This window comes from Rhizobium sp. BR 314 (assembly GCF_047445805.1).
GTDB classification, from domain to species: Bacteria; Pseudomonadota; Alphaproteobacteria; order Rhizobiales; family Rhizobiaceae; genus Rhizobium; species Rhizobium lusitanum_B.
This window is the reverse complement of the sequence record NZ_JARWLA010000010.1, coordinates 1-55734: the sequence shown is the minus strand read 5'-3', so window position 1 is coordinate 55734 and position 55734 is coordinate 1. Positions and strand designations below refer to the sequence as shown.

Genomic DNA, 55734 nt, shown 5'->3' with positions numbered 1-55734 from the left:
CCTGATGCATCTTGCTTGCCACAATGATCGGCTCCAGATGGTGAAGCTCCATGGCGCCGTCATAGCCTTCTGGTTTTTCTACCGGGCGGCATATTTCCCAATCGAAGAATGTCTTACCGTTTCTCGGCAGGTTGTGGGAGACAAAGAGCCATGGGCCGGCGGCCTTTAGCCTGGAATCGGCGATCTGCTTTTCGAATTGCGGGGCATATTCAAGAGCGGCCTGTTTGATATCGGGAATGCGCAGGCGTTTCCTGGCGCGCAGGACCCACAGATCAGGCGTTTCCTTGATTTCCATCGCATATTCCTTCGCTGTGCCGGATGAAGACTGGGATGGGGTAGGTCGCTAAAAGGATGTCTGCAAATCGAAAAAGGGAACGAGCTGCCAAAAGTGGAAGGAAATGACGTCTTCTGGAGAAATTTATACCTTTTCCGCGCGATCTGCAGGAGTTTGAGGTCGATATCCCTTCCGAATCCCGTTCTGTCGCGGGATGGGAGATTTCGCCGTGGAATTTGGCGGTGGTCATATCGCGGCGCCATTTGCCGATCGACGCGCGCCAGCATATTCCAGTTGCGGTATGGGAAGGCATTCGAACCGATGATCCATCAACTCCTGTCGATCATCGCGCGGCCGCTCGTTAGGTCCGTTACCATTTGCAGGATGTCGTCGGCGTTCGCCGTGGGAATGTTCAGGGTCAGCACGGCGCCGGTGGAGATGAATTGCTCTGCCGTTATGGAGGTGCCTGGCGAGGCAGCAAGCCGGGCTTTCAGCAGGGCGAGATCGGAGAACTGCACCTCTATGCCGACAGAGGTCATGGGCACGATTTTGATCTTCTCTGCAGCCTGAAGACAGAGGGCGGCGGTGCCGCCATAGGCTCTGATCAGCCCGCCGCTGCCGAGCAGGACGCCGCCGAACCAGCGAGTGACCACGACGACAACGCAGTCCAGCTCTTGCCCGTCGATCGCTTGCAGAATGGGCTTGCCTGCCGTGCCGCTCGGCTCCCCGTCATCGTTGAACCGATAGTTCTGGCCCATCCGCCATGCCCAGCAATTGTGGTTGGCGTCAGCAGCCGAATGTTCGGCAATGAAGTCCTTCGCGGCCTGCTCGTCCGCCACGGGGCCAGCTATCGCGAGAAAGCGGCTGCGTTTGATCTCCTGGGAATGGCTGCTGGCGGTCGTGAGCGTAAACATGAACCGCTCTTAGCGCAGAAATATCAATTTTCCGACAGGGTTCATTCGAACGATGGTTTGACCGGGCGTGTCGAGGAGGGGTTTGCAGACCGTTAGCCGGCAAATTATAACTGAGCTTGCTACTCGGCCACAAGGCCGCTGCGGCGCAGAAGAGCGAGGAAAGCGAGCGGAATGAGTGTGGTAATGATGATCGTCACGAAGGCCATGGCCATGCCGAGGCCGATGGAGCCCTGCTCGAACTGCCGCCAGATGAAGGTGGCGATAGTCTGCATGCCGACGGGTGCCAGCACGATGGAGGCCACGAGCTCGCGCGATGCCAGCGCGAAGACGAGAAGCATGGCGGATGCGAGGCTCGGTAACACCAACGGTAGGAGAATGCGGCGGAAGACCGTCAGCGTGCCGGCGCCGGCAACGCGGGCGGCGGCCTCGAGATTGTCGCCGATCTGCTGAAAAGCGGCCGAAGAGTAGCGCGCCGTCTGCGGCAGGAGAATGCAGCAGTAGGCGAGCAGCAGGATGATGGCGGTATTATAGGGTGTAAAGGGCAGGCCGGGCATGTTCCAGACAAGGATGAGGCCAACGGCGACGACGATGCCGGGCAGGGCATTGGGCAGTACGGTCATGACGTCGATCAGCAGGCGGCCGCGCATCTTCGTCTTGACGACGGCATAGGCCGATGTGACGCCGATGAGGCCTGTCACGACAGCGGTGCCGATGCCAAGCGCCAGGCTGTTGCCGAGCGCGCCGAGTGCGCCGGCGCTGTTGCCGAAGACGGCCACGAAATTGTCGACGCCGAGATTGCCGACGACGAGGCCGCGCGAGATCGTCTTCGACAGCGCGGTGGCGAGGATCGACAGCATAGGCACGCCCGTCGCGAGGAACGAGACGGTGCCGAAGGCCAGTAGGACCGGCGCCGTCATTGCGCCGAGGGGCCGTTTATCCTTGTTCTGCGGCTTGCCGCTCACCGTCTGGTAGGAGCGTCGCGACAGGATCCAGCGCTGGATGAGGAATGCGATCAGCGAGATGATGACGAGGGTCAGCGACAGGATGGCGGCGCCCGGCAGGTCGATCGGCCAGTCACCGATGCGGGTGTCGATGCCGGTGACGAGAACCTGGAAGCCTGCGCGGCGGCCAAGCGCTGCGGGCGTACCATATTCCTCGATGGCGGCGGCGAAGACGAGCAGCAGGCTTGCGGCAAGGCCGGGGGCGGATAGCGGCAGCGTGATGCGCCAGAAGGCGCGTGCCGGCGAGGCACCGAAGACGCGACCGACATCGGCATAGCGGGCGCCGACGGCCTCAACCGTGCGCGAGACGGCGAAATAGACGACCGGAAAGGTATTGAAGGTCATGATCACGGTCATGCCCGTCGGCGAGAACAGGGTAGAGGCGAGATTGAAACCCGCAAGCTGCTCCAGATAGCCGCGTGGTTGCAGCGTCATGATCCAGCCGAGCGTGGCGATATAGGGCGGGATCATGAAGGGGGTGAGCAGAAGCACATCCCACAGCGGCGCGAAGGGAATGCGGTAAAGCGCGCGCAACACGCCGAGGGGAACGGCGACGAGGGCCGAGGCGAGAACGACGGCACAACCGAGAATGACCGTGTTCGCGGTCATGCCGAGAAGCGCTTCATCGGCCAGTGTCTTGCCGATGGCCGAAAAGGGCGCTGCAAACGAGCCTTGCCCCAGCGAGGGAAAGATGGCCTGCAGCACGACGGCGGCGAAAGGAAAGGCGACGATGATGATCAGCCCAAGGCCTGCGAGCCACGCTGCCGGCATCGGAGCGCCTGTTCCCTTCGTCTTCATCGTATAAAGCCCTACTTGCTGCCGAACAGATCGCCGACCTGCTTCAGGATTTCCTTGCGCTTGCCGTAGACGGCGTTGAGGTCGTAATCGAGCAGCTTGAGATCGCTGACGAGGGGACGCGAGGCCGGTATGTCGGAGCGGGCTGGCATCAGGAAGGTGCCGGCAACGAGCTTCTGGCCTGCATCCGACAGCATGTAGTCGACGAATTTCTTGGCTTCGTCCTGATGCTTCGACCAGTTCAGGATCATGACAGGGCGCGGCGCGATGACGGTGCCCGACTGCGGGAAGACGACGTCGATGCTTTCGCCCTTGGCCTTGGCGGCGAAGGTGATGTAGTCGACCGCGCCGAAGACGGCGGCCTTGGCGCCCTGCAGCACCGGGTTCAGCGCTTCGGCATTGGCGCCGGCGATGATGGCGCCGTTGCCCTTGAGTTCCCTAAAGAGCTTATAGTCGTCCTTGCCGCCGAGGGCCGCCGTCAGCTCGAAGGAGGAGCCGGACTGGGCAGGATCGGGAATATTGACGAGATCCTTGAACTCGGGCTTGGCGAGATCGGCCCATTCCTTCGGCTGAGACGTGCCGCTCTTGGTGTTCCAGGCAATGCCGAGCGCCGAGACGCCCTGGGCAACTGCCGTATCGTTCTTCAGGAATGCCGGAACCTTTTCGGCATTCGGGCTGGTGTAGGAGACGAGCCAGCCGCGCTTGGCGAAATCGGTTGCGGTATCCCAGGATGCGGAGATCAGCACGTCGACGACGGGGTTGGCGGCTTCGGCCTCGATGCGTGCCATGACCTTGCCGGTCGTCGCCTGAAAGACATTCACCTTGATGCCGCTCTGGGCGGTGAAGCCGGCGGAAAGCTTGTCGATGAGGTTCTGCGGGCCGGCGGTGTAGACGGTGATATCGGCATGGGCGACACCTGCCAGAAGGGTGGTTGACAGCGCAAAAATGGCAATTGTTTTCAGCGATTTAAACATGACTTCCTCGTTATGGCTTCGTGATGTTCCTGCTAGAGCCTTTTCGCTTTCTCCGAAATCCGGAAAGGCTCTATCTCTTTGTTTTTACGCAACTCCTGGCGCAAAACCGCTGCGCACTTTCGCTGGAGTTGCTCTAGAACCACAGGATGCTGTCGGCATCGACCGAAAGACCGATCTGTTCGCCCGGCCGGATCCTAATCGGGCTCAAAACCTGCAGTTCGACGCCCGTCGTGCCGTGCGGTGCGGCGGTGACCAGGTGACCGTCGCCCCGGAAATGCGAACGCAAGGCCGTCGCCGGCAGGCTTGGCCAGGTGCTTTCGCCGATCGAGATGGCGCGCGTCGGAATGAGGATTCTGGCCTTTTCCTGTCCAGGGCGCGCTGCGCCCGACAGAACGTGCGGGCTTCCGGCCAGCCGCCAGCCATTGTCGTGCCATTCCAGATGCGCCGTGCTGCCGAGCCGCAGGAATTCGGCGACTTCAGGCGAAGCCGGGTTTTCGATCAGGATATCCGGCGAGGCGAGCTGGGCTATCTCGCCCGACCGCATGATGGCGACCTCGTCTGCGAGCGTCAGGGCTTCGCTGTGATCGTGCGTGACATAGATTGCCGTCAGTCCGAGCGTGGCTATCAGCTCGGCAAGCTCACCGACCATGTTTTCGCGCAGTTCGCGATCGAGGTTGGAGAGCGGCTCGTCGAACAGGATGAGCTGCGGCTCGGCGACGATCGCGCGGGCGATCGCGACGCGCTGCTGCTGGCCGCCGGAAAGATCGCTCGGGCGTCGTTGCGCGAGCGGCGCGAGGCCGACGCGTTCCAGCGCCCGCATCGTGCGCTGCTCGCGTTCGGCCTTCGAGACACCGCGCATTTCGAGCGGAAAGGAGACATTGCCGCCAACCGTCAGATGCGGCCAAAGCGCATAGTCCTGAAAGACCATGCCGAGATTGCGCTTTTCCGGTGGTACGAAGGTGTTCGATGCTGCATCGGCAACCACTTGGCCGGAAATAGCTATCTGGCCCTTCGCTGGTGCAAGTAGGCCGGCAACCAGGCGGAGCAGAGTCGTCTTGCCGCACCCGGAAGGGCCGAGCAGCGCCAGCGTTCGTCCTTTGGCGAGCGAAAGATCGATACCGCGCAGAACGGCCGTCTTATCGTAATGAAGTTCCAATCCCGATGCCGAAACGGCGGTCTGGATCCGGTTCGTGTCACTTGTCATTTAAAAATCAGCGTTTCTAAAACTACAAGCCTGAGTAGAGGCGGCACATGACAGCTGCATGACATTGGTGTGACGAATTTACTGTGGGACGTTCCCGTAGTCCGGCATCCAACTGAGCTACATAGTTCGGCCGTTATCGAACTATTCCCTGCGTCCGCAGGATTACATTGCGATTCCAAAAGGAGAATTTGCAATGTTGACGAACGCAGCCGAATCCAAGCCAAGCGAACATGAACGGGAACACATCGTCATCAAGCCGAGTGTGCTCTATGTCGGGACACCCGTTGCGCTGATCACGAGCCTCAACGCCGACGGCACGACAAACATCTCGCCCATGTCTTCGGCCTGGGCACAATTCGACCGCATGATTCTCGGCCTGACAGCCACGAGCAAGGGACGGGAAAACGCTATGCGCGAACGGCAGCTGGTGTTGAACTTCCCCTCTCCGGATCTTTGGCCGAAGATCGAGGCTCTTGCTCCGACGACAGGACGCAATCCCGTTCCCGCGCATAAGGAAAAGATCGGCTATCGTTTCGAGGCCGACAAGTTTGATGTATCGGGCTTTACGCCGCAGGCGTCCGAGCTTGTCCGTCCGTTGCGCATAGCCGAATGCCCGATTCAACTCGAAGCGGAGGTCGTCGCTTCGCACGCTCCCGGTGGCGAGTGGCCCGCGGAACGGCAGGAGGGCTTCTGGATCATCGAGACGAAGGTGATCCGCATTCACGCGCATCGGGACATTGTCATCCCGGGCACGAACCACATCGACACCAGCCGATGGAGCCCGCTGCTTTATGTATTCCGGCACTATTTCGGCACTGGCCAGGATCTCGGGCGCACGTTTAAAGCCGAAGCATGACGCGCCTGCGGCCACCTGCTCGGATCGTTCCTGCCGGCCTTGTGGCGCCAGCGGGTTATTTCGTGGTTTCGGCGCCGCGGATCAGCAAATCGAGGCCGCGCTCGAAAAATGCCTCGTGCCCATTCGCACGATAATGCGCGATCGCCTGGGTAAGATTCGGATGGCTTTCAGCCGCGATGTCCAGATCTGATCGTTCCGAAGCGTCTGTCGCATCGGCCTGTTCTTCCAGAACGCAGCCCACCACATAGCGACCGATCGCGATCTGCAGCTCCAGCGCCTGACCCGGCGTAAAGCCTGCCTCGCACAGGCAGCCGAGCTGGATCTCGATCGTGTCGAGATCCGAGGGATCGGCCTCCGTTCCCGCATGGACGCGGGCGCCGTCGCGCCATGTGAGCAAGGCGGAACGGAAGCTGCGAGCGTTGGCGCGCAGAAAATCCTGCCAGGTCTCGCCGGCAAGGGGAGTGCGGCGCGTATGGCTTCGCTTCAGCATCTCGATATTCATCGCCGCCAGCAGGTTCTGCTTGCCCTTGAAATGCCAGTAGAGTGCCGGTTGCTGCACGCCGAGGCGCTGCGCGATCAGCCGCGTCGACAGTCCGTCGATGCCCACTTCGTTCAATATGGTCAGTGCCGTGTCGACGATCTGGGCCTGGTCGATTTTCATCGCATCTCCAATTGACAGCTTCAGAAACGTAATTTATCAGCGATAAACTTCCTTATCAATGATAAGTTTGCGCTATGAACAAGATGCTTTTGACCATTCTCTCCGTTGTCGTTCTCGATGCCGCCGGCACGGGCCTTGTGATGCCAATCCTGCCGGAACTCCTGCGCTGCGTGGCGCATACGCCCGATCTCGGCTGGCGGTACGGCGCGTTCCTCTCGCTTTATGCCGCGCTGCAGTTTCTCGCCGCCCCCGTCCTCGGAACATTGAGCGACCGTTATGGGCGTAGGCCTGTGTTGCTAATCTCGCTGGCGGGCGGGATGATCGACTACGCCTTCATGGCATGGGCACCTGACTTCTGGTGGCTGTTCCTCGGGCGTGCCGTTGCCGGTCTGACGGCGGCAAACGCATCCGTCGCTGCGGCGTGCCTTACCGACATCACCCCCGAGGAGAAGCGCACCCGCGTCTTCGGGTTACTCAGCGCCTGTTTCGGCATCGGTTTCATTCTCGGGCCTGTGATCGGCGGCGTGCTCGGCACGGTTTCCGTTCGTGCGCCCTTCGTGGCGGCGGGGCTGCTTGTCATGGCGAATTTCATTCTGGCGCTCGCGATTCTGCCGGAAACGCGCAGCGCGAGACCGGAATGCCTCGATCCGGCCGCTTTCCATCCGCTGGCGCCCCTGCGTTGGATCGGTGCGTTTCCGGCACTGCTGCCGCTGCTTTTGATGTCAATCATCCTTAGCATGGTCGGCGAAATCGGCGGAACCGTCTGGGTGCTCTATGGACAGGACAAGTTCGCCTGGGACACCGCGACCGTTGGCCTCTCGCTTGCCGGTTTCGGTCTCTTCCACGCGCTCGCCCAGGCCTTTGTCGCCGGTCCCTTGAGTGAGCGCTGGAGCGAGCGGCGAGCGCTCATCGTTGCGATCGTTTGCGATAGCGCCGCCTATATCGCTATCGCCTTCGCCACGCGCGGCTTCATCGCCTTTCTTCTCTTTCCGCTGTTCTGCCTCGGCGGTATCGGTCAGCCGGCGTTGCTGTCCATGATGACGCAGCGCGTGGGTGCGGACGAGCAGGGACGTCTGCAAGGCGTATTGGGCAGCTTGACGAGCCTTGCATCCGTCATCGCGCCGCTCGCCATCAGCGAGATCTACTTCGCATCCAGGTCCATCTTCCCTGGCCTTGTCTGGGTTCTCGGTGCTCTGCTTTATCTTGCCTGCATGCCGATGTTGTTCGCGACGCGGAGGAAAACGGCCGACGCGTGAGTTTGGAAGCCTTGCGGATCGGGGTACGGCATTTCACGTGAAACGCCAGACCTCCGTCACAAGGAGGAGGCCCGACACAGAAAAGCGGGCCGAGTGGCCCGCCCTTTGGCAGCGTCACAGTGGAAGCAGGGTTGCACCGTGCCCTCCCAAGTCAATTCTCGGAATCGTCCGAATCGGGATCCTTGGCCTTGACGAACAGGCTCTTCAGGCCGCTCGTCTTTGCCTTGGCCGCTGCCTTGTTGGTTTTCAGCGCGCGCGTGGCGGCTTTGGCCTGTTCCAGCATCATCTCGATCTGAATCTGCTGGATTTCGGTAAGGCGCTCCCATTGGCGGTTGAGGAGATGGTCGACCTTTTCGTGCAGGTGGCGAATTTCCAGCTCGGCCTTCAGGTTCACCTTGTAGTCGTTGAGTGCGTGCAGGCGGTCCTTCTCTTCCTGGCGTCGCTGGCTCATCATGATGACGGGCGCTTGCAGTGCAGCGATCGTCGATAGGACGAGATTCAAGAGGATGAACGGATAGGCATCGAATGCCTCTTTCTCGCCAATGATGACGTTAACGGCCATCCAGACCCCGAGAAACAGACAGAACGAGATGATGAAGGTCCAGCTGCCGCCAAAGGTGGCGACGGCATCGGCCATACGGTCGCCGATGGAGCGGTTGTCTTCGTAGTCTTCTTCGATATTCTCGGCGAGCGTATCATGCGTCTTCAGGCTCTCGACCACCTCGTCTTCGAGGTTGGAAAGCTCGCCTCGCTCGACCGTCAGAAGTTGGGCGATATACTGGGCGCGATAGTCGTCCATGACCTTGCGGCTGACATAGTCGTCGGCGCGAAGCTCGGGATGCTTCAGCCGCATGAAATCCGCCAGGGATGGGCGGAGGTCATCGACGTGCACCGCATCCTTCTTCTTCAGCGTCTGGCCGGTAATGGCATCGACGAGCTTGACAGACTTGGCCTTCGCCCGGGCAAGGCTTTTGGTATAATCGTCCATCTCCACGATGGTCGCGGCTTCGCCCTCGCCGGCATCGAAATCGACTATTCCTTCGGTGGGATCAAGCGTCTTGGTATCTGTCATAAAGGGGGGCCTCTTCCATGTCTTCCCGCTCATTTAGCCAACAATGCCAACAGGAATGTGACTGTTACAAGACTGTCAAATCGAAGTCGCCATCAAGCGTTCCCGCGCGCTTTCGTTGTCGCCGTTCCGTTTGAAGCCGCCGGATATCCTATAATGCCACTGTCCTAATTAACGGCAAATGGGATGTGTCGTTCCCGCATAGTTTTTGGACCGCGTCGTCTTTTCGCACACTACGGCAACTGCACGATGATTTCCCTGCCGCTGCAAAAGCACCGCGTGTCGGCGCCGAAATTTTCTGCCGTTCGAATCAAATTTATGATTTTCCACCCTCTTGACCGAAGGCGGCCGACTTCTATTTGCTGCGCTGCACAGCACATTCGCTGTCGCGAATAAATGCGGAAGTCTCAATGATTTAATAACAACGGGGTGTTGGGCCTGTTGCCGAAAACTGCACATGTGCGGAGAGGATAACTATGCACAATTCCCCAACAGCAGACCTGGAGTCCGTTGCTCGAGGAGGCGGGCGCTTCAAGCGCATGGCCGTCAGGATACCCACCTATCTCACAGATCTCCGGGAAAATCCGGCCTGGTTGCCGATGTTCCTGTTGGCGCGAACGCTGCCGTTTCGGCGCATGCACTGGTTTGCCACCCGACAGCGCGTCAAGCTTGCCGCTTCCGGTGCATCGATGTTTGCAGGTGTCGATCGCAAGGATGTCGTTGACGCCCTGCGATCGGACGGGATCTTTCCCGGCCTGACGCTGCCCGATCATATCCACCGTCAAATCGCGGAATTCGCGCTTACCACAAGCTGCTTCGGCAATTTCAGCCGCAAGCTCGAATTCGTCGCCGGAGACCATCGGGAAGCGGAAGCGCGTTTCGAACGCCCGATCCTCAGCGGCCACTTCTTCGAGCGCTCGCTGGATTGCGATGCCGTCATGGCGGTGCAGCGCGACCCGCTGCTGATCGATGTCGCCAGGCAATATCTCGGCGGACAGGCCAAGGTGATCACCACCCGCATCTGGTGGAGCTTTCCGACGCAGGCTTCGGAAGCAGACAGAAGCCTGGCTTCGCTGGACAAATATCATTTCGATCTCGACGACTGGCGAATGCTGAAGTTCTTCTTCAACCTGGTCGATGTGGACGAGGGTACCGGCCCGCACGTCTTTATCAAAGGAAGCCACAAACGTCGCCAGGTACGGCATCAGCTGACTTTGCTCGTCGGGCACCCGGCAAACGAGGTGCTCGATTATTATGGAGAGGCGAATGCGCTGACGCTGACCGGCAAGGCCGGATCTGGCTTCGTCGAAGATCCCTTCGGCTTCCACATGGGCACGGTTCCCACGCAAAGACCGCGCCTCATGATGGAAGTCGGCTTCGGCGTTTCGAAACCGTCCCGCCGCCGCTTTCATGGGGAGCCCGTCTTGCGGTAGACGCCTTCGCGCGCCCCAACCATCCGTTTGCTTCGATATCACACCGCCCGGCCAAACCGCCGGGCGATGAAATGATCGAGCGCGATCCGACCCGGGCCGCCTGCGATGATCACCAGGAAACACGTGGCCCATGTCCCATGCGTGGGCCATGCATCCGGATAGACGAATATCTCGATCACCAGCGTCATGCCTAGCAGCGCCAGCGCAGAGAGCCGGCTCGCGAAGCCGATGACGAGCAGAAAGGGAAAGAAGTGCTCGCTGAAAGCGGCGATGTGTGCGGCGAACCACGGATCGACGAAGGGCAGCTTATATTCCGTCTGGAACAGATAAACGGCATTGTCGCTCACATGCCAGCCCTCCACCTTAGTTTGACCCGACTGCCAGAAGACGGCGGCGATCGACAGCCGCGCTATCAGCGCGATCAGATCATGCGGGATGCGGTCGAGAAGCCTCAAGGCGCTGTAGAGCCTCTGAGGCACGGTTTCGCGTTCGGCCGTGGCGGCCGTCATCATTCGGTCTTGCATGTCGGTTCTCCCTGGCGCTCAGCAAATGCCTGTGAAGGCGCCGGCGGCGAGCGCGCCGGCAAGATTGGCGGACAAGTCGAAATCTGCGGCCTCGGTAAGCGCGGTCTCGAATGCGCTCGCCAGATCGATGCCGGCTAACAGCCCGTCAAGAAAGACCGCGCCACCCGGCGGCAGCCTATGTACTTTCACCGTCATTTGCGGACGGGTGACGAGCGCATCTTCGGCTATCCAATCGTCGATCTCCCCGAGCTCCATCTCGCCGGCGTTCATCGCCCAGATACTCACTACCGGATGGGCGGATCGAATGATCCAAGCGGAGGGGTGCGGGACAAACCGTAACCTTTCCAAGCGCTCCGGCTCGATCGTCGCCAGTAAGCTGGCATCGAGCGGTACGGCGTCAGCGGCGTGATAGGCTCTGCCTCGCGCCGCCTCGAGCCTGAGGACGTCGGGCAGATAAGGAACCTCGCGGGCAGGCTCGAAACGCTCGACGAAATCGGCGAAGTCATCGCCGTAAGCCAGCAGCAACGGCGATTGCGGTGGATGCAGGCGGATGAATTCATGCGCCATACCAGCGAAAAATTCCTCGCCGACAATTCTTTCGGCCGCAGGGAAGCGCGAGGCGAGGGCACCGATCAGCCCGACGGCGACATTGTTGCGATAGACGCCGAAACGTCGCTCCGGCCTTGGACCGTTCCATGCCGCCAGCCCTTCGGGGACAGCCAGATCGAGGTCCACGAGTGCGGCGGCGAATGCGGCCTGGGTGACAAGTGACATGGCTCCTCCTCACGCCGCCCGGCGTTCAGCGGCGCGATGCAGGATGGCGCCGGCTGCTTCGGCTTCGGCCCGAAGAACCGGCCATTCGGGCACGTCACTGTCCCATTCGACCAGGCTGGCGATCGGGCCTGCGCGAGCGATCAGTTCCTCATAGAGTTCCCATACGGGATCCTTGACCGCCGTATCGTGGCTGTCGATCAGGAGCCGCGCGCCGGCATCGTCAGTGGTTTCCGAATGGCCGCTCAGATGGATTTCACGCACCCATTGGACCGGAAAGCGCTTGAGATAGTCGTGCGGATCCAGCCTGTGATTGGTGGCGGCAACGAAGACATTGTTGACATCCAGCAGCAGGCCGCAGCCGGTACGACCAACGACTTCGGCCAGAAACTCCGTTTCCTCGATCGTGCTCTCTTCGAAGAGCAGATAAGTAGCCGGATTCTCGAGCAGCATCTGGCGGCCGAGCAGCGTCTGTACCTGATCTATATGATTGCAGACCTGAGCCAACGTCGCCTCTGTATAGGGCAGGGGTAGCAGATCATTGAGAAAAGTGGTGTCGTGGGTCGACCAGGCGAGGTGCTCTGAAAAGCTCTCGGGCTCGTAGCGGTCGCAGACGATCTTCAGACGGGCAAGGTGGTCGGCATTGAGCGGCTGCATCGAGCCGATAGAAAGGCCGACGCCATGGATCGATAAGGCATAATCCTGCCGCAGCTTGCTTAGCTGGGCATGTGGCGGGCCGCCGGCGCCCATGTAGTTTTCGGCATGGACTTCGAGGAAGCCGATCGGCTGGCTGGTGGCATCGATCGCAGCGAAATGTTCCGGCTTGAAGCCGACGCCTGCACGGCGGGGAAGTTCTGACGGTTTCATGGCAGGCCTCCGTTCGGATAGACTCGATCGTGGAAGGAGGGCGGCGCGGGGACCATACGCCGCCCTGCGTCAACGGATTTAATCAGACAGGTGCCGGACCTTGCATCAGCGTGCCATGGCCGTTCGGCGTCTTGATCGCTTCGCAGGTTCCTGCCGGAACGAGCTTCCACGAATTGCGCTGATAATCGATCTTCGATGTGCCGGCGCAGGTCGTGCCGGGGCCGGCGGCGCAATCATTCTGACCCTTAAGCGCAATGCCGTAGCATTTTTCCTTGGCGTCGGCGGCTGAGGCGGTGGTGACGCCGGCGGCCAATGTGACGGCTGTTGCGACCGATGCGGCCAAGGCGACTGCGGAAATCCTGCTCATGATAAATTCCTTACATCAGCTGATTGATCGACGATCGGGCTTGAAATCAGGCCGGGGTCAGCGAGCCGTGGCCCTTCGGGGTCTTAATGGAGGTGCAGGTGCCGGCCGGAACCAGCTTGAAGGACATCTTATCATAGCTCATGGTCGATTTACCGGCGCAATCATGCTTGCCGGCTGCGCAATCGTTTTGGCCCTTCAGCGCAACGCCGTAGCATTTTTCCTTGGAGTCGGCTGCCGATGCCGGGACAGCGATGGACGCAAGAGCCGATGCGATCGAGCCTGCAATAGCCAGGGTGATGATGCTGTTCTTCATGGATCTGTCTCCTAGATGGATGCGAGCCGTCATTGGCTTGCATCGGGGTCTACGGAGGTGGCGCGGGTGATGTTACAGCCCGCGCCGAAAAAATTTTCCGATCTCTAGATATTCTGTGCCGGCTATGTGTCCCGACCGATCTGACAGCTGATCGGCCGTCTCGGTGCGGAAGCCGAAAAGACTTGAAAAAGAAGGACCGTTGCCGGTAACGAAATGCTGCGGTCCTGCGTAGAGGAGATATCGGGTGGGCCATTCGGCGCGCGAAGAGGAATGGGCAGTCTGGATGCGCGCCGCCATTGGCGGCGATGGGCAGGCATACCATCGCTTCCTGTCTGCGGTAACGCCGCATCTGCGCGCCATGGCGCGCCGGCGTTGCGACCAGTTCGGTGCGCCGCCGAGCGAGGCCGAGGACGTGGTTCAGGAAGTGCTGCTTGCCATCCACCTGAAGCGCGGAACCTGGGACCCGGCGCGGCCGATCGGACCTTGGCTGTCGACGATCGTCCGCAACAAGCTGATCGACAGCCTGAGACGGCGCGGACGGCATGCGAATGTGCCGATCGACGATGTGATCGATGTTCTCGAAGCAGAAGAGCATGTCGATTCCTTGGATCGGCTTGATGTCGACCGCATGTTGGAGCAGTTGAAAGACCCGCAAAAGACGATCGTGCGTTCGATTTCCGTCGAGGGAACGAGCGTACGGGAGACGGCGGATCGGCTGAAGATGACGGAAGGGGCGGTGCGCGTGGCGCTGCATCGCGCGCTGAAAGTGCTTGCGGCCTTATATCGGAGTGAGACCAGTGAAAACCGATGACCTTATCCATCTTCTGGCGCAGGATGCGCCGGTCCGCACGCGGATCGGCAAGGCCCTGACCATGGCGGTCATCGCGGGCATTCTGATCGCCGGCGGCCTCTTCTTCGCTATGATCGGTTTTCGCGCCGATATCGACACCGCGATGGAAACGGTTCGCTTCCTGTTCAAATTCGTCGTGACGATCGCGCTAGCCGTGACGGCCTGCGCCGTCGTCTTCCGCATAGGGCGGCCCGGGGCATCGCTGCGTTTGTGGGGCTGGCTGCTTCTGGCGGCACCGATCCTCTTGCTTGCCGCCGTTGTCGCCGAACTGGCCGTCATGCCGGCGGACAGCTGGAGCACGCGGATGATCGGGCACAATGCCCGCTTTTGCCTGACACTGATACCGCTGCTGTCGATCGGCCCGCTCGCCTGCTTCCTGTTCGCGTTGCGCCAGGGGGCGCCGGAGCGGCCGGGTGTCGCCGGAGCCGTTGCAGGCCTTGCCGCCAGCGGCATCGCCGCGACGTTCTATGCCTCCAATTGCACCGACGACAGCCCGCTCTTCGTGTTGCTCTGGTATCCGATCGCGATCGCGATCGTGACGGGCATCGGCTATGTCCTCGGCAGGCGCCTTCTGCGCTGGTAAGCTGCCTTTTGGCTTACGACGGCCAAGAATAAGCGGCCGCTTGCCGGCCCCGGATGTCCGCGATATTCGGAAACCCCGCTGCCGACGCACGGAAAGAGGGGGCTCTCGTCTCAGGTTTTCAAAAAATCGCACTGGCATGCGTTAAAGTGTTTGCATCCTCGGCAAATTCGATTATAGAGGCGCAACCTTCGCCGCGAACACAAAATTGCTTCGTAGCCGTTGGGGAATAGTTCAATGGTAGAACGACGGACTCTGACTCCGTTAATCTTGGTTCGAGTCCAGGTTCCCCAGCCAATTCTCTCTAAATCCCCTTAATTCCTTGATTTTCCAGTCGTGCCGGATATCGTTTTGGCATCATTGGCGACCTGATGCCCAGAACTGTAGCCCACAGGTGATGCCCACGCGAAATTTGCGGCGGCAGCGCCGGTGGCAGACAAGGGCAACAACCTCATGGCGGTCCGCCACGACGTCGAGAACCTTATTCGCCGCGGCAACATCTTCTACTGGCACGCACGTGTTCCCGCTTCTTTCGCACGGTGCCAGCCGGGCAGCCGGCTTTCACTGAGCCTTCATTGTTCCGATCATAAAAAGGCCCAGGCGATCGGCAGAAAGCTCAACACGCTTATGGCCGAACTGAAGATGAAATCGAAGGAACCAATGTCGAAGGCCCAGCTTCAGAAGCTTTGCGAACACGAAAGAGACGTGATGCTCCTGCGTCTCGAAGACGTCTCGATCGTCGCAAGACGCTATGGCCGTCCGGCTGATATCGAGGAACTGAAGCTCGATCTGGAGAATGGTTGGGCATACAAGCTACTCGCCATGTTTGGTATCCGCCAGAAGCCGACGCTGCGGGATGGCTGCAGCGAATTGAGGTACCTCCTCAAAAGCGGGGTTCCCGCCCCAAATGCCTTTGCGATCAGATCGAACTATCTTGAACTGCATCATGAGGCGAACACCCGTGGCTTCCAGGATGGAATTCGAATGCTGATCAACACCCGGTACAAACCGTGTTGCTCCATGCTTGCATATTGGGTGCAATTTGCTTGCAAAGCCACTGCCTGCGAATTAAGGCTTTTCTCAAATTAGTCGATATATAGCGCTTCATGATCGCTTTAGGGAAGTATGGAAATCGGTCTGTGCCCCGAGTGAATGATACGCGGGATGTCCGCGTGGAGTCGTATTGGGTTCCGGAAAATATGGTGCCTGCGCTTATAAGGCCTAGGCAATCTTGGACCATGGTATCCGGCAAAGGGAGACAGTTTCCTTAGGTCCGGGCGAGGCGCAGAATTGAGGGATGAGACTTCGATGGAAGTGGTCGCAGGAAAGGGCTTTGTCAGGCAGCATTCAATGAAAAATAAGACACCTGTAGCTTTCTTCGCCTATAATCGCCCCCAGCATACGGAACGGGCGTTACTAGCTCTCTCGAAATCTCGACGCCTTGAGGATTGCGATTTCTATTTTTTCTCCGACGCAGCAAAATCCGAGGCTGCGCGCGCGAAGGTGGCTGAAACACGTGAAGTCCTTCGCTACTGGGCACAGGTGCTGAATGCTACAGTGCTTGAGCGTGAGGCGAACATCGGTCTTGCTCGTTCGATTTCGAGCGGTGTCAGTGATCTGTGTTTGCGCTACGGTCGTGCAGTTGTAATAGAGGATGATTTAATTGTAAGCCCTGATTTTCTACATTTTATGATAGAATCTCTTGATCGTTATGAAGACGAGCCGAGTGTCGTTCAGGTGGGGGGGTTTACGATTAATCCTCCGGAAGATCCGGTCGGGGATGCCTTTCTGTTACCCGTGACCACGACGTGGGGCTGGGCGACCTGGCAGCGAGCCTGGGAGGGGTTCAGTCTCGATCTGCCCGATCTGGATGCGGCGCGAGGTGATGGCGAGTGGATGCGCCTCTTCAATTTCGACGGCAGTTCTGCCTACACGGTGATGCTGGAAGACCGGATTGCCGGGCGTAACGATTCCTGGGGGATTCTCTGGTGGTTTGCCGTGTCGCGCAAGCGAGGGCTTGTTGTCTATCCGTCGAGAAGTCTTGTTTGGAATGGCGGTTTCGACGGATCCGGCGTACATTGCGGTAGTGACGATTTTCTCGGGCAGGGCGATGTTGCGCTTTACGTCGGGTCGGCCCTGCCGGAGCGCCTCTCCTTTCCTGCGCAAGCGACCTTCGAGGAGAGCCATTTCAGACAGCTCAAGGATTTCTTCTGGAGAACGCAAACCCCGGCGGCCCTTTCCCCTATGCATGCAACAGGGGTGGTTGCGTCCATGAAGACATTTGCTCGTAGGGTACATAGGAAACTTTTTAATGCGTTTTCTTAACAAGCTCAAACGACAAGCACTTGGGTGGCTGGCGCGAGAACTTGATCGCGAGCGCAGACGTGCCCGCGGCGCTGAAGCCTGCGTGCTGGGTGCCGGCTCTTCATTAACGCCAGAAGCCGAGGTGAATAATTTTTCGGGCGGCCCGGAGACGATAACTGTTGGATCCAATTCCTTCGTTCGGGGAAGATTGGTAACTTACGGCCATGGCGGCAGTATCTCCATTGGCGATTGGTGCTATGTCGGTCATAGAACCGAAATCTGGTCCATGGATTCGATCAAGATCGGCAATCGCGTTTTAATCGCCCATGACGTGAACATCCATGACGGAACTGCACACTCGACAAATATTGTGGAACGGCACAAACATTTTCGCGACATTATAACTAGCGGTCATCCAAAAGAGCATTCACAGCTACCGGGAATTGTTTCCGAGGAAATTGTGATTGAAGATGATGTTTGGATCAGTTTCGGCGTGACGATATTGCGTGGCGTTCGAATTGGCAAAGGCAGTGTAATTGCCGCTGGAGCGATCGTCACAAAGGATGTTCCACCAGGAGTTGTATATAGATGCGAAGTATCGCCCGTAGTCTCGCCGCTAAAGTTCTACGACCAATAATAAATTTCGCGCGTGAAACCCAATCTCGCGATGCTAGCATTAATCCATCCAACGCCACTAGCAATGGAACAGTTCTCCTCGGCTATGTGCTGGATGTACGAGCCGGCGAAATGGATGGGCGAGTGAAAATCGGATCCAACTCGGTTTTAAGTTGCAGGGTTGTATTAGAGAATGCCCAAGGCCATGTCGTGATTGGCAATGATACGTTTATCGGCGGCTCGATGCTCATTTGCGCGACAGGTATCGAAGTTGGCAACAATGTGCTGATCTCTTGGGGATGCACGATAGTTGATCATGACTCTCATTCTCTTGACTGGAGGGAAAGATCAAAAGATGTAGCTGACTGGCGTGAAGGACTTGCATCTGGCGGCCTAACACAAGCAGCTCAGCTGAAAAATTGGAATGTTGTCGAAAAGCGCCCCATCGTTATTCGCGACAAAGCGTGGCTTGGTATGAATGTGACCGTACTTAAAGGCGTAACAATAGGCGAAGGCGCAGTTGTTGCTGCAGGATCGGTTGTTACAAAAGATGTTCCCGATTGGGCCCTTGTTGCCGGAAATCCAGCTCGACAAATCAGGGAGCTGGACAGGAGGTAAGTTAACCTCAATTGGCGCCCGACGGCGCCTCTCGTTTGAGAATATCCATGATTGACTCTCTCAAGCGAGCGTAGGTTTCTGCCGTTGGATGAACTCCGTCCGTTGTCGAGCCAGGAGCAGCGAGTCCATGACCATTTCCAGTGAGGCTTGCAGGTAGAGGTACAAGTAGCGCACCGGAAATGGCGCTCATCTCGTTTATTTTCTGGTTCATTTGATTTATCATATCGATATCAAAATACTTGCTTCCCAATTCCTTTTCATCCTCAACGGGGAGAATGGGTAGCAAGTAAACATTCCGGGCAAGCTTTTGGGACCTAATAATGATCTCCTGGTAACGGACTGCCCATTTCTGTAAATAGTCCGGCTTGCCTGCACTGTCGGAATTTACCAATCCAGAATTGGCGTCATTGACGCCAATTCCCAATACTATTGTATTAATTCTGCCTTTGTAGGAGGCGAGGCCATCAAGTACCATGAGGGTCGAATCGACGCCCCCGCCCCCGATACCGGCATCGATTATCGGTATTGGCGATGGCCCAGTGTAAAGCGCTTCAATAATGCTGTCGCCAAGTAGAACGTTGAACGATGTGCTCAGGGCGGCAGCCTGCGGAAGCTCAAGACCAATGATGTTCGTTCTCACTAGGGCGTGTGGTGAAGCTATTGGCGGTGAAAATGCGGGGGTACTTCGCAGGATTGTGGCTCCTGTGAACAGAGCTGCGAATACCAGCGAGCCATAAAAAAATCCCGTAATGGCTGGATGTATCTTCATTAGTTCGCCGCTCTAGACATATGCATGGTCCTCCTATAGCAGTTCCCTGCCATTGGATAGGGTTGAAGTTGAGTGTGCACTTATATAATCGGCTAAAGCCTGTGCCGAGCGTTCATATGGCCGCTTGTGCCTTATAGCGGACGTAAGCCCCGATTATTTGAGAGATTGAGGATCGTGAATGCATCAGATGAGCTGGGAAGAGTCAGTACAATGGCTGCGCGATCAGAAGGATCAGCAAGCGCTGGTGCGCGCCTGCTACTTCGACGACCCGCTGCAGGATGCGGCTGAGCGCTTCTGGGAAAGCGGAGAGTGGAAGGCCATTGCCGCTCTTCTGCCGACGCCGGGCGGAATGGCGCTCGATCTTGGCGCCGGTCGTGGCATTAGCAGTTATGCTTTGGCCCGTGACGGCTGGGACGTGACTGCGCTTGAGCCCGATCCGAGCATGCTCGTCGGCGCTGGCGCAATTCATTCTCTCTCGGCAAGCAGTGGGCTGACGATCAAGGTCGCCGGAGACTATTCTGAGAAGCTGCCGTTTGCCGACAATACTTTCGATGTGATCAATGCTCGACAGGTTCTCCATCATGCGCGCGATCTGCCTCAGACCTGTCGCGAAGTCTACCGTGTTCTCAAGCCGGGTGGTGTGATCATTGCTACCAGGGAACATGTTCTGAGTCGCCGTGAAGACCTTCAGGCTTTCTTGGATGCGCATGCTCTGCATAAGTTCTATGGCGGTGAGAACGCCTTCCTGCTTCAGGAATACCTGTCTGCGATGACTGATGCTGGGTTGCATCTCGACAAAGTACTTGCCCCGCTAGATTCGCCGATCAACTATTTTCCGATGACGCCCGAGCAATGCTTTATCCATTGCACCCGCCCCATCGCCGCTATGATCGGTCGGCCACTGACCAATATCATCTTCAGCCGCAAGCACGTCGTCGGCCGGATGCTGATGAAACGCCTCGTAGCCGCATTGAATGCACGCGACCAGACGCCTGGCCGGCTCTATTCCTTCCTGGCAATCAAGCCAGCCGTGGCAAGCGGGCGTCGATGACAGTGGAGCCTGCAAGCAAGCCTGCAAAAGTCGTAAGAACTTATGAAGCGCTCGGCGATGTCCCCGGGCCGGTTGATTCTGTCGTGCTAGCCGCGCGGGAGCTTGTTTGGTCGCGACACGTTCTTTGGCATCTTTTCCGGCGTGATTTCGTAGCCGGCTTCCGCCAGAAACTGCTCGGTTACGTCTGGATTGTTCTTGCGCCGTTGCTCGCCATCGCGAGCTTCGTGTTCATGCAACTGACGGGTATTTTAAATCCCGGCAACATGGAAATACCCTATCCGATCTATGTCTACGTCGGCACAACGATCTGGGGTATCTTCGTCACCGCGCTGTCGGTTGTCTCGAACGGGCTGATTGCCAACACCGACCTCGTCATGCGGACAAACATCCCGAAGATCGGTCTTGCCGTCACTGGACTTGCAACGCTGTGCTATAATCTCCTGGTAAATCTTCTGGTATTCATTCTACTTCTGTTCGTCTTCGGAAGGGTGCCGTCGGCCTGGGTCATCCTCTATCCGCTTACGGTTCTGCCGATCATCGCGCTTGGAGTGGGCATCGGCCTCATGTTATCGGTCGTCGGTGCCGTTGCACGGGATGTGACCGGCATGTTCGTGACGCTGATCAACCTCGTGATGTATGTGACGCCGGTCGTATATACGGCTCAGTTTGCCAATCCGGCTCTTCAGAAGGTCGTTTTCTGGAATCCATTGACGTATCTGGTTGATGCGCCGCGCAGCATAATGGTGCTTGGTACAGTGCCCTACTGGCCCGGCTATCTTGCCGCGACGCTGTTTTCGGGCATCGTGCTTTGGATGGGCGTGCATGCCTTCTATCTGATCAAGGACAAGGTAACCGAGCGGCTATGAGTGCTGATAACTGGGCAATCCGTGCAGAAGGGGTCTCGAAGAAATTCGGACTGACCCTGCGGCAATCCATGAAATATGGGCTGCGCGATTCCGCCCGTAAGCTTGCCGGTCGTTCAAGCACGACGGATGTTCTTCGCGAAGGCGAATTCTGGGCGGTTAACGACGTCAGCTTCCAGCTCAACGGCGGTGAGGCGCTCGGCATTATGGGCGTCAATGGTTGCGGAAAGACGACCTTGCTCCGCATCTTGAATGGTGTCTATGCGCCGGACAAGGGGCGGATCCAGATTCGCGGGCGTGTTGGGGCGCTGATCGCTGCGGGAGCTGGCTTCGCGCCAATGTTGACCGGACGTGAGAATGTCTACGTCAATGGTGCACTGCTCGGTCTATCGACGCGAGAAATCGACGGCCTCATGGATGAGATCATCGCATTTTCGGAATTAGACCACTTCATAGACCTGCCGGTGCGTAACTATTCTAGCGGCATGTATGTCCGCTTGGGTTTTGCGATCGCGGCACTCAGCCGACCAGATGTGTTGCTGATGGATGAGGTGCTGGCCGTCGGTGATCTGAATTTCCAGAAGAAGTGCTTTGATCACATTTTGCAGCTAAAGCGCCAAGGAGCGGCGATAATTCTAGTATCCCATTCACCAGGAGCAATTTGGTCCGTCTGTGACAGAGGTCTTTTCATGAACCGGGGCTCGGTTCTGGTCGACGGGCCTGCGGAAGACGCCATTCGGGCGTATGACGATCAAAACTCTAGAAATGCTGCAATCGCCTCAAGCCAATTTGAGCAGGCCGTTTCAGCTCACGAAAAGAAGATCTCCGCTGACGAGGAAAAGGCAGAATATGGTCATACTAAGGGCGGAACCGGTGACGTTATTTGTACGTCGGTGGAAGTGATCGGTGAAGCCGGACCAAACGTGGGCGGTGAATTTCAGTTTAGAGAAAGTATCGAAATCGTTGCGGATATTGAGGTAAAGGAACCGCAAGAGAACCTACTGGTCCGTTACACTATAGACGCCGTTCACTACCGATTTATAGCCACGCTAGATAACTACGAGCAAGGGTTGGACTTGCCTAGAGTCATGCCTGGCCACTATATATTGAAAGTTCGGGTTCCCGCTCCGAATTTCAGGCCTGGCGCCTATGTCATAAATATAGGCATCACACGCAAAGAGGTTGGCGTGCACCTGTTTTATTGGTTCGGTGCATGCCGCTTTGTGGTTCTACATCCTCAAGACTTATTTCTATACGCCGATAACAATGCTGTGATGCATCTGGACAGTAAGTTCGAGTTCACTCCAAGGATTCAGAGTTCGCAAGGAACGTCGAACGTTATTGTTAATGAGGCCAGTTAGCGTGAGCACTTTTTTCAAAAAAACTGCGGACGAGTGCGGCGTCTTCAGAATGACGACGGACGATGTTCGAAAGATCACTCCTCCGAAGCTTCCATTGAAGTTTCTCTCTGAGTTCATGGCGGATGGCCGAACTCCGGCCCGTGCCATGACTGACGAGGCGATGCTGAAGCTTCTGCCGGCTCTCCAAGGAACCGGTACGATCCTGGAGCTTGGCGCAGGCAGCGACTATTACAAGAAGTTCTTGCCTTCGGATCAATCATATATGACCAGCAACATGGTTTCTGGTTTCGATATGGTTCTCGACATGACGAAGATAGATTTGCCGGACGACTCCGTCGATGCGCTTGTCTCTGTCTTCGCTTTGGAACATCTGTTCGATTTTCAGGCTGCATTCGAGGAGCAGTATCGCGTGCTGGCTCCCGGAGGTCGATTTCTTTTGATCGTCCCTTTCATGTACTATTATCATGCCGCTCCTGATGATTTTTTCAGGTTCTCATCTTCGGCACTCGACAAATTGCTTTCACCCTTTCGGATTTTATCGCGCCAACCCATAGGCGGGCGCTGGCTAATTTTTGCAGAATTCCTTCACGAAAAAAAAGTGATGGGATCGAAACTAGGTTACATGGCTCGCGTAGCCTTAAGATGTCTCGCTCTGCCTTTCCTTGCAAAAGGGTTGAAGCAAAATGATCCGAGATACGCTTTGGCGTTCGCCTATATCTGCGAGAAGGAAAAGAGGAGTTGAATACGCGAGGACTTCGACGCAAGGTTGCTAAATTGCTGCGGCGGCTGGCGGATGGCCTTTTTGTCGAGCCCTTAGCAAGCGAGATTCACGGTAACCAGCCTTATTCGGCCGATGGGTGGGATCACATCCCGCAAGATCAATATGACTACGTACCGAAGGGCAAATATGTCTACGGTCCGGTCGATCGTTTCCTCTTAGTCCCGAAAAACCGATATCGCGCCGTTCTGCTTCCAAACCAGGCGCGGAGCGCTGATCTCGGGGTAGGCTGGCTGACCGAGGACAATTCGGCCGAAGGCTATGATCTGCTTTGGGGTGACAGTTCGAACCTTCTCGTTTTCAAGGCGGAAGGAAACCATGCGCGCGAGAAACTGACGATTGAGATTGTTGATCGGATCGGGGCATATTTGCCGCAAAGCGGAAGCGTCTGCGATATAGGTTGCGGCGTCGGCGATCTGTTGCGTGAAGTGCGCCGACGGCGGCCGGCTCTTGCGGTTTCCGGTCTGGACTTTTCTGGGAAGGCAGTCGAAGGGGCGGCTCGTGCCATGCCTGATGGCGCTTTCCAGAAGTTTGTGATTCACCAGACCTTGCCGTATGAGACGTCATCCTTCGACGTGGTTCTGTGCACGGACGTGCTCGAGCATCTAGAGTATCCGAAGTGCATCGCTGCCGAACTAGTCCGCATTTGCCGTCCCGGCGGCATGGTGGCGATTGTCGTGCCCGATGGCACCGGTGATCAGTTTCTTGGACACAACTGGTTTTGGAGCGAAGAAAGTTTTGCCGCCATGCTTGCCGATCTTGGCGCCAGGGTTTCGACTCTGCCCATCACGAAAGAACTGATTGCGGTGATATTCCGCCCACAAGCTACTGAGGCACAGTGATGCTGACACGCATTCTCAACCGTCTCGAACGCCGCAGGCGTGAGAAGTTCGAAGCCTGGATGTTGGTTTCCACGCGGAACTGAGCCGGTTTTTCCACCGAGAAGTGAGCCACCTCTGAGTATGGTTTTCTGATCAGGGTTTGGTCAATGGGCTGGCTTTTTCTCCTCTCTTTTGCGCCGCGGCGGCCGAACTGGCCTTGAATCGAAAGCTGTCATTTCCGGTTTCCAGGATGTGGCAACGGTGGGTCAGGCGGTCGAGCAAAGCGGTCGTCATCTTGGCGTCGCCGAAGACTGTGGCCCATTCGCTGAAGCTTAGGTTGGTGGTGATGATGACGCTGGTGCGCTCGTAAAGCTTGCTCAGCAGGTGGAAGAGCAATGCGCCGCCCGAAGCGCTGAACGGAAGGTATCCGAGTTCATCCAAGATCAGCAGATCGAGACGAACCAACGTCTCAGCGATCTGACCGGCCTTGCCTTTGGCCTTCTCCTGCTCGAGGGCGTTGACCAATTCGATGGTCGAGAAGAAGCGGACCTTTCGGCGATGATGCTCGATCGCCTGGACACCGAGAGCGGTCGCGATATGTGTTTTTCCCGTGCCAGGCCCGCCGACGAGCACGACATTCTGCGCTCCGTCCATGAACTCGCATCGGTGCAGTTGGCGCACCGTCGCTTCGTTGATTTCGCTGGCGGCGAAGTCGTATCCGGAGATGTCCTTGTAGGCCGGGAAGCGGGCAGCCTTCATGTGATAGGCGATGGAGCGGACCTCGCGTTCGGCCATTTCCGCTTTCAGCAACTGGGACAGGATCGGCACGGCCGCATCGAAGGCTGGCGCTCCTTGCTCGATCAGATCCGTGACCGCTTGGGCCATGCCATACATCTTCAGACTACGCAGCATGATGACGACGGCGGCGCTGGCTGGATCATGACGCATGGCGACCTCCTACGATCCGGACACGCAGCCCGTCATAGCGTTCGACATTGGCCTTGGGTTCGCGCAGCAAGGTCAGCGCCTGTGGTGTGTCGATATCGGGACCATCACTGGTCTTGCCGTCGATCAGCCGATGCAGCAGGTTCAACACATGCGTTTTGGTTGCCACGCCGGCATCCAGAGCCAGTTCCACAGCGCGGAGGACGACCTGTTCGTCGTGATGAAGAACGAGAGAAAGGATATCGGCCATCTCGCGATCACCGCCGGGGCGGCGAAGCATCTGGTCCTGCAGTTGTCGAAAGGCCGGTGGTAGTTCCAGGAAGGGTGCGCCATTGCGCAAGGCACCGGGCTTGCGTTGGATGACGGCAAGGTAGTGTCGCCAGTCGTAAATCGTCCGCGGCGGCTTGTCGTGACTGCGCTCAATGACCCGCACATGTTCGCAAAGAACGTTGCCCTCGGCTGCAACGACCAGCCGCTCGGGATAGATTCGCAGGCTGACGGGCCGGTTCGCAAACGATGCGGGCACGCTATAGCGGTTTCGTTCGAAGGTGATCAGGCAGGTGGGTGAGACCCGTTTGCTTTGCTCGACAAAGCCGTCAAACGCGGCAGGCAGTGTCATCAATGATGCCCGCTCATCAGCCCATACATCCGCAATCGTGCCGGGCAAGGTGCCATGCGGTGTCTCCCGCCACAGGTCCTGGCAATGCTGTTCCAGCCAGGCGTTCAACGCCGGCAGATCGGGAAAGTCCGGCATCTGTTGCCACAAACGTGGTCGGGCATCCTGAACATTCTTCTCGACCTGCCCTTTCTCCCAGCCCGCAGCAGGATTACAGAACTCGGGCGCAAAGACGTAGTGGTTCGTCATCGCCAGGAAGCGGATGTTGACCTGCCGCTCCTTGCCGCGGCCGACGCGATCGACCGCGGTGCGCATATTGTCGTAGATCCCTCGCGCAGGCACACCGCCGAAGACCCGGAAGCCGTGCCAGTGGGCGTCGAAGAGCATCTCATGGGTTTGCAGCAGGTAGGCTCTGACCAGAAAGGCCCGGCTGTGCGCCAACTTGATATGCGCGACCTGAAGCTTCGTGCGCTCGCCGCCGATCACGGCATAGTCTTCACTCCAATCGAATTGGAATGCTTCGCCTGGGCGGAAAGACAGAGGAACGAATATGCCTCGGCCGGCCGTCTGCTGCTCAGCCCGCCACTCACGGGCAAAGGCAGCGACGCGACCGTAGGAGCCGGTAAAGCCCAGAACCACCAGATCGGCATGAAGTTGCTTCAGCGTTCGGCGCTGCTTGCGTGACCTCCCGGCCTCGGTCTTCAGCCAGCCCGAGAGTTTCTCTGCGAATGCATCAAGCTTGCTCGGCCGCTCCGGTACCGTGAACGTCGGCTCGATCGTGCCCGCGCTCAGATACTTCGCGATTGTGTTCCGCGACAGCCCGGTGCGCCGACTGATCTCGCGGATCGATAGCTTCTCGCGCAACGCCATCCGGCGGATAATGTTTAAAAGTCCCATGTGGATCACTCCGTTGCCCCCGTCGCTCTCCGCGCTGGGGGAAGGTTCACATGGCTCAATTCTCAATGGAAATTATGCGCCTAACCGGCTCAGTTCTGCGTGGAAACCAACAGACGATGTTAGGATCCAGCTCAATTCGCATTTGCTGGCCTGAGATACGTCCCCGAAAGGTGCCCGAAACAGCCTCCTTCAATCGGGAGAGAAATTCATCCCGCCGGAAGCCCAATCCCTCGGCCTGCGTGAACACGTCGCGCAGCCCTGCCTCTTTCCAATTGGCGCTTCTCGCCACGCCCTTGATCCAGTCGGGGTTTGCGACGATGTCATCCGTATCGATCGATACTTCTAGGTGCGTCGGACTGCGCTTCCAGTCAGCGCTGATGAGACCAACCGGCCAGACAACAGCTACACCTTGCTTTTTCCCAACACCCAGAGGCCAGCCCACGGCGAGCGACTGTTCGTTCGCTTCCCGCTTGACGAGAGCCTGCCGAAAGTCATCTGGCAACTCGTCGAGAGGTATCGAGATGGTGAGGACCTGCCCCTCTTCGGGCGTCAGAGGCCCAAGGCCAGTGAACAGTTGCCATTGAACAGAATGGCGATCTTCAACTTGAGTGATCGCACCTCTCGGGTCTGATCGTAATGCGGATCGATAGTATCGAAGCAACGCATTGGGATCGAACGCCGCGAAAGTATCTGCGACTTCACCTTCGCCGACGGAAGACCTTGAGGTCCGGAAAGTCGCGTGGACGGGCCTGAGGGTAAGATTGTCAGTTACTATGGTATTGGTGGCAATTGAAGAAACGGGTTGGGTGCCTGTCTTGTTCGCGGTGGCAATTGGGCGCCACCGACCATCGCGGCCTTTGGCCACTTTTCCAGCTTCGCTGAGGGCAGATAACTCGGCGTAAATTTCCGTACGCCTGCGCGGATCAAAATCGACATCAAGCAACGCAAATAGTTCGTTCGTTGTCCGGCCCGTCGGAAACGCCGATATCGTTCGCAGTAGTATAGACATGACTTACAAATAACCTCAGCCGAGCGCTCCCTCTCAGCTGATCCATTGAATCGCCCTCCTCCAATAAGCGATTGAGGCGCTTTGCGTGTCAACGGTTTGCAACTTGAAATACACGCCCATTTTCGACCCGAGGAGTTCAAGATGGAAGATTTGCATGAATAGTGTTCTTCAAGACACGAAAATACAAACGCCTTTTGCCGGTTAGGTGACCATACTGTTTCGCCCCACCGGCTTTGCGCGGTGAACTTGAAGGCCTCACTCAAGCGGATGCTGCGTCTATGCGATGAAAGCCTGCCGTTCTTTCCATTGACCTAAAGGATCGAGACCCAGAATTACCTTATCGAAGCCAAATTGGATATGCTGGCCGCTTCCCAGAACAAAGCGGTATGGGTGAGCTGGCAGGAACTGCAACCAATACCTCGTCATCAAGCCGCAAGGCTTCCGCGAGTTGTTTGAGCCATAAACTCTGCTCCTGGATGCGTAAGACACCGAGATACATGGGTAAGATGATCATCTTCGCAGATCTCCGTTCCTGGCGCAGCTCTGCACAGCTCGCATCATTCGGGACGCGGCACCTGCTCAGTCGGCAGGCGAAATTAAACCGCTGCACAACTAATGTTATCCGTAACATCCGCTTGCAAAGTCGAGATCGCAGCTTAACGTCCTCATCCAGGGGTGGCAGGGGAGTTCATAATGACAAGCGGTCAAATCATTGGGCTTGTATTTATCATTGGGTTTCCGCTTTGGGCGATTGTTGCGAGCGTCATTGCGTGGAAACAGTCCATACGCAAAAAACGTGCCGAGGGCAGCGTGCGTGCGTTGGAAGTAAAATATAGCCCTATCCTAAATGAGGAAGCAGAAGTCCAGCGACTACGCGATATCGCGAATTCAGTCTCAGTGGACATTTCAAATTTGAGGTCTTCCTATAACGAAAAGAAAGCGATCTTCGACCGCCTCGCAAAGGAGGTAGCGATTTTCGATGAGAAATTGGCGTTCGCCGAGATGGGCGTATATGAGCCTCATTTCGATTACACCGACAGTGAGCAGTACAAACAAACGATCATTGAGAACCGCGAGACCCAGAAACGGATGGTTTCGAACAAGATCGCTGCAATCGCAAAAACGGAGTGGACGGTTAGTGGCAGTAAGGCCAAGGGCCAGACGATGAACAATCGCAACGTGAAGCTCGCGCTCAGAGCTTTCAACAACGAGTGCGATGCAGCGGTCGCAAATGTCCGCTGGAACAATGCGAACGCGATGGAAAAGCGGATCGTCAACGCTCGCCAGCAAATAGACAATCTGAACGCTACGAACGACGTCCATATTACCGATGAGTATCTAAAACGTAAACGCTCATTTCCCTGCACGTTGACGCCCGCGATTCCGGCGCGGTGTTCGACTTGGGAACGGTTTCTGCGTTGATCAGGCCGCTGCGGCCTTTGGAAAGTTGAATGGCAGCAGGTCAGAGATGTCGGCGTCGTCGGCGCGCTGCGGCAACTCGGTGAGGACGTGGCGCAAGTAGGCCAGTGGCTCGACGCCGCAAGCCCGGCATGTCAGCATGAGGCTGTAGACCACGGCGCTGGCCTTTGCTCCATCGACGGTGTCGCTGAACAGCCAGCTTTTTCTGCCAGTTGCAAAAATCCTGATGTCACGCTCCAGAAGGTTGTTGTCGATCGGCATCCTGCCATCATTTGTGTAACGCGTCAGATATTCCCATTGGTTCAGCGTGTAGGAGATGGCATCGCCAAGCTTGCTGTCCGGCAAGACCTTCGGGGCGATTTCATCGAGCCATTTTTTCAGGGCATTCAGGATGGGAACGCTATGTTCCTGGCGAAAGCGGCGAATGCAATGATCTCGCGTTTCGCCGTCATCCGGTATTTCGTCGCGCGCTTGCTTTTCAATCCGGTAGAGTTGTTCGAAGAACTTGAGGGCCTGCTCCGGTGGGCCGCCGGGTTTGTTTCTCGTCTTGAGAGCATTGACAAACCGCCGTCTTGAATGGGCCATACATCCAATGTGGGTGGCCCCCTCCAGCGTGCGCCAGGCGGAATAACCATCGCTCATCAATATGCCGCGGTAATCGCCGAGAAAGGCCTGCGGATAGATCTGTCCGCGGCCCGGCTGATAATCGAGAAGCACGATCGGCTCGGCACTGTCCTCACCGCTGCGATAAGCCCACATGAAGGATGTGTCGGTGGCCGCTCTGTCCTTTTCCTTCAGGACCTGAACAGTCGTCTCGTCGCCATGGATGAGAGACTGTGATCGAAGCCGCAGCTTCAGCGCGTCATAGATGCGGACGAGATGCTTCTCGCTCGAGCCGATCACCCAGTGCCCCAGAGCACCGCGGCTGACAGGAACGCCGGCGCGCTCGAAGGCCTGTGCCAGACGATAGAGTGGCGTGCCATCGACATATTTGTGCACCAACGCGAAGGCTAGCGTCGAGGCCGTGGCAATGCTGCCCGGCAAGGGTTGCGCGGGCATCGGCGCAATGATGACCGGCGTGTTGATGCCGGTGCGGTCGCAATTCCGGCAGGCATATTTGAACCGCACATTCTGAAGGACCTTTGCCTTCACCTCGATATGAAGCTGCTCGCTAACGGCCTCACCCATGCGATGCATTTGGTGATGGCAGCAGGGGCAAGCCTTCTGATCGTCGGGCAGGTCATATTCGACGCGTTCGCGCGGCAGGTTTTCCGGTAACGGTCGGCGGCCGCGCTTCTTGCCTTCCTGCTTTTCTGCCGGCGGCAAGCCGGTGTCCGGAAGATCGACGACATCGCCTTCTTCGCTGTCATCCTCACCGGCGACCTGTTCGGCTTCATTGAAGAGGCGATCAATGTGCTTTTCGCTCTTCGGCGCAAAACGATGTGAGCGAGCAAGCGCCAGCTCTTCCTCGAGTTTGACGACGCGCTCGGCAAGTTGACGGTTTTCCGCCTGCAGCGCGGCAATGCGCGCCATCAGCTCCTCAACAGTCGGTTCGCCAGTTCGATTCATCAGATTCTTGAATCGAAAGCATGCCGCCGCGTCAACCGCTCAATTCGATATCCTTCAGCCAGCGACTTGATATTGCCGCACCGGATGGCGAACCATCGCGTCAATGTCGATGCCGTCGAGAATCCAGTGGAGCTGCTCGGTCGAAAGCGTCACCACCGCAGTCTCCCGGCGTGGCCATCGGAACCTGTCTTCCGTCAAGCGCTTCAGGACCATCACAAAACCGGACCGATCGAAGAACAACAACTTCATCCGGTCGCGGCGGCGATTGCAAAACGCAAAGATCGCAGGCGCGAACGGGTCAAGCTCCATCACCTCCTGCACCAGGACCGCAAGGCTGTTGATGCCGGCGCGAAAGTCGATCGGTTCGCGATGCAGATAGACGTTGAGATCAGCGCCCAGTCTGAACATGGCCGAGAGCTCCGATGATTGCCGTCAATGCATCCACATCACCGCATTCCAGCGTCAGCTTCACGCCATTCGGCAAAGCCGCGCTCACCTTGGCTGGGAGTGGCGACGACCTCGACAGCCGCTCCTCACCAGGCAAAGCAGGCCAGCCCACCGAACTGCTCTGCATCGGCAAACTGTGCTGCGCAGCGCTGACTTGAACCGGAATGAACGCCGACAGCGCAGGTGGCGGCAAAGCAACGGCGTCCTTGGCCGTCTTTATCCATTTCCGAAGAAGGTTGGCATTGATCCCATGTTCAAGCGCAAGCCGCGATACCGACACGCCGGGCTCCAGGCAGGCAGCAACCAGCCGCTCTTTCGACGCCGGATCGTATCGACGGCGGCCGTTGCGCAAAATCCGCCTCACCGCCAGTTTCTGTTCATCGCTCTCAATCACGTGGTGTCCACCTCCGTTAAGTGGACACTTCATGCCAAAACACGCTCAATGCAAAAAGGTGCGGCGAAATTCGCGCTTACTCTAAAACAGAAACTCGTCGAGTTGCAGGTCACCCACGAATACCGTGAAAAGCTGAAGGCCGAGCGGGAGGAACGCGCCGAGATGGCCCGCGCTGCGCGAGAGGAACAGAAGCTGCTTCGGGACATGGAAAGAGCGGAAGAGGAGGAGAATCGCTATCTGCGCCTTCTCGACAAAGCCAAATCCGATGCGAATGAGGCCGCCGCCGACCAAATTGGAGCATACGACGAAAAGATCCGGATGCTGGAAAAAGACCTAGCTGATGCCCACGCGAAGTTTGAGCGTGCGCAGGCGATGGCCGAGAAGACGCGGTCGGGATATGTCTACATTATCTCGAATATAGGTTCTTTCGGCGAAGAGGTCGTAAAGATTGGTCTGACCAGGCGCCTGGATCCAGCCGATCGCGTCCGCGAACTTGGTGACGCCGGCGTCCCGTTTGTCTTTGATACTCATGCAATCATCTACAGCGACGACGCTCCCGCCCTTGAGAGAGCGCTTCACAACGAATTCCAGAAGACCCGCATCAACGCTCAAAACTTTCGCAAAGAATTCTTCAGAGTGTCGATTGACGAGGTCGAGCGGGCGGTAGCGAGGCTCGCGCCTGGTGCACCATTCTTTAAAGACGTTGAGGCTCAGGAATACCGCGAAACCCTCGCTCGTCGAAACGCCATGTTGGCAGCTGTAGAGCCAATTGAATTGGTTGCATTTCCGGCAAGCATTTAGAACACCGACTCCACGCGAATGTGTCCTCCTGGCACCTCGTCCACCTGCCAACCCGCTGCGATGGCGCGATCGACCAGAGCAGTTTGAGCGCATCCCGGCAGACTGCTCAAAGAGAGCTTGGATGTCGGCGAGAAACGTTCGCTGCCAAGCTGTCATGTTTTGTCGAAGCAAGGCCACTTGGATGTCTTTTTGCAGGTTTCCTGCCGGGTCCATTAGAATTGTCACGTGGCATGCGCAGCGATCTTCAAGCTCTTCGTCCTGACTTCGCTGCCGAGAGCGAGGCTGTCGCCTGCTCGACGGATTTAATGAACGCGCTGTAAACTTCGTGTGTCAACCATTCGTGCCGAGTGCTCTGCAGGCGGTTGAAACGCTTCATCTGCGAATGAAGTCGTTCGAACCTGTCCGCCTCCATCAAAGTGAGAGGACGCGCACGGCGACCATCAACGTGTCGTCGAGCAACAGCACCGATGGAGCGAGCATCAAAGTTTTCGGCACCTACCCTGCTCTTCAGCTGCTCCGTCAACGTGTACCAGCGATCCCGAATATCATCATACATCTGATCAACGGAAAGAGTGGGGAGGGTTGCTTCGACATTTTCGACAGAACCGTCGGATTCGACCGACTGTGCCAACGACCGGCTCCCCTCGGTAATAGCCAAGTCTTGGGTCGTGATGTTGATGTCCTGTGTCGTACGCCTCAGACTTTCCAATTGCTCGGCAATTGAGTGCAGTTGTATCTGCAACTCGTCCACCCAACCCGTGGAATTTCTCAGGGCTTCCTGCGTCTTGTGAAAATCGGTTGCGATTATTTTGAAATCATGCACGGCTGACGTGATTCCAAAAAGCTTGACCGCCACTTCGCCCAAGGTAGTTTTTAACACGCCAAACGGTCCGAGAATGACGATGGCTGTCAACGCGACAGACGGCCATGCTATTCGGGCAACGAAGTCGAGAATTTCATGCGGCATGGTATCGTGCGTTCCCATTTAACTGTTGTCATTCGAGATAGATTGCCCAGTTCAATACGGCCATTTATCGATTCGCGCTATGCGAGCCTACATCACATGCTTGGCGGGCGTTTTTGCGATTTTGGGTGCCCCGATAATTCCCGGCCATGTGGACCAGTTGGGCGCGGAAATCTGGATTGGCGGCGAAGTAACGACATGCATTGAGGGTACCGTCACTCTCTGAAATTCGGATCGATATCTAAAGAGCTGGAGCGGGGGCGCCCATCAGGATGAAAAAACCACGAGGGCGGCAAGCGTCGAAATGCAGTAACCCGACGCAATATAAAGCAGCCAACACTGAAAAAAGCTGTGCGCAATGCTCATTGTAGGTCTCAGAATGGGTATATCTGGTAATCGGTAATATATTATCTCCTTAAGTGCTTGATCTTGGGAGACGTTTATCCATGCGCGGCTATCGTTCTGGCTCTAATACCAATCGGCATTGCTGCTGACTCTTGAGGGTTCACAAAACGCGATGAATCTGAATCCATGGTGCAAACGGGAGGTTTGCCATGGGATCAGCACTTCGGCTTCGGACGGATTATGTTGGCGATGACTTGCGCAAGGCGGCGCGGCTGTCGAAAGATGCCGCTCAGACGCGGCGGCTTCTGGCTCTCGCGCAGATTTATGATGGAGCGACGCGCGGCGAGGCCGCGAGAGTTGGTGGCGTGACTGTGCAGATCGTGCGGGACTGGGTCGAGCGCTTTAACACGCAAGGCCCTGAGGGTCTTTTAAACGTGAAGGCTCCGGGCAAGCGTCCGAAACTCAACGACGATCAGCGCCAGGAGCTTCGTCGTCTTGTGGAGAAGGGGCCGATCCCGGCGATTCACGGCGTTGTGCGCTGGCGGTTGAAGGACCTGGCACGCTTGATATTCGAGGACTATCGGATATCGCTGGACGAAAGCACGTGGGACGTGAGTTGAAGGCCATGGGCTTTGCCAAGCTGTCTGCCCGTCCTCGCCACTATGCCCAGAACGAATTGGCGGTGGAGGATTTTAAAAAACGTATGGCCCGCCCGTCTGCAAGAAGATTTTACGGTGTTCTGATCAGTCTGCGTCAACGTATACGGTCTCATGGGTCGCCCCCATGGCCAAGATGGACATCCGCGCGTCTAGAGCCCCATAAGTTTCTCGGCATCATGTGCCATTTTTTAAACCGGGCTTTCCAAACGCCGATCGACTGTCAGGCCATCTTCACGATCCTTCCTGCAAACCTCATTGGGCTACGTGCGATAGCATGTTCCGACCCAATTATGCCGTCGCTACCAGGTAACCGCGTTCGAAGCGTGTCTCTTTGCGTAAAGCGGCCCAAGCGATACGCGCCAGCTTGTTGGCCAACGCCACCACCACTGCGTTCCGATGCACGCCTCTCTCGATCATTGCTGTCAGCCATCGCCCCAAAGGAGTGTCGCTTTTTGAAAGCGATGGCAATGCCGCACGCGCGCCATGGATGAGCAAAGTGCGCAGATAGGTGTTGCCACGCTTGGATATCCCAAGCAGCCGTGCCTTGCCGCCCGTGCTGTATTGTCTCGGAACCAACCCAAGCCAGGAGCCAAGGTCTCGGGCCTTGGCAAAGCTGCTTGCATTACCCACGGCCGCGACCAAAGCCGTCGCGTTGAGCACCCCAATGCCAGGGATCGAGGTCAACCTGCGTGTGGCGGCATCGTTGCGCGCCAGTTGGACAAACTCATCGTTCAGCGCCCCAATCTTCGCGTCGAGCTCTTTCCATTCGGCACGCAGCCCGTCAATCAGCTGACGCATGCGGGGCGACAAGGTCTCATTGCCCTCGGAACGCATGCGATCCAAATCAAGCTCGAACTTTCGCCTGCCAGCAGGAAAGATCACCCCGCGTTCCAGCAAGATCGCTCGCAATTGGTTGAGAAGGTTCGTTCGTTCGGCTACGAGGCGCGAACGCACCCGATGCAACGTCTGGATATCTAACTGCTCCTGGCTCTTGAGTTCAACGAAACGCATTGTCGGCCGTGAAGCGGCCTCCGCGATCCCCTCCGCATCGCGGTCATCGTTCTTCTGCGCTTTGATATATGGGCGAACGTATTCGGGCGACATCAACCGGATCTGGTGGCCTTGCGCCATAAACAGGCGTCCCAGATGATGCGCGCCGCAACATGCTTCCATTGCGACCACACAGGCCGGAAGCTTCGTCACATAGTCGATCAGCGTCTGCCGGCGCATTGTACGACGAACGACCACGGCACCGGCCGCATCGACGCCAACTATGCTGCAAGAGTTCTTGCCCAGATCAACACCGAGGATAGCAATAGACATTCGCTCGTTCCTTTCTCTTTCCCGATATCAGCATCCTACTCGATGCTGGGTGAAAGGGCGGGCCATTCCATAAGTTTCCCGGAAGAGATCAGCGCGATCAGCAAGACCCTCGCTCCAGGCACAGAAATAGAGCTGTGGTGGCAAGATGAAGCCCGCATCGGGCAAAAGAACAAGATGACGCGGCGATGGGCGCAACGGGGAACGCGTCCATCGGCCCCCCACGATCAGCGAACGCTATGGACCTACATATTCGGGGCGATCTGCCCGAAGAAGGGTAAGGGTGCAGGCATTGTCATGCCCTGGTGCGACACAGAGGCAATGAACGCGCACCTTCAGGAAATCAGCCGCGAGGTCGATAACGGTGCGCACGCGGTTCTGATCCTCGATCAGGCGGGTTGGCATTCATCGGCCAAGCTGATCGTGCCGGAAAACATCACCCTGCTCTTCCTGCCGCCGCGATCCCCAGAACTGAATCCTGTTGAAAATGTCTGGCAATTCCTGCGCGACAACTGGCTGTCGAACCGCGTCTTCACATCCTACGACGACATCGTCAATCATTGCTGCGCCGCTTGGAACAAGCTGGTCGACCAGCCCTGGAAGATCATGTCAATCGGAATGCGCGACTGGGCACATCGGTTCTGACCAATGCCGATTGGTATAATGACTACCTTTTCAACAAAGGTGACTGGTTCGCAACGCAAGAGGCGTGGAGGCAAAAGCTGATTGCTACTGTCGAGGCCAAGAATGGCGACGAGCTTCTCAATACGTCTACCACCGATCTGGCTCGTTACCTTGTGAGCGAATTCGCGTTCGAGGTTCCCACGATTTACCCAGATGATTTGGTGGTCGACCAACGGGAAGCTCAAATCGATATCAGTCAGGATCAAAACAGGTGGATAGATGACCGTTCGCGCCCGCATTACATTACTGGAACGGCAGTTGACGTCGAGCTGCCTTTCACCGGCGATAAAGTCGGATTTGATATCCAGCCCACGACCAGCAATTTCAACAATCCCCGGGCGCATGTGGACGATGGCGTTATCTCGTTTTCCATCGCGGGAACCGATCTTACGGCAGAGCGCGTGAGGCAGCAGATCGATGGAATGGTTGCATCGATCAATCTGCATTTGAGCTGGTTGACAAATGACGCGCAGGCCTACAACGCGAGCCTAGGGGACTTAGCGATGAGAACAATTGACCATCGCAAGGAAAAACTTCTCCGAGGCAAATCGCTTCTTGCTGGGTTGGGTTTTAAAATGAAGGAGCGCCCCGGCGCGAGCCAAACGTTCGCAGTTCCTTCCGTCCGTCGTACCATTCATCCTTCTGTCCCAAGGCCCGTTGCTTCTCGCGATCCGTACAAGCCAGAGCCTATTCTCACCCCAGAAGACTATGAGCATGTTCTATTGGTGATGGAGAATATGGTCGGCGTCATGGAGCAAAGCCCCGGGGCGTTCCGGGAAATCGATGGAGAGAGCTTGCGGACCCATTTTCTAGTCCAGCTCAATGGGCATTTTGCCGGCGATGCGACGGCCGAAACTTTCAACTATGAAGGAAAGTCCGACATTCTGATCAAAGTCGATAGGAAAAATATCTTTATTGGCGAATGCAAATTCTGGACCGGCGAAAAGGGCTATCTGGAAACCCTTGATCAGGTGCTTTCTTATCTTAGCTGGCGAGATACAAAAGCAGCGGTCCTTATCTTTAATCGGAATAAGGATTTCAGCGCCGTCCTTGCGAAGATCGGAGAGGTTACTCCAGCGCACCCCAAATTCAAGAAGCTGGTCCAGAAACGTTCTGAGAGCAGTTGGACCTACTTGTTCGGGCACAAGGATGATGCCAACCGTGAGCTTACGATCACCGTGCAAGGGTATAATGTTCCGGAGCTGATAAAGCCACGCATTTTAATATTACCGGGTTGAAAATGACTGCGTGCCGGGATCAATGGAGGGCCGTCGATGTCTGAGGCGAAGAAAGAGCAACTACGGGCTCAAATCGCGTATTTTAACGGTGTAGCGATCTCGATCTTGGCAGTCGGTGGCTTCTCAACCTTTATTTCTCTGTCGATTGAAAGGGTTCAGCCCAATTGGATTCCCTACGCAATGGCCGTCAGCAGCCTAATAGTTTCCGTTTTAGTGCATAAAGTCGCGGCGCTATCGGCACGGCAGCTTGGCCACTTGATGGACGAAGAGAAGCGGCTTAGTGCTCCTCTTTTTGAAGCCAGCAGCTTGCCCAAAGTTGAGATCAGCGAGACTCGGCCAGTTCACTCTGACCGGTAGCAATCTTCTGGCGCGATCTACACTTAACCAGAATGCTGCCTGGTCGTCAGCGTTTCAATAAGCCTGCAGAAGAACGCAGCGCATCAGCGCGCGATCGCTACAACGCGTGGCTCGACAAAATCGATGGCGAAACATTAACCAAGGCGAAGAAGGAAATTTTGCGCGCTCGCGCCCGAATGACGAGAGCGATGTTCGACATCGAGCTCGCGGAAGCTTTTAGAGCCGAGAGCGGCATCCCAGCACACCATATCGACACCTTGTTGCATGAAGAATGCGGGCTCGACCACAAGCACATTTCGGTCGCTCAACCGGGCACCGTCTCTTTTGCAATAATCATTTTGGCTTTTCCGCACTAAACGAACTAAATGCATTTTCGAACATGATTAATCGGCAGACGAGCCTGGCCAGGCAGGTTTGGCAGTCTTCTTAAACGGGTCCAGGATTGTGACGCCCGCCCTTGAAAATCAGCGGTGTTTCGGGTGACGACGACAAGGTCATTTACCTGCGCCGTCGCGGCCAAACCGATAACGTCGGAATCTTGTCCGATTGTCCCGGCATTTGCCCCCACCGGCGGGCGACAGCCTCGTCGGTGTTCCGCTTTCTCTCGATGCTTTTCGGAACCTCTCGAACCGAGATCACGCTGATCGCGAGATCAGTATCGTCAACCGTATCGAGGCCGCCACATTTTCGTGCGGCTCGGGTCGACCGATTTCCTTTAAGACATTTGTATGGAGCAGATATTTCAAGCTCAGTCATCCAACGCGCTAAGATCGGCTGCGCGCATGGCGGCTTTTGCCGTTTGCTTCGGATACGGCCGCCCCGCCTTCGGATGCGCCTCCGCATAGACTCCCGCGGAAACGACCTGTTGCTCCTTCAAGGAGGGATAGTCGCGAAGGACATCTTTGACAGTCGCGCCGGCGTCGAGGAGAGCGGCAATCCGATGCGCCTCGATTTGCGTTCCCCGGATTAGCGGTTCCTTGCCGGATAGGTCGATTTGAGCAGTGAGCTTGTCGAGTTCCTTCAGCTTACGCTCGACGAAGACCAGGTGCTGACCAATGTCGTAGCGCTGTTTACCGAACACGACCTCTTTCGCGTGACCGCGTTTGAGAGAGCTTCGCAACGCCTCGTAGAATTCGGACTGGCTCTTGGGTGTCAGCGCCTGTTTGAGTTCGTCATAGGCATGGAGAAATACCAGCTCGGCTTGACCGAACTGCCTAATATTCCGACCGCCTCGCTTCACGAGTTGCGGCTTGATCGGCGCGCGCTCGACAACCTTTTTGAAAGTGTCTAGAGGCGCATCAACCACAAAAGCCGCTTGTGCCGTTGTCAGATGTTCCATCCTATTGCCCTTTCTAATCCACCCCCAAACATAGGGGTGAATTAGAGAGAGTGCAAGGCCCGGACCGACGTGAGCCAAAGACTACGATTGACGCCGCACTTCGTCCACCAGGCTCAGCGTGCCAAGGCGATCAAGAAGCTGCTTTGCTTTCTTTTCCCCCAGTAGTTTAGGCGCCGATGTCGGCCAATGCTCCAGCGCACGCCTGACTGTCGCAACGACCTCGCGTGTGATCAGCTTCGCGTCCAGGCGAAGAAAACTTGCGACCCTCTCAAAGCGATGCAGGTTCACGCTTTCGAAGCTGTGGGTTTTGACGAACCTCAGCGCCATAGTGTCGGACGGCATGTAAAGAACGGTCGGGACAATATCGTAGGCCGGCGACAGCCGGATTTCGCCAGGTGCCGGGAAACGGAAAGACCAGTTCTTGAGATGGTTGTCGCCATTGCCTAAAAGCACGTCTGCAACTACCCTGCGGATGGCTTCCAATATGTCATCGCGATGGTCGGTGCTGAAGCGGCGCACCATGTTGATGATGGTCTCGGTCGTCGCCATCGTATATTTTCGATCGCCGATCGCTCCTAGAATTTGGGCTGCGTCTTCGATGTGAATGCGACGATCATCGTCGGCACGGTCGAAGCGATCGACGACGAGAACGCGCTCACCATGAGCCAACAGTTCCGCAGGGATGCCGCTGATCGCGGTGCTGGAGACAAGCCGGCAGTTTGCTGTCCGCACGCCGATCGTCCTTGCCATCTGCATGGCCGCATGTTCAGCTTCCGGCAGCCCTGGGTATCGCTCGCTTGCCACCTTGATGATGCAGCGGCCGGTGTTACCGCGACCGGGAACCGTCAATCTGTCGCCCTCGACGTTGGCCGTGAACTTGAGCTGCACACCGGCGAGCGAGAATTTGACCGTGCCATCGGGCAGCGGGACATCCACACCATCTTTCTTTTCAATGGTGATCGGGCCGGCTGACGCTGGAACCGCTGTTTCGGGGACGACGAGGATTGCGCCGGGGAGATCGCCGCCGAGGCGGGTCAGGACGTCGAACTCATCGTGATCGCCCGGCCCCATCTCGTTCAACACGAGGTCCCTGAGGGCGCCCTCTGGAAGCAATCCTGAAAACCATGGTGGCAATGTGCCGTGAAGCCCAATTTTGTCCCCACGCCGCGCCAGACGATTGCGTGTGCCCTCGTCATCGTCAGGATCGAACCAGCCCAGGCTCAAAATTGGCCGCCTTGGATCCCGCAGGAACGTTTCCGCAACGACAAACGCGACCGCGCCGTCACTATCGCGCGTCAGGGTCCCTACCCTCACCTTCCCGATGTTCTGATCCAGAAGATGGACGCCAAGGATCGCCGAAGATTTCGCCATCACGGTTCCCCATTGTCGTCTTCATCGAGATCGACGAAAAGTTCCTCAAATGCGCTGGCCGCCGTACCTTTATTCTGGTGTTCTCTAGCATCGCCAATCAACTGCCTCACTTCCCCCATCCGGGACTTCGGCAGCAGGACCGGCACAAGGTCGAGGGCATCGCAGATTTCGGCAAACAGCGTCAGTCGATCCCTACCCCGTCGATCGGTTGCAAGGTCCCTTTCGAGTTCCGATATTCGTGCCCGGTCCCGGCCGAGCCTTGTCGCAAGTGCAGGCTGGCTGAGACCGCGTCGTTTGCGGGCGGCCAGCAGTTGCTCGCCAAGAGTATTGAAAATCGTAGTGCTCATGCGGAATATCGCTCGCCTGCTGGCCGGTGTCCGGAATTTCGTATGACTCTAAGATAAAGCAAAATGCGGAATTCCGCTAGAGGACGTCATAAGGAGCGAAATAGCGCACCAATATAACGATTGCCCAGCGGCGATTTCGATCTTGGCTCGTCCTCATCAACCCAATGCCTCAAGTCCAACCGGCGACCGCCGATCCGTCCCAGGCCTTGATATCGCCCCCAACAAGTTATATATTCCGACCCATCGGAAGAATTAATACCGATGGCTCAACCATGCCAGCAGTTGCCGAGATGCTGAAGGCGAGCGAGGCTGCCGTTGTCTCGCGCGTGAGCCTGCGCGACGTCAATCGCGTTATCGACGAGCACATCTTGCCGGAAGCGTTCATATCGCTCGACAACGGTCGTCATGTCCTCGCCGGAGCCTGCTCGCTTATCACGTTTTACTTCGAAAGCGCCCGCCGCCTTACCTCGGAAGAACGCCTGTCTACTATCCGGACGGCGGAGGCCCGGCTTGCGAGAGCCCGCACCCTCCCGTGGTCCGCCCTGTTGCTTGAAGATTGGACCGTGCACCACGAGTTTCTGACGATCGATCTCATGCCCTTTATGAGGGGCGCGAGCGAGCGGCTGGACGACCTTGCCGCAGCACGGGAGGTCGTCACATCGTCGGCCGACATCCTTGGTGGGACGCCTGTCATTCGAGGCACCCGCGTTCCTGTCCATGATGTTGCCGCGTCCGTATCCGCGGGCAATTCCACGGAGCGCATTCTCGAAACCTGGCCTGGCCTGGACAGAGAGAAGATCAGGCTCGCGACAATCTATGCGGAAGCTAATCCCTTGCGCGGGCGGCCCCGCGTGCTGGGCGAGCTTCCCGAAGGTTCGGTCATCCTCACAGATCGTCGCGTCCCCCGTCGCACGAAGGCGGGATGAAGTTTCTGATTGATGAGTGCCTCAGTCCTCAACTGGCTAAGATGGCGCTGGAAAAAGGTTATGGCGAAACGAGCCATGTCGTCTGGATGAAAACTGGGTGGCCTGAAAGACTGGGAGCTCACACCGATCATTCTTTAGGGCGACTGGACGTTCGTCACGAAGAACTCGGTCGACTTCCGCGGGCCGAAAGACAAGCCCGGGACGAAGGGGCAATATGCAGACGTTGCCATCCATGCCGGGCTGTCTACCTAAACCGCCCGCCCGGTATGGACCTCGATATGCAGATCGAGCTGTTCGAACAGGCTATGGCCGAACTCGACGACGATGACGATCTCGCCAATCGTGTGTTGGAAATTTCCCTCGGCGATGAGGACGAATTGCGCGTGCTCCGGTACGCACTTCCGAAGGGATAATCGTTCAGGAAGGAAAAACGGCATACAAGCTCAATAATAAGCCAGCAACGTGCTAGAACTGGTCGGACTGCCTGATACACTCCCGCTCAACGCAGGGTTCCTGCGCCAAGAACTCCAATAACGCCGAAATTCGTATCCGAGTTGCGGATAATCTGTGGCGTCACGGTGTCAATGCGAAGCTCAGAGCCATCAAGAATGCAGATCGAAGACGTCACCGCGCGCGGGCCAACCACCCTTGATCCGCTACGCAGTATAGCATTCCGTTCGATCTGGAGTTCCACGCAAGTCGCCAACCTGGGATGGCTGGTGCAAACCGTCACGATCAGTTGGCTCATGGCGACGATCTCCGCTTCGGATCTGATGGTCGCGCTTGTGCAGGCTTCAACGACGCTTCCGGCATTCATACTCTCCATTCCCGCCGGAGCAATCGCCGACACCTATAGCCGTCGATCGGTCATGATCACCGGGCTCTCATTGATTGCGCTCGCTTCCATCGTACTGGCGATTGCTGCCGCCTTCGGCTTCGTTAGTCCCTGGCTGATTCTAGGTCTGGGATTTGTCGCAGGCTGCGGCTTTGCGCTGAATGACCCCGCTTGGCATGCCTCGGTGGGCGATATCCTCGACAAGCGAGATATTCCGGCTGCGGTGACGCTTATGTCGGTCGGATACAACATGACGCGCAGCGTTGGACCGGCTTTGGGCGGAGCCATTCTCGCGTTCCTCGGTCCGTTGGCGGCCTTTCTCTTTGCCGCCTGCAGCAACTTAGCGCCTCTCGGCGCGGTGTTGCGCAACAAGTGGCACGTCCGCAAGTCTCCGCTGCCTGCAGAGCGAATTTCAACAGCAATCCATGACGGAATGCGGTTCACGGCGCTTTCTTCCGACATCCGGGCGGCGATCATACGTGCCACCCTTTTCGGCCTTGCCGCCATTGCCATACTTGCTCTTCTGCCGCTTGTCGCCCTCGATCGTTTGGCCGGCGGACCAATCATCTACGGCATACTGTTTGCCGGTTTCGGAACAGGCGCTTGCATCGCCGGACTGAACAACCGGCTCTTAAGGAGATTGATTCCTCAGGAATGGCTGATGGCGATCGCTTCCATCGCTTGCGCGTTTTGTTGCATCTCACTTGCCCTCACCTCCTCAGTACCTTTGGCGACACTTGCGCTTGTCATCGGAGGCGCCGGCTGGGTCATCACCTGGACCGGGTTCGACGTCTGGGTGCAATTGGCAAGTCCGCGCTGGGTCGTCGGCCGTACGCTCTCCATCTATTACGCATTCCTCTCCGGCGGCATGGCAGCCGGCAGTTGGATCTGGGGCACCGTCGCCCAGACCTATTCGCTTGCATCTTCTCTCGAACTTGCCGCAGCGGCCCTGTTACTCGTCGCCGCATCAGGGTTCGTCCTGCCGGTGCATCTGGCGGCCGAGGCAGACCAGCAGGGCTCGGTTTATCCGGCGCCAACGGTGGCGCTTGATCTGAAGCCCCGAAGCGGCCCGATTGCAGCGAGGACGGAATATGCCATAGACGACAGCGACCTGGACATCTTCCTCGATCACATGCGCACTCGAAGATACGCCCTGGCCCGGGCAGGCGCACGTGACTGGACGCTCCAGCGAAATCTTCGAAAGCCTTCCCGTTGGACAGAAACATTCCGCACGCCGACCTGGATGGATTTCCTGCGTTTGCATCATCGTCTCTCCCCGTGGGATCAGGAAGTCGTACAGCTTCTCGCCGCTTTGCATATGAGTGACAAGCCTCCGGAAACTGATCTTGTGATTGAGCGCACAACAGACACGCGACGGACCCGGAGCCAACCGGTCGCGCGCGTTTCGCGTCCATGAGGTGATCTTGCGATGAGGCCATTTATCGAGCAGCGGCAACGGTCCCATAATGGCGTCGGCCAGAAACAAAACCTCACGGTTCAGACTGTGGAGACTAGCCGCAAGCCGAACACAGCTCCTGGCCTGGGAGTGGCATCAACCCCTGCCATCCTGGTTCGCTCGGCTGTCGTCGATCCCTGCTCGACGACAGCCGCTTTTCCCTCGGTTTTCGATTCCGGCCTTGCCGCCACGCGCCGATGCCTGGCCCGCGAACTCTTGGACAAAGCGTCGACTGGGCAAGCGACAAATGATGGCAGACCGAAGTACGACTCCTTTCCCTCATCGCCGAATACGCCCGTCAAGCACGGCCGAAGTGACCCGCCCGAAAGAGACTGAATGACATGCCTTCAAAAGAAGAGACAGCATCCATAGGGCTATTGGCGCCACTGAAGAATTCGACGTTCCGTTCGATTTTCTTCGCGTCGCAGCTTTCCAGCCTGGGCTGGCTGATGCAGACGGTAGCGCTCAGCTGGCTCATGGCCACGGTTTCGACGTCCGATGTCATGGTTGCCCTCGTTCAGGCCTCATCCACGCTGCCAGCCTTTTTTCTTGCGATCTTCGTTGGCGCGATTGCCGACAACTACAGTCGGCGCATGGTCATGATCGTCGGTCGAAGCCTGATGATGGCGGCCTCGGCGATGCTGACGATCCTCATGGCCTTCGGCATCACCGATCCATGGATGATCCTGGCGTTCAGTTTCCTTGACGGCTGCGGTATCGCATTGAGCGATCCTGCTTGGCGCGCTTCGCTTGGCGATATGCTGGAGCGCCGCCATCTGCCGTCGGCCGTGACACTTCTTAATGTCGGCTTCAACACGGTCCGTAGCGTCGGTCCCGCCCTCGGCGGCATCATCGTTGCTGTATTCGGGCCGCTCGTCACATTCGCGCTCACCACCTTCGGCTTCGTCGCGCCCCTCACCGCCCTGTGGCGAAACAAGTGGACCGTGAAAGCGTCGCCCCTCCCCCGGGAAGCGCTCATGACGGCCATCTATGATGGCCTGCGCTTCACCGCGATATCCTCCGAAATCAAGGCGACCATTGTCCGCGGGACGCTCTTTGGGCTGACCGGAACCTCAATGCTGGCGCTCCTGCCGCTCGTCGCGAGAGACCTTTTGAAGGGCGGCCCGATCGACTACGGTATTCTCATGGGGGGCTTTGGCGCCGGCGCGCTGGTCGCGGGGCTCGTGAACCCGCCACTCAGGCGCGCGGTCACGCAGGAGCTGCTGATCGTTCTGGCATGCGTCGCGTGTGCGGCATGTGCCATCTCACTTGCTCTGACGTCCTCCCTTATCATCGCAACAGTCTGCCTTGCCTTCGGGGGCGCAGGCTGGGTGACGGGATGGTCGGGGTTCGGCGTCAATGTGCAGTTGGCAAGCCCACGTTGGGTCGTGGGTCGCACGATTTCCATCTACAGCGCCTTCACCTATGGGGGGATTGCCGGGGGCAGTTGGCTCTGGGGAATTATCGCGGAAAATCATTCCCTCTCCCTGTCCCTGGCATGTTCTGCTGCGTCCTCCTTGGTTGTTGCGGCACTTGGGGTCAAGCTCCCGATCAGCAACCGCCTAGAGTCGGAGCTCGAAGCCTCCGGCGCTTTCGATGCGCCTGTGCCGGCACTTGATCTGAAGCCGCGAAGTGGCCCGATCCTGGTCACGACAGAATACGCTGTGGCGGACGAGAATGCTGACCTTTTTCTTGAAATCATGCGCAGGCGTCGGCTGGTTCAAAGCCGCGTCGGTGCACGCCAGTGGACACTCACGCGCGACGTTCAGCAGCCTTCGCGATGGCTCGAGACCTTCCGGACGCCGACCTGGACGGATTACCATCGCCTTCATCACCGCCTCAACGAAGCGGACAAGCGCCTGGACGACGAGCTCAAGGCGTTGAGCGTGGCGTACGACCTCCCGCGAACAACCATTCTGGTGGAGCGCCCGACGGCTGCGCGCAAGTCCGCGCCCGTGCCATACGTTTCGCAGAAGTAGGGATGTCAGCAGACATCTTCCCAACGGGGTCTATATTGGTGGCTATTTTTCTTTGGAAAGCTTCGAGCGTCACCGGAAAACCGCTCTCCAGTTTCATATTCCTGATTACGCCACAGCTTGTCGTTATGCACTATTCGCAATTGACCCTCGCCGATCGGCGGCGCCTGCATCATTTAGTCGAGCGCAAGGTGCCGATCAACGAGATAGCACGTAAGCTCGGCCGTCACCGATCGACCATCAATCGTGAGATCAGGCGCAATACGCTCCATGACCGCAAACTTCCCGAATATAGTGGCTACGTCTCGACGGTTGCCGACGATATCGCCAAGAAACGCCGGCGACGCTTGAGAAAGCTGCGACGTCATCGGCGACCACAGGTCGGGTCGCTCTCATCTTTTCCCTCCCATGAGAACACCGCCCCCACCGCTGCAGTAGTCAGCTCGCAAAATCTGATTTGAGGAGCGATATGATGTCGACTTCGATTTTGACTGCTTTGACAGTGTGCGCGGGCCTAAGCACGTTGGTGCTGATGGTGGCGCAGCTTCTTCATTGACGCACGAAGCTTTCAGCGTCCGCTTGGTGACCAACCATTAGTCTGAACTTTACGGCGAGGCGGAATTCTGGCAAACTTCTGCCATCGTGGTCAGGACATGACGTCCTTTAGACCAAAGTTATCGGAGCTCCTTTCCATCCGATATCTCTCACTTCTCTGGCCCTGCGGATTCCCCCTCAGGGCTTTCCTTTGTGCTGAGCCGTGCCGGGTGCCGAAATGATGGACGAAACCAGAGAATACCTGATGGATCAGCGCAGCACGCTACTGTTCCAGATCGAGCGGGCGAAGCATCATCTTGCCGGCCTTGAGGCTGATGCGATCAAGATCATCAACAGCAAGGCCTCCCTGCCTGCTGCCGATATCGCCATCATTACCGAGGACTTGGCGGAGCACCTGAGAAGCGAGATCGAGGCGCTGTGCTGGGCGATCGACCATATTGACCACGAGCTGGAATATCTCGACGGCGATGATGAGTTTGAGCCGTTCACCGGGCGTGAAGCTCGTTCGCGCGGTACAATCGACAGACCTGGTAATGCGTTGTTTCTTCGGACTTCATGACAACGGTGTTTCGCACAGCAACGCCCAAGCGGGCACCCAAAAGCAAAAAGCCCCTATCCGATTAGGGATAGGGGCACAGTTTCCATGAAGTGCTCTGTTTCAATCGTCGGAGGCACACTTCCGACCGCTGAATTAGAACGTGATAATGGCGTGGATCATATACGCCCTTCGGCCTGCGGGCGCGGCCTGTTCGGGAATCAGCATTTTATGAGCGGCGTTGCTACTTGCAGCGCCGTTATTGTTTTGAAAGATGGTGGGACGGGTGCCGAGGCGGGCGCCCGGGCAAAACCTTTGAGTGTAGATTCCGATGATTTACCGGACGGCGTTCCGATCAAAAACCGGACACGATTCCGAGAATTAACCGGACGCGATTCCGATTTGATACCGGACGTTTTTCAACGTAAGCAGTGCCCCTGGGTCAGCAACCTTGGCATGCATTTCCTTTTGAACTTGAGGAGATGGCATGTCGAAGAGACGAAGGCTGACCATGAGACAACTACGACATTTACTTCGACTGCGATCAGATGGCGTGAGCGTTCGCGATATTGCCGATCTGCTCGGGATTGCCCGCAGCACGGTGCAGGACGGGATCGGGCGAGCTGCGACGGCAGGGCTATCCTGGCCTTTGCCTGCCGATCTGACGGACGACGTCCTGGAATGTAAACTTTTCGCCCGGCAAGGCACCAAACAAGGGGTACGGCGACTACCAGAGCCGGATTGGAGTGTCATTGCGGTCGAGCTGAAGAAGCCCGGCGTGACCCTGACGATCCTGTGGGAGGAATATCGAGCCGTCTATCCTGATGGCTACGGCTTCAGTCGGTTCTGCGACCTGTTCCGCGGCTTTGAGCGGCGTCTGACGCCAACGATGCGGCAGGTCCACATTGCTGGCGACAAGGTGTTCGTCGATTATTCCGGCAAGAAGCTGCCGATCGTCGATCGCAAGACCGGCGAGATCCGCGAGGCGGAGATCTTTGTCGGCGTGCTCGGTGCATCGAGTTATGCCTTTGCAGAAGCCACCTGGACTCAGACCCTGCCGGACTGGATCGGCTCGCACGTGCGCATGTTCGCCTATTTCGGCGGCGTGCCGCGCCTTATCGTCTACGATTACGTGCCCGGGCACGTAATCGGGGTTTTGTGTCCCGAACGGTTATGCGCCCCGGCGGGCGTAAGTTTCTGTGATCAAACGACCAGATTGTCTGTGGCGGCACATCTCTGGCGAACAACGAGCGCACCCTCCTATTCCCCTTAATTCAGAATGGAGGTTGTCATGTTGGAACACTTTTTCGTCAAACCACAAACTATCGATCGGATTATGGATTGCTGGCTAGGGCCGCAGATCGAGCAGTATGTGAAGGCTTTGTGCGAACGTGCCTATACGCCTCGAAGCATCTATCGCCGCGTTCCCGTGCTGGTGAAGTTTGCGGCATTCACTGCCGGCCAGAATGTCGAACGTATAGAACAAGCGGAAGGGCTCTTCGAGCCGTTCATCGCTGATTGGTTGTCAAATCGTCATTCCGGTCGATCGGCTGATGCACGTCGACGCGACCGCAACTTTGTCACTGGCATCATGCGGCATTTCTTCAGCCTGGTCGTATGGAAGGCAGGCGATGACCGCACCAGACCTTCGCTGCCCGATCCATTTGCAATCCAGATTCCAGGGTTCTTCGATTATCTCCGAGATGAGCGAGGGTTGCGGCAAAGCTCCATCGCGCATTACCGGCATTACCTTCGCGTCTTCGAGCGACATCTCGGCGATATAGGATGCGATCCGAAGTCGCTTACATTACCGGTGGTGACGACCTTCATCACGACACAGGCCTCGCATTTCGGCCGCACCGTGATGATCAGTCTTGCCAGCATCCTGCGGGTCTTCCTGCGATACCTGCATCGGGAACACGTCCTTCAGCGCGACATCAGCAAGCTGGTCGAGATACCTCAACGTTATCGGCTGGCCGATATCCCTCGATCGATTAGTTGGAGTTCGGTCCAGGATATGCTCGATCAGGTGGACCGGCGCACCGTGGTTGGCCGGCGCGACTACGCCATGCTGCTGCTGATGGCCGTTTATGGGCTGCGCTCCCGTGAAGTAGCGCTGCTGACGCTCGACGATGTCGACTGGAAGCGCGATCGGCTGCATGTGCACGGGCGCAAGGCCGAGCACAGCACCACCTATCCGCTGGCCCCCGTCGTTGGTGAGGCGATCGTGGATTACCTCAGGAACGGGCGGCCTGACGTTCAAAGCCGATTGCTTTTCTGGCGGCATTTGGCCCCACAATCGCCACTTACACACTCTGCGGTGTCGGCCACTGCCAGCAAGTATCTTCATCGCGCGGGGATTCCGGTTAGCCGTCCAGGATCACACACTCTCCGTCATGCCTGCGTCCAGCGCCTGGTAGACACGGGGTTTTCGCTCAAGACCATCGGCGATTATGTCGGGCATCGCGCTGCCTCCTCGACCATGATTTACGCGAAGGTCCAGGTCGATGGCTTGCGGGAAGTAGCTCTGGGTGATGGGGAGGATCTGCAATGAGCCCGCGTCTTCCCGAGCCTTCAAGCCCGATCGCACCCTACATCGTCGCTTTCCTTCGCCACAAGCGCGCGCTCAACCGGCGCTATGACGTCGAAGACAAGGTGCTGCGGATGTTCGACGGCTACCTCAACGCTCAAGCGGTGACGAACCTGACCGAGATCACCCCGGCGCTCCTCGATGCATTCTTCCTGAGCCGTCCGCGCTCGCGGCCTCGAAGCTTCAACCATCTGATCGGCGTCGTCGGCCGGCTGTTCGAGTGGATGGTCGAGCATGACTTTATTGATCGTTCTCCTGTCACGATGAAGCCGCGCCGCCGAGGTAATCCGAGACCGCCCTGCATCCTGGATCTGCGGACCGCTCAACAGCTCATCGATCGCGCCGCCGAGCTCCCGGATCAGAACAACGCCCCGCTTCGCGGGCCTGCCTATGCCATCATCTTCAGCCTGTTGTTCGGGCTTGGTCTGCGCGTCGGCGAGGTTGCGCGCCTGCGCTGGCGGGATGTCGATCGGGATCGTGACGTGCTCACCATTCGCGAGACGAAGTTTTCCAAGTCAAGGCTCATTCCCATGGGGCCGCAGCTGGCACAGCGCCTTTATGCGTTCATGACGCTGCGATCACAGCACGTAGTTTCGGTTACCCCCGACACGCCGCTGTTTTCTTTCCTGCGGGGTCGAGCGGTGAACCCCGGCACGATCAGTATCATTTTCCGTTCGCTGGCCGATCAATTGGACATACCAATCCCAGCGGGAGGAACGCCGGCTCACGTGCATGATCTGCGACACAGCTTTGCGGTCGGGCGACTTCTGCGGTGGTATCGCGACGGACATAATCCCACCGACAAGCTCGTTAAGCTGTCGACCTTCATGGGCCACGTGGACCCCGCTTCCACCGCCGTCTATCTCACCGTTACAGCCGATCTCCTTGAAGCCGCCGGCCAGCGCTTCGAACGCTTTGCAGCACCGCTTTCGTATGGAGGACGGCCATGAGAACCGTCGGCAGCCTCGTCTATCAGTTCTTCGAACACCATCTCAAAGCCGAGAAGGGTCTGGCGTCCACCTCGATCCGGAGCTACCGCGACGGGATCCGGTTGTTTCTCCTATTCTTGGCCCGGGAGAACCGAACCCCGATCAGCAAGCTCAGGCTGAGAACCTCAGCGCCGACAATGTGCGGGCATTTCTCGCCCATCTTGAATCCGAGCGCGGCAACGGCATCCGAGCACGGAACCACCGGCTAGCAATGCTGCACACCTTCTTCGCCAATGCCGGGGGCCAGGAACCTATAGTGCTGCCGGAGGCCGAACGCGTCGCCGCCATCCCAAGGAAGCGTGCGCAGCCAGCAGCCACCTATTATCTCGAGCGCGACGAGGTCGAACGGCTCTTCGACAAACTGCCGCGCAGCGGAAAGCTGGCCATCCGCGACAAGGCGCTGCTCATGTTCCTGTACAATACGGGCGCCCGCGCAACGGAAGTCACCGGACTGATCGTCGATCAGTTGGTTTTGACCTCCTCACCGCGGGTGAACCTGCACGGCAAGGGCGACAAGTGGCGGACCTGTCCACTATGGCCCGAGACTGCCCGCCTGCTTGGCGAGATGCTGCGTAACCGACGCCACCCAGCCGCTACAGAAAGTCCGGTATTCCTCAGCAACGTCGGGAAGCCGCTGACGCGGTTCGGCCTATATAAGCTTGTCCGGCGTCATGGTTCGAATATTCGCATTGGCAATGGACAGAGGTCCATATCTCCACATGTTTGGAGACACACGACGGCCGTTCATCTCCTCGAGTCCGGCGTCGACGTGAACGTCATAAGAGGCTGGCTTGGCCACGTCAGCCTCGATACAACCAACCGATATGCCGAGATTAGCATCAGGATGAAGCAGGAGGCGCTTGAGGCTTGCCAGGGACTTGCTAGTTCTTCGGTGGGACCTCCCCGAAAGCCAGTCTGGCAGAGCGAGCCAAAGCTTCTCGAATGGCTCGCCGACCTCTGATCGTTATGTGCCCCGTGTCGGCGAGAGCGCTTGGATCACCAGGCTGCGGGGCACATAACCGTTCGGGACACAAAATCCGGATAATTTGAAGTCCGGCGTCAACAAGGCGAGCTTCTACGATCCGGAGATCAACCACAGCTTCGGCAGGATGGCTGCCCATTACGGCGTCGGCGTGCTTCCGGCGCGACCGAAGCGGCCGAAAGACAAGCCAAAAGTCGAGGCCGGCGTACGTTTCGCCCAGAGCTGCATCCTCGGCCGGCTACGCAATCAGACCTTCTTTTCACTGGAGGAAGCTAACGCCGCCATCCGGGATGCCGTCGAGCGGATCAACACGCACGTCATGAAGCGGTTGGGCCAAACCCGCCAGGAGATGTTCAAGACCATGGAACGCCCGGCACTCGCGGCTCTTCCGGCAGAGGACTACGAATACGCCGAGTGGAAGCTGGCGCGGGTCTCGACCGACTACCATGTCGAGTTCGAGCACTATTTCTACTCCGTGCCCCATACCCTGATCCGACAGCAGGTGGATATCAGGGCCACGGGCCGCACGATCGAGGTCTTCTTCAAGGGCAAGAGGATCGCAGTCCACCAGCGTCGTTACGGCGGATCACGCTACGGAACCGATCCTGACCATATGCCCAGCTCGCACCGGCGCTATGCCGAATGGTCGCCTGCAAGGTTCCAGCGCTGGGGCGCTTCCATTGGGCCTCAGACCGAGGGGCTGATCATCGCTATCCTGGCCAGCCGTCCTCATCCGGAACAAGGCTTTCGAACCTGCCTCGGCGTGCTGAAGCTCTATCGGGCAATTCCTACGATGCAGGCCGAGGCGGTGTCCGCCCGTGCCGTCGAGATCGGCGGACTGACCTGCAAAAGCATCACCGCGCTCATCAGCACCTACAAGGCACCACGACATTCCGCCGAACCTGCCGCCGTCGGCGAGCATGCCAATCTTCGCGGCAAAGCCTACTTTCATTAACGAGACAATCAAGAATGCTGACCAATCCCACTGTAGATACGCTGCGCCAACTCGGCCTTTCCGGCATGGCTTCCGCCTTCCAGGAACTGGAAATGCAACCGGAAGCGAGAAGCCTCCAGCACGGCGAATGGCTCGCGATCCTGCTCGAACGGGAACAGACCTCGCGTCGCCAGAAGCGCTTCGAAGCCAGAGCCCGTGCCGCCAGGCTGCGCCATGACGCCCAAATCGAGAATACCGATTTCCGAGCAGCGCGTGGTCTCGATCGCAACCTCTTCCTCAAGCTTTCCACCTGCGACTGGATCAGACAGCGGCACTCCCTGCTATTGATCGGTCCTGCCGGCGTCGGCAAAAGTTGGCTGGCCTGCGCTCTCGGTCAAAAGGCGTGCCGGGAGGATCTTGCCGTCGCCTATCACCGCGTGCCACGGCTCTTTGCCGCGCTCGCCCTGGCACGAGGCGACGGTCGCTACGCAAAGATGCTCAAGAGCCTGGGCAAAGCCGATCTCCTCATCCTGGACGATTGGGGGCCGGAGAAGCTCACCGACGAGCAACGACGCGATCTCCTGGAGATTGTCGAGGATCGATACGAGAAGCGCTCGACCATTGTTACCAGCCAAATCCCCGTGGACCACTGGTACGATATGATTGGAAATCCCACGATCGCCGACGCCGTGCTGGATCGCCTTGTCCACAACGCCTACCGCATCGAACTTTCCGGTGAGAGCCTGCGCAAACATCGAAACCTGTCAGCCGAGAATGCAACTCAGGCTTGACCTGCCCGATATTCGCCGACAATGATCAACTCAGACCCAGAGACGCTGTACATCGTCCGGCTTCGCCTCGGAATCGCGTCCGGTAAAACGCTGGAATAAGCGTCCGGTTAAAGATCGGAATTCCTGTCCGGTTTCATTGGAATACACACCTTTGAGCGAATTGTCGGCATCGACATTCGCCTTTTTTTGATATCGTTGACAGCAACGGGTGGGATATCTATGGCCTTGATCAGCCACCTAAGGGCCAAATTCCAAATAACCGACGCTTAACATGAAGAAATTTACGAATCGGCTCTCTTGCTGTTGGAACAAGGCCGGGGTGGCAATGAAGAACCGCCAATTACCAAAAATTCATTCAATAGCCGATTGCTGATAGAGGTTTGTTGACTTATATGTCAATATTGGAGGAATTGCAAAACCACGTTTCAACAGGCCGACTGTCGTTCGTAAGACCGATGCTTCCTGGGCGTGGAGTGGAAAGAAACATTTTTGTATCAACGGAAGTCGGTGAGTTTCTAAATGGTGGAGCGTCTGTTCATGCTCGATTTGATAGAGTTGCGGGTGAAGCGAGAGCTCAAATAGATGCTTTCACCACCGGAAGGGCAATTCGATTTGCCATGGACCCGATGCGAAAAGACCCCGCAACTCTTGTGGCGAGAAATGCTCCTACAAGTAAGGGAATCGTGGATATGCGAATACGACAACCGCGCCCGCAAATCCGTATCTTCGGCGCATTCGCCCAAGTCGATAGTCTCATCCTGCTTACATGGGAAGCTAGGGACAATCTTCGTTTTGGCGCAGCAGTAAAACGATGCCGAGCCCAATGGGATCTCCTGTTTCCTCAAAATTCGCCTTTGATTGGGGCCACACATGCTGAATACATCTCACGAAACATCATTATTGGCTGAGCCATCTAGCGACGATCGTATCAGCGATCGCACACTTGGTTATGTCACTCAAACCGCGCGAGACGATGTTTTTGACATGGTTGCGAACGCTTGTGTCGAAGCCGGTATAACACGCGCAAACATTGCCCGCCGGCTCGGTAAAGATCCTGCTCAAGTATCTCGTCTTCTGAATACGCCCGGGAACTGGACGATAGACACGATAGCAGAACTACTTTTTGCTATCGATGGTAGCTTCCTGCGAGCTGAACGGCACTGGCCCCAGAGAGAAGCACTATCCAATCGGAGGCATTCCACATGCGTCACGGAAAGCTCCGGTTCATTTGGCAAAGCAGAATGGAATTCTAGGGCCCCAACCCAAAATGTCGCCAAGACGGCCGCTGGTCTAGGGGGCGTACATTGGCAGAAATAAGGGCTCGCGTCGTATTTTGCGACGACATACGTCAAGAGTTCAACGGCAAACTCATCCTGATTGGGGTCTATTCTGGCGAAATCAGGCTTCAAGCCCCTTTCATTCAACCCATGGCCACATGGATTCAAATTTTCGGTCTGCCTGCTGGCGATCATAAAACAAGCGTAACAGTCACCTATGAAGACGGCAAAAACTCTGTCATTTTGGGAAAGATAGATGTGCAGTTTCAGATTTCTGACGCAGCACTACCAGCCCACGCGTTTCCAACTGGTCTGCTGGTTAATTTTGATCGGCCAGGTGACATCGTTGTCAACATCTCTATCGACGATCAACCAACATTCATCGCCGATCGCTTAAGAGTATCGATTTCAGAGAATTCATGACTCCTCCCATATTTCCTACAACTCCCTTCGCGGAAGCGACCTCGACAATCCGAAGGCATCCAGAGACCCGCTCGGCGGATTTTTTTGCCTCCTCAGCGCTGATTGCCGCTCTGCCGATCCTGCCGCTGCAGAATCTCGCGAACGACCTTCACATCCCATTCAGCTCATTGACGGATGACGTCAGATCCTTGATCGAGGCGAGTACGGACCCGACCGATTGTTCGCTTGCTGACATCCGAAAGCCGAGCGTCTTGATATCGCCTTCGGCGGTCGACTGTCGCGTTTCGATCGCCTGCAGGCGCTGATCGACGCGGGCTGAATTCGCTTCGGTCTGAACGATAAAGTCCTTCCGCCAACCCTGCAGGTCCTCGATATCGCGGCTTTTGTTCGCCGTGACCCAGACACCCATGCCGACCGAAGAGGCGATCGAGAGAATTCCAACGAGGGTATTGATATTCGCCCCCATCCTCTTCGCGCGTTCCGGCATCTGCATCTCTTCATCTCCGGTTTCGTCAGCCACCATCTTTCACGTCTTTCAATGCGGTATGGAGAGGAGGCCGGCACCGATGGCGATTGCAAGGGTGCCGGCCGTGATGAAGAATAGCGGTAAGCGCTCATTTCGTTGCGCCTTTTCGCGTTGAATTCTCTGCCGCATGAAGTGTCCACTTAAAATAGGTGGACACCAAATATGAGTGACGAAGAGCAGAAACTGCGAGTGCGGTTGGTGGGACGTGATGGGCGACGCCGCTATGATCCGGGATCAAAGGAGCGGCTTGTTGCGGCCTGCCTTGAGCCTGGTGTGTCGATATCCGGCCTTGCGCTTACGCATGGGATCAATGCCAACCTACTGCGCAA

At 57.3% G+C, this 55734-nt stretch carries 59 protein-coding genes, 1 tRNA gene and 2 pseudogenes (1 of these 62 only partly in view); 37 read left to right on the top strand and 25 right to left on the bottom strand.

Annotated features, from left to right (window positions below; all coding sequences use genetic code 11):
- From QD461_RS15345 to QD461_RS15325, 5 genes are all read right to left on the bottom strand, one after another.
- Positions 1 to 295, bottom strand: the 5' portion of a protein-coding gene (locus QD461_RS15345; protein WP_414088488.1) for a hypothetical protein. Its footprint begins 164 nt before the window's first position; only the first 295 of its 459 coding nucleotides appear in the window; the start codon lies at positions 293 to 295; its stop codon lies beyond the left edge, outside the window.
- A gap of 308 nt (positions 296 to 603) precedes the next feature.
- Positions 604 to 1188, bottom strand: a complete 585-nt coding sequence (locus QD461_RS15340; RefSeq protein WP_414088487.1) for an IMPACT family protein — start codon at positions 1186 to 1188, stop codon at positions 604 to 606.
- Positions 1189 to 1307: 119 nt separating this feature from the next.
- Complete coding sequence (locus QD461_RS15335; RefSeq protein WP_414088486.1) at positions 1308 to 2987, bottom strand: ABC transporter permease; 1680 nt, start codon at positions 2985 to 2987, stop codon at positions 1308 to 1310.
- 11 nt (positions 2988 to 2998) lie between these two features.
- Positions 2999 to 3958, bottom strand: a complete 960-nt coding sequence (locus tag QD461_RS15330; protein ID WP_414088485.1) for an ABC transporter substrate-binding protein — start codon at positions 3956 to 3958, stop codon at positions 2999 to 3001.
- Between the two features lie 133 nt (positions 3959 to 4091).
- The gene (locus QD461_RS15325) at positions 4092 to 5162 is read right to left on the bottom strand and encodes an ABC transporter ATP-binding protein (protein WP_414088484.1); all 1071 of its coding nucleotides are present in this window, start codon (positions 5160 to 5162) and stop codon (positions 4092 to 4094) included.
- 193 nt (positions 5163 to 5355) lie between these two features.
- Here QD461_RS15325 and QD461_RS15320 point away from each other — a divergent pair, with 193 nt between their 5' ends.
- Positions 5356 to 6018: a flavin reductase family protein gene (locus tag QD461_RS15320; RefSeq protein WP_414088483.1), complete on the top strand. Its 663-nt coding sequence runs from the start codon at positions 5356 to 5358 to the stop codon at positions 6016 to 6018.
- A gap of 55 nt (positions 6019 to 6073) precedes the next feature.
- On the opposite strand, the gene tetR is transcribed toward QD461_RS15320, so the two are convergent.
- Complete coding sequence (gene tetR / locus QD461_RS15315) at positions 6074 to 6679, bottom strand: tetracycline resistance transcriptional repressor TetR (protein ID WP_414088482.1); 606 nt, start codon at positions 6677 to 6679, stop codon at positions 6074 to 6076.
- Positions 6680 to 6753: 74 nt separating this feature from the next.
- On the opposite strand from tetR, the gene QD461_RS15310 reads away from it, so the two are divergent.
- Positions 6754 to 7935: a TCR/Tet family MFS transporter gene (locus QD461_RS15310; RefSeq protein ID WP_414088481.1), complete on the top strand. Its 1182-nt coding sequence runs from the start codon at positions 6754 to 6756 to the stop codon at positions 7933 to 7935.
- A 151-nt stretch (positions 7936 to 8086) separates the two neighbouring features.
- Here QD461_RS15310 and QD461_RS15305 read toward each other — a convergent pair whose 3' ends face one another.
- Positions 8087 to 9007: a DUF1003 domain-containing protein gene (locus tag QD461_RS15305; protein WP_184704784.1), complete on the bottom strand. Its 921-nt coding sequence runs from the start codon at positions 9005 to 9007 to the stop codon at positions 8087 to 8089.
- 473 nt (positions 9008 to 9480) lie between these two features.
- Between QD461_RS15305 and QD461_RS15300 the strand changes: the two genes are divergently transcribed.
- Positions 9481 to 10437 carry a phytanoyl-CoA dioxygenase family protein gene (locus QD461_RS15300; protein WP_414088480.1) on the top strand — a complete coding sequence of 319 codons (957 nt, stop codon included), beginning with the start codon at positions 9481 to 9483 and terminating at the stop codon, positions 10435 to 10437.
- A gap of 38 nt (positions 10438 to 10475) precedes the next feature.
- On the opposite strand, the gene QD461_RS15295 is transcribed toward QD461_RS15300, so the two are convergent.
- From QD461_RS15295 to QD461_RS15275, 5 genes are all read right to left on the bottom strand, one after another.
- Positions 10476 to 10961 (bottom strand): DoxX family protein, encoded by a 486-nt coding sequence (locus tag QD461_RS15295; protein ID WP_414088479.1) that lies wholly within the window; start codon positions 10959 to 10961, stop codon positions 10476 to 10478.
- Positions 10962 to 10979: 18 nt separating this feature from the next.
- On the bottom strand, positions 10980 to 11735 hold the full coding sequence (locus QD461_RS15290) for a DUF2063 domain-containing protein (RefSeq protein ID WP_414088478.1): 756 nt from the start codon (positions 11733 to 11735) through the stop codon (positions 10980 to 10982).
- Positions 11736 to 11744: 9 nt separating this feature from the next.
- Positions 11745 to 12599, bottom strand: coding sequence for a DUF692 domain-containing protein (locus QD461_RS15285; protein ID WP_414088477.1), 855 nt, complete (start codon positions 12597 to 12599; stop codon positions 11745 to 11747).
- 82 nt (positions 12600 to 12681) lie between these two features.
- Positions 12682 to 12966, bottom strand: a complete 285-nt coding sequence (locus QD461_RS15280; RefSeq protein ID WP_414088476.1) for a DUF2282 domain-containing protein — start codon at positions 12964 to 12966, stop codon at positions 12682 to 12684.
- Between the two features lie 46 nt (positions 12967 to 13012).
- Positions 13013 to 13279, bottom strand: coding sequence for a DUF2282 domain-containing protein (locus QD461_RS15275; protein WP_414088475.1), 267 nt, complete (start codon positions 13277 to 13279; stop codon positions 13013 to 13015).
- A 244-nt stretch (positions 13280 to 13523) separates the two neighbouring features.
- Here QD461_RS15275 and QD461_RS15270 point away from each other — a divergent pair, with 244 nt between their 5' ends.
- The 7 genes from QD461_RS15270 to QD461_RS15240 all read left to right on the top strand — a co-directional run bounded on the left by QD461_RS15270 (position 13524) and on the right by QD461_RS15240 (position 18246).
- Positions 13524 to 14090, top strand: a complete 567-nt coding sequence (locus tag QD461_RS15270; protein WP_414088474.1) for a sigma-70 family RNA polymerase sigma factor — start codon at positions 13524 to 13526, stop codon at positions 14088 to 14090.
- Positions 14077 to 14712 carry an NrsF family protein gene (locus tag QD461_RS15265; RefSeq protein WP_414088473.1) on the top strand — a complete coding sequence of 212 codons (636 nt, stop codon included), beginning with the start codon at positions 14077 to 14079 and terminating at the stop codon, positions 14710 to 14712. The genes QD461_RS15270 and QD461_RS15265 overlap by 14 nt, the downstream gene beginning before the upstream one ends.
- Positions 14713 to 14932: 220 nt before the next feature.
- Positions 14933 to 15006 (top strand) — tRNA-Gln (locus QD461_RS15260).
- Between the two features lie 132 nt (positions 15007 to 15138).
- A complete protein-coding gene (locus QD461_RS15255; protein ID WP_414088472.1) occupies positions 15139 to 15798 on the top strand; it encodes a hypothetical protein in 660 nt (219 codons plus the stop codon).
- Positions 15799 to 16017: 219 nt separating this feature from the next.
- A complete protein-coding gene (locus QD461_RS15250) occupies positions 16018 to 17034 on the top strand; it encodes a hemolysin activation protein (protein WP_414088471.1) in 1017 nt (338 codons plus the stop codon).
- Entirely contained in the window at positions 17021 to 17650 is a 630-nt protein-coding gene (locus QD461_RS15245; RefSeq protein ID WP_414088470.1) for an acyltransferase, read from the top strand. Before QD461_RS15250 ends, QD461_RS15245 begins: the two co-directional genes overlap by 14 nt.
- Positions 17602 to 18246, top strand: a complete 645-nt coding sequence (locus QD461_RS15240; RefSeq protein ID WP_414088469.1) for an acyltransferase — start codon at positions 17602 to 17604, stop codon at positions 18244 to 18246. Before QD461_RS15245 ends, QD461_RS15240 begins: the two co-directional genes overlap by 49 nt.
- Before the next feature lie 7 nt (positions 18247 to 18253).
- Here the strand turns inward: QD461_RS15240 and QD461_RS15235 are convergent, their stop codons facing one another.
- A complete protein-coding gene (locus QD461_RS15235) occupies positions 18254 to 19015 on the bottom strand; it encodes an SGNH/GDSL hydrolase family protein (RefSeq protein ID WP_414088468.1) in 762 nt (253 codons plus the stop codon).
- Positions 19016 to 19193: 178 nt separating this feature from the next.
- On the opposite strand from QD461_RS15235, the gene QD461_RS15230 reads away from it, so the two are divergent.
- Genes QD461_RS15230 through QD461_RS15210 form a run of 5 tightly spaced genes read left to right on the top strand, consistent with a single transcriptional unit; the run spans position 19194 to position 23910 of the window.
- Positions 19194 to 20066: a class I SAM-dependent methyltransferase gene (locus QD461_RS15230; protein ID WP_414088467.1), complete on the top strand. Its 873-nt coding sequence runs from the start codon at positions 19194 to 19196 to the stop codon at positions 20064 to 20066.
- Positions 20063 to 20932, top strand: coding sequence for an ABC transporter permease (locus QD461_RS15225; RefSeq protein WP_414088466.1), 870 nt, complete (start codon positions 20063 to 20065; stop codon positions 20930 to 20932). Before QD461_RS15230 ends, QD461_RS15225 begins: the two co-directional genes overlap by 4 nt.
- Positions 20929 to 22290, top strand: a complete 1362-nt coding sequence (locus QD461_RS15220) for an ABC transporter ATP-binding protein (protein WP_414088465.1) — start codon at positions 20929 to 20931, stop codon at positions 22288 to 22290. The genes QD461_RS15225 and QD461_RS15220 overlap by 4 nt, the downstream gene beginning before the upstream one ends.
- 1 nt (position 22291) lies before the next feature.
- The gene (locus QD461_RS15215) at positions 22292 to 23032 is read left to right on the top strand and encodes a methyltransferase domain-containing protein (protein ID WP_414088464.1); all 741 of its coding nucleotides are present in this window, start codon (positions 22292 to 22294) and stop codon (positions 23030 to 23032) included.
- Positions 23029 to 23910, top strand: coding sequence for a class I SAM-dependent methyltransferase (locus tag QD461_RS15210; protein WP_414088463.1), 882 nt, complete (start codon positions 23029 to 23031; stop codon positions 23908 to 23910). Before QD461_RS15215 ends, QD461_RS15210 begins: the two co-directional genes overlap by 4 nt.
- A gap of 132 nt (positions 23911 to 24042) precedes the next feature.
- Here QD461_RS15210 and istB (QD461_RS15205) read toward each other — a convergent pair whose 3' ends face one another.
- From istB (QD461_RS15205) to QD461_RS15195, 3 genes are read right to left on the bottom strand one after another with little or no spacing between them, the layout of a single operon-like run.
- Positions 24043 to 24837, bottom strand: a complete 795-nt coding sequence (gene istB / locus QD461_RS15205; protein WP_004118321.1) for an IS21-like element helper ATPase IstB — start codon at positions 24835 to 24837, stop codon at positions 24043 to 24045.
- Complete coding sequence (gene istA / locus QD461_RS15200; RefSeq protein ID WP_028754964.1) at positions 24827 to 26347, bottom strand: IS21 family transposase; 1521 nt, start codon at positions 26345 to 26347, stop codon at positions 24827 to 24829. The genes istB (QD461_RS15205) and istA overlap by 11 nt, the downstream gene beginning before the upstream one ends.
- A gap of 55 nt (positions 26348 to 26402) precedes the next feature.
- The gene (locus tag QD461_RS15195) at positions 26403 to 27356 is read right to left on the bottom strand and encodes a hypothetical protein (RefSeq protein ID WP_004118317.1); all 954 of its coding nucleotides are present in this window, start codon (positions 27354 to 27356) and stop codon (positions 26403 to 26405) included.
- 693 nt (positions 27357 to 28049) lie between these two features.
- On the opposite strand from QD461_RS15195, the gene QD461_RS15190 reads away from it, so the two are divergent.
- On the top strand, positions 28050 to 28778 hold the full coding sequence (locus QD461_RS15190) for a DUF4041 domain-containing protein (RefSeq protein WP_051043305.1): 729 nt from the start codon (positions 28050 to 28052) through the stop codon (positions 28776 to 28778).
- On the opposite strand, the gene tnpC is transcribed toward QD461_RS15190, so the two are convergent.
- From tnpC to tnpA, 3 genes are read right to left on the bottom strand one after another with little or no spacing between them, the layout of a single operon-like run.
- Positions 28779 to 30344 (bottom strand): IS66 family transposase, encoded by a 1566-nt coding sequence (gene tnpC / locus QD461_RS15185; RefSeq protein ID WP_004118315.1) that lies wholly within the window; start codon positions 30342 to 30344, stop codon positions 28779 to 28781.
- Positions 30345 to 30398: 54 nt separating this feature from the next.
- Entirely contained in the window at positions 30399 to 30752 is a 354-nt protein-coding gene (gene tnpB / locus QD461_RS15180) for an IS66 family insertion sequence element accessory protein TnpB (protein WP_004118312.1), read from the bottom strand.
- Positions 30733 to 31155, bottom strand: coding sequence for an IS66-like element accessory protein TnpA (gene tnpA, locus QD461_RS15175; protein WP_240535431.1), 423 nt, complete (start codon positions 31153 to 31155; stop codon positions 30733 to 30735). Before tnpA ends, tnpB begins: the two co-directional genes overlap by 20 nt.
- Here tnpA and QD461_RS15170 point away from each other — a divergent pair.
- Entirely contained in the window at positions 31042 to 31986 is a 945-nt protein-coding gene (locus QD461_RS15170) for a GIY-YIG nuclease family protein (protein WP_240535430.1), read from the top strand. The genes tnpA and QD461_RS15170 overlap by 114 nt on opposite strands.
- Before the next feature lie 244 nt (positions 31987 to 32230).
- Here QD461_RS15170 and QD461_RS15165 read toward each other — a convergent pair whose 3' ends face one another.
- Positions 32231 to 32971, bottom strand: a complete 741-nt coding sequence (locus QD461_RS15165) for a hypothetical protein (protein WP_004118310.1) — start codon at positions 32969 to 32971, stop codon at positions 32231 to 32233.
- Positions 32972 to 33504: 533 nt separating this feature from the next.
- Here QD461_RS15165 and QD461_RS15160 point away from each other — a divergent pair.
- Positions 33505 to 33915: a helix-turn-helix domain-containing protein gene (locus QD461_RS15160; RefSeq protein WP_004118308.1), complete on the top strand. Its 411-nt coding sequence runs from the start codon at positions 33505 to 33507 to the stop codon at positions 33913 to 33915.
- A 327-nt stretch (positions 33916 to 34242) separates the two neighbouring features.
- Here QD461_RS15160 and QD461_RS15155 read toward each other — a convergent pair whose 3' ends face one another.
- The gene (locus tag QD461_RS15155) at positions 34243 to 35265 is read right to left on the bottom strand and encodes an IS110 family transposase (RefSeq protein ID WP_376766906.1); all 1023 of its coding nucleotides are present in this window, start codon (positions 35263 to 35265) and stop codon (positions 34243 to 34245) included.
- 126 nt (positions 35266 to 35391) lie between these two features.
- On the opposite strand from QD461_RS15155, the pseudogene QD461_RS15150 reads away from it, so the two are divergent.
- From QD461_RS15150 to QD461_RS15135, 4 genes and pseudogenes are all read left to right on the top strand, one after another.
- Positions 35392 to 35919, top strand: a pseudogene (locus QD461_RS15150) (IS630 family transposase); the annotation flags it as partial.
- Positions 35835 to 37196, top strand: coding sequence for a hypothetical protein (locus QD461_RS15145; RefSeq protein WP_240535429.1), 1362 nt, complete (start codon positions 35835 to 35837; stop codon positions 37194 to 37196). The pseudogene QD461_RS15150 and the gene QD461_RS15145, both read left to right, overlap by 85 nt.
- Before the next feature lie 36 nt (positions 37197 to 37232).
- Positions 37233 to 37553, top strand: a complete 321-nt coding sequence (locus QD461_RS15140) for a hypothetical protein (protein WP_004118303.1) — start codon at positions 37233 to 37235, stop codon at positions 37551 to 37553.
- Between the two features lie 32 nt (positions 37554 to 37585).
- A complete protein-coding gene (locus QD461_RS15135; RefSeq protein ID WP_004118301.1) occupies positions 37586 to 37909 on the top strand; it encodes a hypothetical protein in 324 nt (107 codons plus the stop codon).
- Positions 37910 to 38301: 392 nt separating this feature from the next.
- Here QD461_RS15135 and QD461_RS15130 read toward each other — a convergent pair whose 3' ends face one another.
- The 3 genes from QD461_RS15130 to QD461_RS15120 all read right to left on the bottom strand — a co-directional run bounded on the left by QD461_RS15130 (position 38302) and on the right by QD461_RS15120 (position 40610).
- Positions 38302 to 38892, bottom strand: coding sequence for a DUF433 domain-containing protein (locus tag QD461_RS15130; RefSeq protein WP_004118299.1), 591 nt, complete (start codon positions 38890 to 38892; stop codon positions 38302 to 38304).
- Between the two features lie 81 nt (positions 38893 to 38973).
- Complete coding sequence (locus tag QD461_RS15125) at positions 38974 to 40263, bottom strand: type II toxin-antitoxin system HipA family toxin (protein WP_004118296.1); 1290 nt, start codon at positions 40261 to 40263, stop codon at positions 38974 to 38976.
- The gene (locus QD461_RS15120; protein WP_004118293.1) at positions 40263 to 40610 is read right to left on the bottom strand and encodes a helix-turn-helix domain-containing protein; all 348 of its coding nucleotides are present in this window, start codon (positions 40608 to 40610) and stop codon (positions 40263 to 40265) included. The genes QD461_RS15125 and QD461_RS15120 overlap by 1 nt, the downstream gene beginning before the upstream one ends.
- Before the next feature lie 272 nt (positions 40611 to 40882).
- Between QD461_RS15120 and QD461_RS15115 the strand changes: the two genes are divergently transcribed.
- The 14 genes and pseudogenes from QD461_RS15115 to QD461_RS15050 all read left to right on the top strand — a co-directional run bounded on the left by QD461_RS15115 (position 40883) and on the right by QD461_RS15050 (position 54879).
- Positions 40883 to 41536, top strand: coding sequence for a DUF433 domain-containing protein (locus QD461_RS15115; protein WP_004118290.1), 654 nt, complete (start codon positions 40883 to 40885; stop codon positions 41534 to 41536).
- Positions 41533 to 41949 carry a hypothetical protein gene (locus QD461_RS15110; RefSeq protein WP_004118284.1) on the top strand — a complete coding sequence of 139 codons (417 nt, stop codon included), beginning with the start codon at positions 41533 to 41535 and terminating at the stop codon, positions 41947 to 41949. Before QD461_RS15115 ends, QD461_RS15110 begins: the two co-directional genes overlap by 4 nt.
- Before the next feature lie 195 nt (positions 41950 to 42144).
- Entirely contained in the window at positions 42145 to 43788 is a 1644-nt protein-coding gene (locus QD461_RS15105) for an MFS transporter (RefSeq protein ID WP_004118282.1), read from the top strand.
- A gap of 380 nt (positions 43789 to 44168) precedes the next feature.
- Positions 44169 to 45806, top strand: coding sequence for an MFS transporter (locus QD461_RS15100; protein ID WP_004118281.1), 1638 nt, complete (start codon positions 44169 to 44171; stop codon positions 45804 to 45806).
- A gap of 125 nt (positions 45807 to 45931) precedes the next feature.
- Positions 45932 to 46171: pseudogene (locus QD461_RS15095) on the top strand (helix-turn-helix domain-containing protein); the annotation flags it as partial.
- Between the two features lie 404 nt (positions 46172 to 46575).
- Positions 46576 to 46917 (top strand): hypothetical protein, encoded by a 342-nt coding sequence (locus QD461_RS15090; protein ID WP_210305352.1) that lies wholly within the window; start codon positions 46576 to 46578, stop codon positions 46915 to 46917.
- A gap of 463 nt (positions 46918 to 47380) precedes the next feature.
- Positions 47381 to 48166 (top strand): transposase, encoded by a 786-nt coding sequence (locus QD461_RS15085; protein WP_183932622.1) that lies wholly within the window; start codon positions 47381 to 47383, stop codon positions 48164 to 48166.
- Between the two features lie 156 nt (positions 48167 to 48322).
- On the top strand, positions 48323 to 49447 hold the full coding sequence (locus QD461_RS15080; protein WP_414088462.1) for a tyrosine-type recombinase/integrase: 1125 nt from the start codon (positions 48323 to 48325) through the stop codon (positions 49445 to 49447).
- Positions 49444 to 50433 (top strand): tyrosine-type recombinase/integrase, encoded by a 990-nt coding sequence (locus QD461_RS15075; protein ID WP_004118271.1) that lies wholly within the window; start codon positions 49444 to 49446, stop codon positions 50431 to 50433. The genes QD461_RS15080 and QD461_RS15075 overlap by 4 nt, the downstream gene beginning before the upstream one ends.
- Positions 50430 to 50681: a site-specific integrase gene (locus tag QD461_RS15070; RefSeq protein WP_240535427.1), complete on the top strand. Its 252-nt coding sequence runs from the start codon at positions 50430 to 50432 to the stop codon at positions 50679 to 50681. Before QD461_RS15075 ends, QD461_RS15070 begins: the two co-directional genes overlap by 4 nt.
- 2 nt (positions 50682 to 50683) lie before the next feature.
- On the top strand, positions 50684 to 51433 hold the full coding sequence (locus QD461_RS15065; protein WP_240535426.1) for a tyrosine-type recombinase/integrase: 750 nt from the start codon (positions 50684 to 50686) through the stop codon (positions 51431 to 51433).
- 85 nt (positions 51434 to 51518) lie between these two features.
- Entirely contained in the window at positions 51519 to 52409 is an 891-nt protein-coding gene (locus QD461_RS15060) for a transposase (RefSeq protein ID WP_200863263.1), read from the top strand.
- 14 nt (positions 52410 to 52423) lie between these two features.
- Complete coding sequence (gene istB / locus QD461_RS15055; protein WP_015342034.1) at positions 52424 to 53179, top strand: IS21-like element helper ATPase IstB; 756 nt, start codon at positions 52424 to 52426, stop codon at positions 53177 to 53179.
- A 1304-nt stretch (positions 53180 to 54483) separates the two neighbouring features.
- Positions 54484 to 54879 (top strand): DUF6941 family protein, encoded by a 396-nt coding sequence (locus QD461_RS15050; RefSeq protein WP_004118260.1) that lies wholly within the window; start codon positions 54484 to 54486, stop codon positions 54877 to 54879.
- Between the two features lie 148 nt (positions 54880 to 55027).
- Here QD461_RS15050 and QD461_RS15045 read toward each other — a convergent pair whose 3' ends face one another.
- Positions 55028 to 55402, bottom strand: coding sequence for a hypothetical protein (locus QD461_RS15045; protein WP_004118259.1), 375 nt, complete (start codon positions 55400 to 55402; stop codon positions 55028 to 55030).
- A 165-nt stretch (positions 55403 to 55567) separates the two neighbouring features.
- Between QD461_RS15045 and QD461_RS15040 the strand changes: the two genes are divergently transcribed.
- The coding region (locus QD461_RS15040) for a transposase (RefSeq protein WP_414088590.1) at positions 55568 to 55734 on the top strand (167 nt) is incomplete at its 3' end.

Coding starts and splice junctions, on each gene's coding strand:
- QD461_RS15220 (WP_414088465.1), top strand. CDS start 20,929: ATGAGTGCTGATAACTGGGCAATCCGTGCAGAAGGGGTCTCGAAGAAA.
- QD461_RS15300 (WP_414088480.1), top strand. CDS start 9,481: ATGCACAATTCCCCAACAGCAGACCTGGAGTCCGTTGCTCGAGGAGGC.
- QD461_RS15115 (WP_004118290.1), top strand. CDS start 40,883: ATGCCAGCAGTTGCCGAGATGCTGAAGGCGAGCGAGGCTGCCGTTGTC.
- QD461_RS15340 (WP_414088487.1), bottom strand. CDS start 1,188: ATGTTTACGCTCACGACCGCCAGCAGCCATTCCCAGGAGATCAAACGC.
- tnpB (WP_004118312.1), bottom strand. CDS start 30,752: ATGTTCAGACTGGGCGCTGATCTCAACGTCTATCTGCATCGCGAACCG.
- QD461_RS15070 (WP_240535427.1), top strand. CDS start 50,430: ATGAGAACCGTCGGCAGCCTCGTCTATCAGTTCTTCGAACACCATCTC.
- QD461_RS15160 (WP_004118308.1), top strand. CDS start 33,505: ATGGGATCAGCACTTCGGCTTCGGACGGATTATGTTGGCGATGACTTG.
- QD461_RS15065 (WP_240535426.1), top strand. CDS start 50,684: ATGCTGCACACCTTCTTCGCCAATGCCGGGGGCCAGGAACCTATAGTG.
- QD461_RS15280 (WP_414088476.1), bottom strand. CDS start 12,966: ATGAGCAGGATTTCCGCAGTCGCCTTGGCCGCATCGGTCGCAACAGCC.
- QD461_RS15245 (WP_414088470.1), top strand. CDS start 17,021: ATGCGTTTTCTTAACAAGCTCAAACGACAAGCACTTGGGTGGCTGGCG.
- QD461_RS15195 (WP_004118317.1), bottom strand. CDS start 27,356: ATGTCTATACTACTGCGAACGATATCGGCGTTTCCGACGGGCCGGACA.
- tnpC (WP_004118315.1), bottom strand. CDS start 30,344: ATGAATCGAACTGGCGAACCGACTGTTGAGGAGCTGATGGCGCGCATT.
- QD461_RS15190 (WP_051043305.1), top strand. CDS start 28,050: ATGACAAGCGGTCAAATCATTGGGCTTGTATTTATCATTGGGTTTCCG.
- QD461_RS15275 (WP_414088475.1), bottom strand. CDS start 13,279: ATGAAGAACAGCATCATCACCCTGGCTATTGCAGGCTCGATCGCATCG.
- istB (WP_004118321.1), bottom strand. CDS start 24,837: ATGCGTCATGATCCAGCCAGCGCCGCCGTCGTCATCATGCTGCGTAGT.
- QD461_RS15075 (WP_004118271.1), top strand. CDS start 49,444: ATGAGCCCGCGTCTTCCCGAGCCTTCAAGCCCGATCGCACCCTACATC.
- QD461_RS15100 (WP_004118281.1), top strand. CDS start 44,169: ATGCCTTCAAAAGAAGAGACAGCATCCATAGGGCTATTGGCGCCACTG.
- QD461_RS15085 (WP_183932622.1), top strand. CDS start 47,381: ATGTCGAAGAGACGAAGGCTGACCATGAGACAACTACGACATTTACTT.
- istA (WP_028754964.1), bottom strand. CDS start 26,347: ATGGGACTTTTAAACATTATCCGCCGGATGGCGTTGCGCGAGAAGCTA.
- QD461_RS15045 (WP_004118259.1), bottom strand. CDS start 55,402: ATGGTGGCTGACGAAACCGGAGATGAAGAGATGCAGATGCCGGAACGC.
- QD461_RS15305 (WP_184704784.1), bottom strand. CDS start 9,007: ATGACAGATACCAAGACGCTTGATCCCACCGAAGGAATAGTCGATTTC.
- istB (WP_015342034.1), top strand. CDS start 52,424: ATGCTGACCAATCCCACTGTAGATACGCTGCGCCAACTCGGCCTTTCC.
- QD461_RS15295 (WP_414088479.1), bottom strand. CDS start 10,961: ATGCAAGACCGAATGATGACGGCCGCCACGGCCGAACGCGAAACCGTG.
- QD461_RS15165 (WP_004118310.1), bottom strand. CDS start 32,971: ATGGGAACGCACGATACCATGCCGCATGAAATTCTCGACTTCGTTGCC.
- QD461_RS15225 (WP_414088466.1), top strand. CDS start 20,063: ATGACAGTGGAGCCTGCAAGCAAGCCTGCAAAAGTCGTAAGAACTTAT.
- QD461_RS15250 (WP_414088471.1), top strand. CDS start 16,018: ATGGAAGTGGTCGCAGGAAAGGGCTTTGTCAGGCAGCATTCAATGAAA.
- QD461_RS15235 (WP_414088468.1), bottom strand. CDS start 19,015: ATGAAGATACATCCAGCCATTACGGGATTTTTTTATGGCTCGCTGGTA.
- QD461_RS15120 (WP_004118293.1), bottom strand. CDS start 40,610: ATGAGCACTACGATTTTCAATACTCTTGGCGAGCAACTGCTGGCCGCC.
- QD461_RS15125 (WP_004118296.1), bottom strand. CDS start 40,263: ATGGCGAAATCTTCGGCGATCCTTGGCGTCCATCTTCTGGATCAGAAC.
- QD461_RS15130 (WP_004118299.1), bottom strand. CDS start 38,892: ATGGAACATCTGACAACGGCACAAGCGGCTTTTGTGGTTGATGCGCCT.
- QD461_RS15135 (WP_004118301.1), top strand. CDS start 37,586: ATGCTGCCTGGTCGTCAGCGTTTCAATAAGCCTGCAGAAGAACGCAGC.
- QD461_RS15105 (WP_004118282.1), top strand. CDS start 42,145: ATGCAGATCGAAGACGTCACCGCGCGCGGGCCAACCACCCTTGATCCG.
- QD461_RS15090 (WP_210305352.1), top strand. CDS start 46,576: ATGATGGACGAAACCAGAGAATACCTGATGGATCAGCGCAGCACGCTA.
- QD461_RS15230 (WP_414088467.1), top strand. CDS start 19,194: ATGCATCAGATGAGCTGGGAAGAGTCAGTACAATGGCTGCGCGATCAG.
- QD461_RS15320 (WP_414088483.1), top strand. CDS start 5,356: ATGTTGACGAACGCAGCCGAATCCAAGCCAAGCGAACATGAACGGGAA.
- QD461_RS15310 (WP_414088481.1), top strand. CDS start 6,754: ATGAACAAGATGCTTTTGACCATTCTCTCCGTTGTCGTTCTCGATGCC.
- QD461_RS15285 (WP_414088477.1), bottom strand. CDS start 12,599: ATGAAACCGTCAGAACTTCCCCGCCGTGCAGGCGTCGGCTTCAAGCCG.
- QD461_RS15170 (WP_240535430.1), top strand. CDS start 31,042: ATGTTCAAGCGCAAGCCGCGATACCGACACGCCGGGCTCCAGGCAGGC.
- QD461_RS15110 (WP_004118284.1), top strand. CDS start 41,533: ATGAAGTTTCTGATTGATGAGTGCCTCAGTCCTCAACTGGCTAAGATG.
- tetR (WP_414088482.1), bottom strand. CDS start 6,679: ATGAAAATCGACCAGGCCCAGATCGTCGACACGGCACTGACCATATTG.
- QD461_RS15325 (WP_414088484.1), bottom strand. CDS start 5,162: ATGACAAGTGACACGAACCGGATCCAGACCGCCGTTTCGGCATCGGGA.
- QD461_RS15140 (WP_004118303.1), top strand. CDS start 37,233: ATGTCTGAGGCGAAGAAAGAGCAACTACGGGCTCAAATCGCGTATTTT.
- QD461_RS15335 (WP_414088486.1), bottom strand. CDS start 2,987: ATGAAGACGAAGGGAACAGGCGCTCCGATGCCGGCAGCGTGGCTCGCA.
- QD461_RS15330 (WP_414088485.1), bottom strand. CDS start 3,958: ATGTTTAAATCGCTGAAAACAATTGCCATTTTTGCGCTGTCAACCACC.
- QD461_RS15240 (WP_414088469.1), top strand. CDS start 17,602: ATGCGAAGTATCGCCCGTAGTCTCGCCGCTAAAGTTCTACGACCAATA.
- QD461_RS15290 (WP_414088478.1), bottom strand. CDS start 11,735: ATGTCACTTGTCACCCAGGCCGCATTCGCCGCCGCACTCGTGGACCTC.